Below are 55,273 nucleotides of genomic sequence, written 5' to 3' on the forward strand. Positions count from 1 at the left end.
ACCGAGCGCATCGAACCGGTTCTCGATCAGGATCGAGCCGATGACGAACTTGTCCCTGGCGAATGTGTCCTCGTACCGCGCCTTGAGCCTCGCACGCTTACCAAAGGTCACATCGCTGTGGGGACGGTCCGCATTGCCGTAGCCGTCCTGCCATATAAGCGATGGAGTGATGGTGAGGCTTGGCGTCGCGTTCCAACGCAGCGCCGCGCGGACCGAGCCGGTCGTGATCCAGTTGACGTCCTTCCGAACCGCCGACGTGCCGGCGTTCTCGGTCAGGTTACCGGTTGTCGGGCGCAGATCGTCGATCCAGCCGCCCTGCCGAACGAACCCGCCCGATACGCGCAACGCTAGCTTGTTGGGCACGATGGGAAGGTTCAACATCGCCTTCGCGTCCCAGCTTGTTCCTCCATCGGTGATGCTCGCCACGCTTGCCGTGCCGAGTGCCGAGATCCTGGATGCGTCCGGCTGGTTGGTGACGAGGCGGACCAGGCCGCCCATCGTCGACGATCCGAACAAAACGCCTTGCGGGCCGCGCAGGATCTCGACCCTTTCAACGTCAAAAAGCTGTGGGTCAGGCTGTGAAAACCCGCGGAGCGCGCGAGTCTGCAATGGGGTTTCGTCAAGGTAGACACCGGTCGTCGGTGACTGAACGAACCCAACACCCCCGATGCCTCGGATGATATATTGCGAGTTGCCAAGACCAGTGGTGGCGAAGGCAACACCAGGCACGGCATCCGCAATGCGTGAGAAGTCCAGCGCGTTGAGGCGCTGTAGCAGCTCAGCCGAAAGGGTGGTGACGCTTGCCGGAACCTCCTGCAGCGTCTGTGACCGCTTTTGCGCGGTAACAATGATGTCGTCGCTTTCGATCGCCGCTGTGAGCTTCGGTTTGATGCTCTCTGAAGGATTGCTGGTGCGTGGGATGTCATTTTGCGCGAACGAGGGTCCGGCGAACAAGAGGCAGGGCAGACAAGCCCCTGCCAGCCGATGGTATCGGATCATGGAAATGCCTTTGACCGGCCGCGCGCATGGGCGCTGGCCGTGGACGTTGGTTGCTCCCGCGGAGCACGCGATCAATCAGTCAATGGGCAGCCGGTGGGCCTCGAAGCGGGGGGCGTAGGTAAACGCGGCGGACAGTCCGCCGCGGAGTGGCGGGCGAAAGTCCTACCGCCATGACAAAGACAGTCAGGGCGGCAAGCTGGATCGCATCGGCAGCACCCATCGCCGCCGCCGACAGGCCAGAAAAGGCGCAAGGCATTTGCACCTTGCCATGATCCGAAGACTTGCCGTGACCGGGCGTGTCGTGGTCCATCGACATGCCCATCGTCTGCGGACCCACCCCGGAACACAGCTCGATGGTCACGCGCCCGCTATCGCTGCCGATCATATATCCGGTTGGCACCAGCAGCTTCAGCAGCAGCGCGGCCACGCATAACGCAACGGCAAGGGAGCGTATCGTCAGGAGGCGGCGAACGGCGAACACTGGGTTCCGGTAGCGCAGCCGAATGGCGTTGTCATGCAAGTGTGTTCAACACTGCCAATTCGGGAACGCCTGATCTTGCTGCTGCCACCGGCGCCGTTATCCTTGCCTTTGCCAATGCCTCGACCACCGGTGGCAAGCGGATGCGCGAATTGGCGATCACCATCCGCGCCGCACGCGGGATGAGATGCGGCTGCGCGGCGACGACAACCTCTCTCCAACAAGCTGCGCGGTGACTTGAGCTGTTTTGGCTCGAGCGAGCGGGCGATCTGCGATGGCCGCATCCTGCCCGATGGTGTTTTGGGAACGTAGATCATCGTCGTCGCTTGCGGCAGTAGCGTGGCAATTACCGGAGCCCTGATCGACAGCGATACTGTATCGTCCGGGGTCCGCACGACTGCACCTGCTACCAGGCGGACGAGACCTGCCGGTCCGGCCGCCAGCCGCCGGGAGGCGACCCCGCTATCGATCGGGGCCGGCTGGCCAGGACGCCGCTCGCGCTTCAGGACTGCTGATATGTCGAGCTGCCCGCCGGCTTCGACGAGCCCCACATCCGCATGATGCGACAGGGCGACTTCATCGAGATCTCGCCGGGCGAGCCGATCCTCGTCGCCGACTTCAATACGCCCTGGCCGGAAGCTGAGCCGCCGCCTGCCCACTTTCGCGAGGCCGACGGTCGCTGGACGCTGCCATTCGCGCCGAGGGCCGTCACCGTCACCCACGCCGATGGCGGCGCGCTCCACGGTTCCATCCAGCCGCGCATCGGGCCGGAGCGGATCACCCTGCGAAGCCCGTGGCCGCAGGACGTCGCCGAAGCGTTCGACCGTATTGCCGGCGTCATGCTGCCGGACAGCATCCACCAGGCGGCATGGCGCATGTCGGCGAGCCGCGCGCCGCACAGGGTCGATCAGGCAACGGTCGAACTGATCGTAGAGAGCCAGATAAGGCCGATTGGAAAGATGATCTGCGATTGTCCGCAGGAATCGCCAATCTCCACGCCCGAACTGCCGAAAACATAAAAGCCCCGCTAAGCCATTGGCGTAGCGGGGCTTTTAATGGCGCGCCCGGAACGATTCGAACGTCCGACCCTCAGATTCGTAGGGCGATAAAGTGCCTTCTCGTGACGTTCCAGGACGTCCCTTTTTGTTGCTAAATCAGCAACTTGCGCGTTCCGATTGTTCCCTGTATGTTTCAGGGTATCAGCACCTAAATGTTACCTAAGGTAACAGGATAGCGGCCGGAACGGATCAGGATCATAGCTATGCCCGGCAAAGCTGTAGGCCTCACGGACGCCAAGATCCGTGGCTTGACCCCGCCCCCTTCGGGTCAGTTGGAAATCTCCGACCAACTCATCGGCGGACTGCGCGTTCGCGTTGGCGCGTCAGGCGGTAAAACCTTCATCCTACGTAAGCGCGTGGGAGGCTCGGTCAGGAACGTCACTCTCGGGCGCTTCTCGGAAGCGTTCACGCTAGCCGACGCCCGTAAGAAGGCCCGATCATTGCTGATCGATCTCGAGTCCGGGAAAGGATTGCCCCAGCCGACCAGTAGCACTGGTGGTGCTGTTGGACGCCTCACATTCTCCGTTCTGTGGGCACAGTATCTCGAGCGTGCTGTCAAGGGTAAGAAGAAGAGTGCCTCCGAGATCGAGCGCATAGGGAAAAAGTTCATCCTCCCGCGGTTTGGCGATCGGCTTGCCGACACTATCACCCGGTCTGAAGTGACCGCGCTCGTAGAGGACATCACCTATCGTGACCCGATCCACCCGACCCCAAGAGCGGGACTGGGCGTGCATCAACAGCTGAGTTCGTTCTTCACCTGGGCGATGCCGAAGCTGGAAAAGCTACCAGCCAACCCCTGTCGAGATGCAGGCCGCCCTCCCCTTCCTAAAGCTCGCGATCGCTTCCTCTCAGATGCTGAAATTCGCATCTTCTGGCAGGCATGCGACGCAATGGGCTGGCCGTTCGGCCCCGGCTTCAAGCTGCTCCTCTTGACCGGCCAACGTCGCGGTGAGGTGTTCGACGCATCCCGTTCCGAGTTCGATGGCGATACCTGGGTCATTCCCGCGGCTCGAGTGAAGAATGGTAAAGCGCACATCGTGCCGCTCACCAATGCTGCCAGAGCGTTGATCGACGAGCTTCCGGTGATAGATGGGTCGCGCAAGCTCTTTCCCGTCGCAGGTAACCCCCACGCTTCGGTCAACGGCTTCAGCAAAGGGCATCCGCGCCTGCTGCGGGAGATGGCCAAGATCATGAAGGTAGACGCGGTGAGTCACTTCATCCTGCATGATCTGCGACGCACAGTCGCAACAGGCATGCAGCGCCTCGGAGTACCGATGCCCGTGACCGAAGCCGTGCTGAACCACATCAGTGGCTCCCGATCAGGTATTGCCGGCGTCTACCAACGCTACGATTACCAGCGGGAGAAACGTCAAGCGCTGGAAAGTTGGAACGATGAGCTGGAACGGATCGTGGGCGTGATCAGGCCGAACTGACCTCCGCAACACATTCGCTTGAAAGCTGCGCCGAGCGTTGGTTTACTCACCAGCCGGAGACGATGGCTAAGATTACGTGGAGTCTTAGTTGCACGGTAGTCGGATGTGACCGAACCAGACCGGCCTCCAGCAATTAGATTGCTTCAGCCGACGTAACAGCGATCGGCCGCACGCTTCGTCCGCCAGCTTCGCAGCAGCTTAATCTGTTTCTCATGCACGTCGTCGATCGCTGGCGCGGCCTGACAGGTTGTATTAGTCGCCTCCAAGTGTGAGTCCGAATTGTAAAGCCTGCCGCTGCTCGCGTGATCCAGGAGTGCGCGCAGCATCTGCCGCCCTCTCACCACGCGGCTCTTGATCGTACCGACAGGAACCTGTTCGATCGTTGCTGTCTCTTCGTAGCTCAAACCCTCGATCCCGACACACTGGATGCACCGCTGCTGCTCGGGTGTCAGGCGCGGCCACAGGCGGCGAACATCGCCCAACGTCACGACCCACTCTTGGTTTGACGCCACCGGAACATCGATCGGTTCGGCGGTCTCCCCTGCCTGTCCCGCACCTTTACGACGAACCTGCGACAGAAAGGAGTTGCGAAGGATACGGAAGGTCCACGCTTTCAAATTCGTGCCCGCCTCGAATGACGCACGGCTGCGCCAGGCTTTCAGCACGGTGTCCTGAACGAGATCCTGTGCAGCATCGGGATTTCTTGTTAGCGATCGCGCATAGCTCGCCAGCCTGGGCATCAAGTCGCTCAGTGCAGCACCGAAGTCAGACAACTCCTCAGCCGGTACATGCGCTTCGTGATCCGGTTGTTCCGACACGCAAAAGCCCTCGCTCGATCGAACCAGGGCGCCGTTTATACACCGACTGGTTTACTTGTTCGAAAACGCCCCCTCTCGTGGGTTGTTCCACTTCTCAGCGAGGAGCCGGATACCCGAACAAGCGCGCGAAAGGGTAAGGGTAAAGAGTCGGGTCTGGAGAAGGTCGGGTAGCGGGAAGTCAGCGCCTCTGCCTGCTCGAAAACCAAGCCCAGCCTGCAGGCAGCACCGCAGACGCCATCAACATCGCGCCGACAACATCATGGTCGCGCTGAAGGATCGCGCCCGCGACAAGCAGTCCGGCGGACAGAATGTTGGGATCGGCGCGCCGGGGCGATGCCGGAATTGGGAAAACCGCGCCTCCCTGCAATTCGATCGGCAGCGCACCCGACCGCGCAACCCGCTCGGCGAAGGCTACCAGCTCGGGCGAGGCGGTGGCCAGACGGCCAAGGCTCGTCGCCAGCCGGCGTCCGCCACGCTTGAGGCCGGCCGGGCCGATTCGCTCCCGCAGCAGTTCGCGCGCGATCGGTGCGGCGCGCGCGGCGATGTCGAAGCCGGGATCGAGCCGTCGTACGAACCCTTCAGCGATCAGCAGGGTGCGCAGCAGCAGGGCGAGGTCGGGTGGCAGCGCCAGGCGGTAGGTGCGCAGCAGCGCGAACACGCGGCCGAAGATGTCGGCGAGCTCGATCTGCTGGAGTACCGCCCCGCGGAACTGGCCGATCAGCGCGTCGAGATCGCGGGTCAGCGCCTGGCGATCGACGTCGGTCTCGCCCGACCATTGCAGCAGTATGTCCGTCAACGATCGTGTGTCCTCACCCGCGATGGCAAGGACGAGCGTAACAACCTCGTTCCGCCGGGCGGGACTGAGCACGCCAACCGCCCCGAAGTCGATGAACGCCAAGGACCCGTCGGCCAGAACAAAGACGTTGCCGGGATGGGGGTCCGCGTGGAACCGACCGTTGAAGATGATCATCCGCAGCACCGCATCGGCATATCTGCCGGCGACGTCAGCAGCGCCCTGACCCGCCCCGCCCTCACCCGCTCGGTCGAGGATCGCGCGGACGGGCACGCCGTCGAGCCGTTCCTGCACGTTGATCCGGCGGCCAACCTGATCCCAGTAGAAGCCGGGCGTGCGAACGCCGAGCGGCTGCAGGAATGCGCCGATGCTCTCGCAGGCTGCCGCTTCGGCGCTGAGGTCCATTTCCTGCGACAGGCTCTCAGCGAAGAACCGGAGCAGTTCGTCAGGCTTGAGGCGACGGATCTCCGGTGAGTGCCTCGCGGCGAGCCGCGCGATGCGGCGGATGAGCCGCAGGTCGGCATCGACGCGTTCCGCGATTCCCGGCCGGCGCACCTTGACCACGACCTCGGTTCCGTCGCGCAGGGTGGCGCCATGAACCTGCGCGATGGAGGCCGCGGCGATCGGCTCGCGGTCGAACCGCGCGAACACATCCGCGATCGGGGAACCAAGCGCTGTCAGGATCGTCGGCTCCAGCGCCTCGAACGGCAGCGGGGTCACCCGGTCCTGCAGCGTCGACAGCGCGCGCACCCATTCCGGCCCGAGCAGGTCTTCGCGGGTGGCGAGTACCTGCCCCAGCTTTACCGCGACAGGTCCAAGGTCTCGCAGTAACGCGACGACCCGCTCGGGCGGACCGAGGTCTACCGGCTGCTCCAAGCGACCGGGCAGCAGGCCCAGGCGCGAGGCGAGCCCGTTAAGGCCGTGTCGGCCCATGATCTGGATGAGTTCGGCCAGGCGCGTGCGCTCACCGATCTGAGGCTCGTCGTCGGTGGTGGACATCAGGCGCTGCAACCATCCGCCCCGCGCGGACGGCAGCCATCGAGGAACAGGTCGATACCGCGCAAGATACGATCGCGTGCCGCCTCGTCATACGCTGGCGGAGACAAACCCAGCGCTGCCCGGCGCATGGGGGCGACCACGACGAGTGTGACGAACTGCTCGGCAGCGAACACGGGGTCGACCAGCGACAGCTCCCCCCTGGCATTGGCGTGGGCGAGGATCGATGCCACCCACTGGACGGCCCGCTGGTAGCCGAAATCGTGGATGTTCGCCGCAAGCGCTGGAAAGCGTACGGCTTGCGCGATGACGACGCGTTCCATGGAGGCGATCCGGGGCGTCAGGAGCCACTCGAGCAGGCGATCGGCGATCATGCGAAGTCGCGATCCGATCTCGGGTTCGTCGCTGCCGGAGGGTTCGAGCGCGCGCAGCTGCGTATCGATCTCGTCGAGGATCACCGCCTCGAACACACGCGCCTTGCTGCCGAAGCGGGCGTAGAGGGTCCGCTTGGAGATACGCGCCTGTTCGGCGATCATGTCGGCGCTCGCGCCGTCGAACCCGTGCTCGAAGAACAGCTCGCGAGCGCTCTTAAGGATGTGCGAGGTCAGGCGGACCGCGTCCTCAGTGGTCGGTCTGCCCATCTTTCTTGGGCGCCGTCCCTTTTTCTCGTCGTCGCTCAATCTCGTTCTCCCCGATCGAGGGTAGCGCAATCCGGACCGGTTGACGAGAAATCACGCCGGGACGGTCGGTCGGTCGCCTGCCATCTCGAGCTCAGCCAAGAGCTGTCCTATCGCTTCGCGGCCGATCACTGCCGTGATTTCGGCTTGTAGGTCGGAAGGGACGGAGCACTTACCCCCAAGCCCTCCTGATCGATGCGAACAGCCGTATCCCTGACAGCGCCTACCTTGTTACTTGCTGAACGAATGGTCTCACGCAGCTGGGCCTGTTTGGCAGTCATGCCGCGGATCGTGGGTCGAACCGCCTCGACGCGCGCTGTCAATTGCTCGGCTTCGTCTCGAGCGTTCAGCAACGGGCGGTTCGCCCTGGCGAGAACGGTCGCGCGGCGGTCGTTCAGGGCAGCTCTCAACCGTTGAGCGCTGGCGCCGGATCGCTGCAGGGCTTCCCCCACGGCTACCACGCGACCGCGTGCGCCAGTAAGTCCGTCGGATGCCGATCCGACCCTGTCTGCCCAACCGGCGGAACTTTCCGCAAGCGCCGCCAGTCGATCGCTGGCCCGCTGCTGCTGAGCGGCGTCGAGGTTGCGAGAAACAGAATCTACGGTGCGGCTGATCTTCTCGACCAGTGCGACGGGGTCCCCTCCGCCGCCAAGGAGCCCGCCTTCCTTGGCGGGAATGACGGGAAGCTCCCCGTCGCTCGCAACGATCGGGGGCGCGCCAGACGTGGCGCCGTCGAGGCTGATGTTCGCGGTTCCGGCCAGGGCCGATCGTGCGATCGACGCTTTTACGCCTGCGACGATTGGGATCTGAGGCTCGAGGCTGACGGTCACGAGGACCGCTGAGGGATCCTCCTTGTCGAACCGTATCGATGTGACATGGCCGGCCGCAACGCCCGAGAAGGTCACCGGCGACCCCTCCTCCAGACCGGCAACGCTTCCGGTGAAGCGGATCAGATAGGGATTCCCGTCCCCATCGCGTGCGTCAAGCAGCCACAGCGTGAAGATCAGGAGCGTGCCCAGCAGAAAGCCGGTCATCACGAGCACGATAAATTTGTTCGAGCGCGTTTCCATGCGTGGACACAGCCATTAAGAAACGGGGTGAAAGATGTAAACCGTACCGTTTCCTGAATGTCCCGAGAACGGGCTATTCTCGTGAGCGGTGGGGTCAGTTCGGGACGAGGATGGAATCGTGGCTGGAGACTGGAGCCTGCAACCAGGCAACATACCATGGGGCAACAGGCTGGGCCTGGAGCTGGTCTCGATCGGCGATGGCCTCAGCTCGCTGCGGATCGGTTGGCGTCGGGAGCTGGCGGACGAGGACGAGGCTCTCGCAACCGGCGTATTGACGAGCCTCATCGATCAGGCCTGCGGCGTTGCCGTGATGTCCCGGCTGGGCAGACGGCTGGCGATCTCGACCCTCAACCTGAAGGTGGACCATGTGCGGTCCGCCGAGGCGAGATACTCCGCGACGGCGTGGGCGCACTGTTACGACGCGACCGAGCACCGTGCGTTCGTACGGACCGAAGTCTGGGATACCGATCCTTCTCACCTGATCGCGACTGCCCAAGGCGTCTTTTCGATCAATCGGGCTGTCGGCCCATGAGCGAAGGCGCAGTCACGGCTGGCATGGGGCGGAACGACTTCGCGCGGTTGCTCGGCACCATGATGACGCAAAGCGGTGAAACCTTCACGCTCATCCCGACAGAGGAGCTTGTGGGGAATTCTCTCCTGCCCGCATTGCATGGAGGAGCAATCGCTTCCTTTCTCGAGCTGGCCGCACAGCTTGCTCTCTCCCGCACACTCTCGCCAGGGCAATCCTCCCGGCTGATCAGTGTGAACCTGCAATTTCTCGCCCCGGTCAGACTGGGCGCAATCAGCACGACGCCCACGCTGATGCGTGTGGGACGTCGTGTCGCAGTGGTGCATGCCGAAGCCGTAGAGCGGGACGGAGCCGGAAAACTGTGCCTTGCGCAGCTGGAATTCGCCCTCGAAAGATCCCCCAGCGAAGAGAAACTCGCTCGAAACGCCTGATTGTTTCAGCGGGCCGATCTCCAGAGAGCAAGAATGCTTCTGAGCGCCGTCGCAAAGGCGAGCGGCTCGTCCAGCATCAGGTGATGGCGCGCGTTCGGCACCGCGACGATCGGGATCGTCCCGGCACCCAGTTCGCGCAGATATGCCGCGGAATCACTGCCGAAGAGCGCGCTCTGCTCGCCGTGGACGATTGCCAGCCGACCGGGCGCCGCGGCGACACGGCGCCCCATCGTCATCCATTCGTCCGACGAATTGCCGCGCGCGAACACCGCGGGCGCAAACTTCCACGTCCACGCGTCCCCGTCCCGCCGGAGCGAATGATAGGCCATGTAATTCATCAGGAACGGCTCGCCCGCAGGCTGCGGGGGCGCAAGCACGTAGCGCGCGCGTGCGGTCGGATAGTCGGGATACCGGCTGGCGGGCTTGTTCGGGTCGCCCGAGCCGGGGCTGCCGCGTCCGCCGCGCCAATAAGCGGCAAGCGCCTCGGGCCGCATGATCATCAGGTCGCAAATGATCGCGCCCGCGAACCGTTCTGCCGCGAGCGTCATCGCGGTCACCGCGACCCCCGCGCCGAAGCTGTGACCGATGATAACCGGCGGCGCATCACCGTTGAACAGCCCGGTCGCCTCCGCCACCGCGATCATCTCGCGCCCGCGGCCATCGCCATCGATTCCCGCGCGTGCGTCGCTGTCGCCCATGCCCGCAAGATCATAGGCGACGACCTGGTAGTCCGCGGCGAGGAAGGGCGCGATAAACGCCCAGCAGCGTGCATGGGCAAGAAAGCCGTGCGCCATGAGGATGCCCGGCTTAGCGCGGTCGCCCCAGCGCAGATAGTGCACCTGCGCGCCCTCCACGGTAACGAAGCCTTCTTCCCGCGGAACGGCCAGCGCATCGACGAACCAGTCCGGCAGGTGCGACCCGTCGCCGGCCCAGATCGGGTCGATGTCCGACGATCCCGTGGCCTCGGCGGTGCTCATGCCGACAGCCTGAAACCGCTATAACCCGCCTCGGCGACCGCATCGCAGATCTCGGCATAGCCGACCACAGACGGGTAGTTGAGCAGCTGACGCGGCTTGCCTGGGACGTTCGCTCCCATGTACCAGGAATCGGCCTTGGGGAAGAGCGTCATGGCGGCGATCTCGTCGATGTGGCGTGCCCATGCCGCGTGCGTGTCCGGCTCGGCCTCGAAGCGGGACCACCCGGCCGTGCGCAGATGCTCGAGGAACCGGACCACCCAATCGCCCTGCACTTCCGCGGCGGTCGGACCATTGGAGAAGCCGGACGGGCTCTGCGGGCCGTAGAGGAACAGCATGTTCGGGAAGCCCGAGACCGCGTAGCCGAGATGCGTGCGTGCGCCTTCGCCCCAAGCGTGCGCCAGCGTCGTCCCGCCGCGCCCGCGAATGTCCATCCGCATCAGCCCTCCCGTCACCGCGTCGAAACCGGTCGCGAGCACCAGGACGTCGTGTCTGCGCTCACAGGCGCTCGTGACGATGCCGTTTGGCAGGATCTGTTCGATCGGCTCTTCCCGCAGGTCGACGAGCTCGACGCTCGGCTGGTTGAAGATGTCGTAATAGGTCTGTTCGAGCGATGGCCGCTTGACCCCGAACGGATGCGGCGGCTCGCTGGGCGCAAGCTTCTCCTGCAAGGCAGGGTCGGTGATCCGTTCGCGCACCTTGTCGCGCCAGAAGTCGTAGGCCAGCCGGTTGGCGCGCTCGTCCACCAGGATGTCGGCGTAATTGCCGACCCAATAGTGGAAGCCTCCAGCCGCCCACAGCCGCTCGAACGTCGCGGTGCGCTCCTCGCTCGAAACCTCGAGCGCGGACTGGTCGAGCCGCGGGATCTCGAACCCGCCGCTGCTCAGCCGACGCTGACGGAAGATCTCGGGGTAGCCGGGCTTGGCCTGCGCCTGCTCAACCGTCGTCAATGAGCGCTGGCGCATCGGCAGTGCCAGGATGGGGGTGCGCTGATAGATCGTCAGCTGCGCCGCCTCGCGCGCCGCCTCTTGGGCGACCTGCACACCGCTCGCGCCGGTTCCGATGATCGCGACGCGCTTGCCGGTGAAGTCGATGCCCTCCTGCGGCCAGTGCGCGGTATGGTGCGCAGGGCCGGCAAAGCGGTCGAGTTCCGGAAGTGACGGGATGTACGCCTTCGCCGCGAAGCCGGTACACGGCAGCAGATAGCGGGTGGTCAGCCGATCTCCATCGGCGAGTTCCACCCGCCAGAAGCCGGCATCTTCGTCGAATACGGCGGAGCGCATCGCGACACCGAGCTTCATTGCAGGCCAGAGGTCGAGAACGTCGCAGGCATGTCGGAAATAGCGACGCAACTCGCGCCAGCCTGGGAAGCGTTCCGACCAGGTCCAGTCGCGCCACACCCGCTCGTCCGAAAACTCGTAGATCGGTACGTGCGAATCGACCCGTGCGCCGGGGTAGCAGTTCCAGTACCAGATGCCGCCCGGCTCCGCCGCCGCATCCACCAGCCGAACGTTGAAGCCGTTCTCGCGCAACCTGCCGAGCAGGTAGAGCCCGCTGAAGCCGGCACCGATCACCAGCGCGTCGATGTCAGGCGCGGCGCTCATCGCGCGCCGACCCCGGCCAAGGCGATGTCGGTGGCCGCCTTGTAATCCGCCTTGCCGTTCGGCGCGCGCAGCGCACGGTCGGTAACGACGATCGCCTTGGGCGTCTTGTAGCCGGCGAGCGCGGCGCGCACGTGAGCGCGCACCGCCGCCTCGTCCACTGTCGCCCCCGGCACGGCATGGACCACCGCCGTCACCGCCTGGCCCCATTTCTCGTCGGGCACCCCGACGACGAGCGCGTCCGCGACCGCAAGATGCGTCTTCAGCACCTCCTCCACCTCTTCCGGATAGACCTTCTCGCCCGCGGTGTTGATGCACACGCTGCCGCGCCCGAGCAGCGTCAGCGTCCCGTCCGCGGCGACGGTGCACCAGTCGCCCGGCATCGAGTAGCGGACGCCGTTGATGGTGCGGAACGTCTTCGCGCTCTTTTCCGGATCCTTGTAGTAGCCGATCGGGATCGCGCCCTTGCGCGCGATGAAGCCGGGCGTGCCGCTGCCCGGCACGACCGGCCGGTCATGCTCGTCGAACACGTCGCACAGCCCGCCGATGGTGAAGCGCGCGGTCGCCGTCTCGCCCGCCGCGCTGGTAACCGACAGGCCGAACCCCAGCCCCTCCGACGCGCCGAAGCTGTCCATCAGCACGACCTGCGGGATGTGCCGGATCAGCCCCGCCTTCACCTCGCGGCTCCACATCACCCCGGATGAAACGATCGTGACGAGGCTGGACGTGTCGTAGCGCCCCGGCGCGGCATCCAGCGCGGCCAGCATCGGCTTGGCGAAGGCGTCGCCGACGATCGCGATCGATTCGACGCGGTCGCGATCGACCGACCGCCACAGCTCGTCGGCATCGAACGATTCACCGCCGAGCGTCACGATGCAGCCGCCGCTCATCAGCGTGCCGATCGACGTGATGAAGCCGGTGCCGTGCATCATCGGGCAGGCGGGCATCGTACGCCGGCCGGGTCCGTCGCGCGCGATCAGCGCCGCGGTCTCGGCGAGGTCGGCGGGCGTCGGCCCCATCAGCCGCTGCGCGTCGAGCTGCGCCTCGCGCATATCGGTGTGCCGCCACATCACACCCTTCGGCATCCCGGTCGTGCCGCCGGTGTAGATGAACAGCTCGTCGTCGGGCGAGCGCGCGATGCCGAGCGGCCCGCCGTCGCCCTCCGCTGCAAGCGCCTCGTAGGGCAGCGCGAACACAGCACGCTCCGCTTCCGGGCCGATTTCCACGAAGGTGCGGACCTTGCCGAGCCGGCCGTGCAGTTCCTCGATGCAGGCGCGGAATTCTGCGCTGTAGACCACGACCTCGCTGTCGCTGTCGTCGAAGATGTAGAACACCTCGTCGGGCCGGTAGCGGTAGTTGATGTTGACGTGGGTCAGTCGCCCCTTGAAGCACGCCGCCATCAGCTCGCCGTACTCGGGCCGGTTGCGCATATAGAAGGCGACCTTGGCGCCGGGTTCCGCCCCTCGCGCGCGCAGCGCCCGCGCGAGGTTGTTCGAACGGCGCGCCATCTCGGGCCACGTGATGACCCGGTCGCCGTGGATCAGCGCGGGGGCGTCATGAGGCATCACCGGCTCGATCGCGTCGAGGATATCGCCCAGGTTCCACTGCGTCATGGCTTCTTCTCCTGTCCTCAGGCGGCGCGTGCATCCCAACCCTGCAACGTTGCAGCCTCCGTGCGCACGATCTCCGGACCACCAAGGACTTGCCGGTCGAAGCCGATCCGCTTGAACCAGTAGTGGAGACCAAGAAGGTCGGTGAAACCCATGCCGCCGTGAACCTCTGTCGCGGTGCGCGCAACGAAGCGGCCCACTTCACCGGTATGCGACTTGGCATGGCAGGCCATCAGCAGCGCCTCTTCAGGCACCGTGTCGAACGCGTGCGCGGCATACCAGACGAGGGAACGGCACGGTTCCAGCCGCGCCGCCATCTCGGCACACATGTGCTTGACCGCCTGAAAGCTGCCGATGACCCGCCCGAACTGCTCACGCTCGCCGGCGTAGGCGACCGCCTTGGCGATCATGGCGTCCGCAGACCCCACCGTGTCGGCCGCGAGCAGCACCCGGCCCGCCGCGACCAGCATGCGGGCAGCGTCGCCAGTATCGTTGCCGAACGGCTCGGCTGCGACACCGTCCAGGCGCAGCTCGCCGACGGCGCGGGTGAGGTCGACGGTTGGTAGGGCGACAAACTCCAGCCGGTCGGCGTCGCCAGTGACCAAGTGCAACGATCCATCCTCGTCCGCAACGATGAAGGCGTCGGCGTCGGCGCTGTCGAGTACGAAAAGCGCCGTGCCGCGTAGAGTGCCATTGTCCGCCGTCATGCCGCTGCCATCACGTCGGTTGACCAACTCGGTCAGTCCGACCCCGAAACGGGCACTGCCCTCGGCGATGCGCGGAAGCCATTGCGCCTGTTGCTCCGGCGAGCCGGCGAGGCGCAGCGCAAGCGGGGCGAGGACGCTGCGCGCCACGAACGGCACCGGCGCCACCGCCGCGCCGAGCGCCTCCGCCACCACCACGGCATCGAGCAGGCCGAGGCCAAGACCGCCGTGCTCCTCGGGCACCACGATGCCGGGCAGGCCGAGCTCGGCCAGCGCCGCCACCACCGCCGCACTGACGTTGTCGCCGCGCGCAACGACCTCGCGGACGTGATCGAGCGGAGAATGTTCGCGCAGCAGCCGATCGACCGCGTCACGCAGCATTCGCTGCTCGGGGGAAAGACCGAAATCCATCTATGCCGCCTCCGCCTTGGGTGCGCGCGCGTGCTCCAGCTTCGGCTCGCGCGGCATGCCGAGCCCGCGCTCGGCGATGATGTTCTTCTGGATCTGCGCGGTGCCGCCGCCGATGATGAGGCCGAGCTGGAACATGTAGTTCCACTGCCAGCTTCCGCCGGCGCGCTCGCGCCGGCTGCCGCCGTACAGCAGGCCGAGCTCCCCCATGGCGTCGATCGCCAGCGCCGAGATCTGGTGAGCCAGTTCGCACGACTGGAGCTTGACGATCAGTTTGGCGAGGCCGCCGGGTTCGCCCTTCAGGGAATTGGAGAGCAGCCGCAGGCCGTTGAACTTCATCGCCGCGACTTCGGCCTGCAGCGCCACCAGCCGATCGCACAATGCCGCGTTGTCGATCCCGCGCACGCCGTCGATCCGTTCATCGTGCATCAGCTGCACGAGCGCGGCGAGGCGATTCTCCAGCGCCGCCGGGTCGCCCAGCATGCCACGCTCGTAACCGAGCGTGGCGTTGGCCACCATCCAGCCCTGCCCGCGCTGGCCGACGATCTGGTCGACGGGCACGCGCACGTCGGTGAAGAAGGTTTCGTTGAACTCGGCGTGGCCGGTCATCGTGCGCAGCGGGCGCACCTCGATCCCGGGCGTCTTCATGGAGAAGATGAGGTAGCTGATCCCCGCATGCTTCGGCGCGTCCGCTTCCGTCCGCACGAGACAGAAGATCATGTCCGCCTGATGCGCGGTGCTGGTCCAGATCTTCTGCCCGTTGATGACGAACTCGCCGTTCTCCTCGCGCGCGCTGGTGCGCAGCGCCGCCAGATCAGAGCCCGCGCCCGGTTCGGAATACCCCTGGCACCAGACGATCTCGCCGCGCAGCGTCGGTGCGATCCAGCGGCGCTTCTGCTCCTCCGTGCCGAGCTCGAGCAGCGTCGGGACGAGCATCGAGATGCCCTGGTTCGACAGCCCGCCGGGTACGCCCGCCGCAGCGAACTCCTCGGCGATGATGCGCGACGTCAGGATGTCGGGCTCGGCACCGAAGCCGCCAAAGTCGCACGGAATGGTGCGTGCGGTGTAGCCGTGCTCGAGCAGCAGCTGCTGCCACGCGACCGCGTCCGCCCCGGCGCGCTGCGCCGCGCCGGGTGCGGCCGGCGCACGGTGGCGGTTCGCGGCGATGAACGCGCGCAGCTCGTCGCGGAACGCCTCGTATTCCGGGCCGTAACTCAGGTCCATCGATTCACGCTCCTGCAGCCGGTGTGAAGACGGGCAGCCGGAACCCGTCGCCGATCGTTTCGAAGGCCAGCGCCACCGGCATGTCGAGCGCGAGCGTGGCGGGATCGGCGCCGGTCAGCCGGGTCGCCATGCGGACGCCCTCGTCCAGCTCGACCACCGCCGCGACATACGGCACGTCGGCCGCGAAGGCGGGGTGCAGCGCCTGATGCGTCACCGTCCAGGAAAACAGCCGTCCACGCCCGCTGCTCGGCTCCCAGGCGAACGAGGGCGAGCCGCAGCGCGCGCACATGTAGCGAGGCAGGTGGCGCCACGTCCGGCACTCGCCGCACCGCTGGAAATGGAGCGTGCCGCCCTGGCAACGCTGCCAGAACTCCTGCTCCACCGGATCCTGCGGGTGCGGCAACGGCTTGGGGGGCGAGACGGCTGGCGTCCGCAGCTTGGGCGCAATGTCGTCGTCGTTCATGCGAACCTCCGCAGGATGGCGATGCTGCCGTCGCCGAGGTCGCCCCAGCCGGTGACGAGCCCGGTCCGTGCGCCCGGCACCTGGCGCTCCCCGCAATCGTGCCGCAGCTGCCGCACGGCCTCGACGACGTGGTTGAGCCCCCACACGTGCGCCTCGCTCAGCAGCCCGCCGTGGGTGTTGAGCGGATAGCGCCCGCCGAGCTCGATCTGCCCGTCGCGCACGAAGTCGAGCGCGCCGCCCGGCTCGCAATATCCCATCGCCTCCAGCTGGAGCAGCACGACGTAGGTGAAGCAATCGTAGACCTGGAGGAAATCCATCTCCTCGCGGCCCACGCCGGCCATCTCGAACGCCTTTGGCGCGGCATAGCTCAGCCCGATCTTGAACGGATCCGGGCGCGAGGGGATGTCGTCGGCGGGATAGGGATGTCCCTCGGCGGCGCCCGCGATGGTAACGGGGACATGCGGCATGTCGCGCGCGCGGTCGGTGCGCGAGACGACGACCGCGCACGCGCCGTCGGTCTCGAGGCAGCAGTCGTAGAGTCGGAACGGCTCCGACACCATCCGGGCGTCGTGGTAGGTTTCCCAGTCGAGCGGCCGACCGTAGGTGAACGCCTTCGGATTGAGCTGCGCATGGCGGCGGCACGCCATCGCCACCGCGCCCATGGCTTCGGGACCGACGCCGTGGAGCTGCGAATGCCGGGTCGCCAGCCAGGCGTACATCTGCACCGGCAGGAACACGCCGAAGGGCATGTAATAGCCGCGGATGGTATTGGTCAGCGTGTTCATGTTCATCGGCCGCGTGGGCGGAGCACCCGGCTTGGGCCGCAGCGCTGAGAAGCCGTTCCACCCGAGCGTGACGAGCACGTGGTCGCACAGACCGGCCGCAATCGCGATCGCGGCATGCTGAAGCGCGGTCGTCGGGCTCGCGCCGCCCATGTGGACGGTCGCGGCATAGCGCAGCACGTCGATGCCGAGGTTTGCCGCCAATTCCTCCGACGTGGTGTAGATGGGCGGCGGCACCATGCCGTCGATGTCGGACGGGCGGAGGCCCGCGTCCGCGATCGCGCGCCGCGACGCCTCCAGCATCATGTCGACCGCGGTGCGCTCGGTTCCCTTGACGAAGTCTGTTTCCCCGACCCCGGTGATCGCCGCCTTATCCGAGAAGGTCATATCTGTCCCTCCTGTAACCAGTCGCGACCCTCAGCGCAGGCCCGCCGCGCGGCCGAGCGCGCGCTCGGCATCGGCGACGAGGTCACGCATAACCTCGGCGGCGGGGCGGACGGCATGGATCAGGCCCATGCCCTGTCCCGCGAAGCCCGGGATGATGTCCTTGCGTTTCGCACGAATGCCCGACGCCATGACCGGACCGGCGATCATCGACTGGTATGGCATCGGCAACGGCTCCTTCCCCGCCGCCACCCAAGCGTCGGCCCACTTGCTGCGGATCATGCGGGCGGGTTTGCCGGTGATCGAGCGGCTCACCACGGTGTCGGCATCGCCGCTGTCGACGATCGCCTCCTTCTGGAAATCCTCGATCCCCGCCTCCTCGGTCGCGAGGAAGGCGGTGCCGACCCAGGCGCCTTCGGCGCCCAGCATGAAGGCCGCCGCCACCCCGCGCCCGTCGGAGATGCCGCCCGCGCCGAGCACCGGCACCCGGTCCCCAACGGCATCGACCACCTGCGGAATGAGCGAGATGGTGCCGATGGGCGAATTGTGTCCGCCGCCGTCGTGCCCCTGGGCCACGATCACGTCGATGCCCGACTCCACCACCTGCAGCGCGTGCTTCACCTTGCCGACCACCGCCATGACGACCGTGCCGTTGGCGTGGAGCCGATCCATCCACGGCCCCGGATTGCCGAGCCCCGCGGCGTAGACGGGTACCTTCTCCTCGACGACGACCTCCATCTGGGCCTCGAAGAACTCCTTGGAGAACAGCGCCGCGCCACCGTTGGCCGGGCCCTCCGTCGCATCGCGGCCGGCATCACGCGCGACGATCTCCAGCCCCTCACGCTCCATGAAGTCGCGCGTGAACGCCTGATAGTCGGCAAGCACCGCGCGCGGGTCCGCCGGGGCCGCCCCGGTCTGCGGCGCCGAGCCGCGCCGCACCGAGGCGGGCAGGAGCGTGTCGACGCCGAAGGGCCTGTCGGTCAGCGCGCGCGTCTCGCGGATCCACGCGCGGAGCTGCTCGGGCGGGCAGGCTGCCGCGCCGAGCACGCCTAGCCCGCCCGCGTTGGACACCGCCGCCGCCAGTCGCGGGACGCTGGCCCCGCCCATTCCGGCGAGGACGATCGGATAGTCGATGCCGAGCATCCCGCAGATTCGGCTGTTCAGGGCCATTGTCCGTCTCTCCCACATCGTTCTCGTTGCTGATTTACCGTGGCGGCTACGCCTCGAACGCCTGGTTCCAGCGCACCTTCTGATCCATCAGGTCAGGGCTGCGCCGCCCGAGATATTCCGCCGATCCCTCGACGAGCCGCTCCATCTCGCGCCGCGCTGTGACCGGGTCGCGCAGCCGCACCGCATGGACGACGCGCGCGAGGCGACGAACCTGGTTCTCGCGCTCGTGCTCGGAATAGCCGAGCTGGCGCGAAAGGTCGCGGGTCAGCAGGTGCAGCGCGGACGTGAGCAGCCCGAACAGCGGATTGCCGCTCGCCCATGCCAGAAGGTCGTGGAAGCGCCGGTTGGTTTCCTCGAACAGCGTCGATCCCACCTGCTGCTCGAGCTCGGCGAAGCAGCTTGCCAGCGCCATCAGATCCGCCGCCGTTGCGCGCCGGGCGGCGTGGGAGGCCGCCTGCGGGGCGAGCGCCTCGCGCAGCTCGATCAGCGCGCGCAGGTCGGTGCCGACGAAGTGCAGTACGAGCGCAAGCGAACTCGTGAAATCGCCGACCTGCGGCCGCGCGACCACCGGCCCGCCGCCGCGACCGGGCTGCAGATGGAGCACGCCCTGCAGTTCCAGAAAACGCAGCGCCTCGCGCAATGTGGCGCGGGCGACTTCGTACCGCGCGAGCATGTCGTGCTCCGGAGGTAGCCGGTCGCCGATCTGGCGCGCGTCCGCCTCGATGTCGAGCACGATCGCCTGCGCGACGCGAAGCGCGCGCTTGCCCCGTACGAACGAGGGCGCGTCACCCTGCTTAGCCACGTCCAACATCAAGAACCCTTATCATGGTTTTATGCTGATCCACTGTTTTATCTTTGTCCAGTAATAAATTTCGGCCGTCGGCGGCTTGCAAGGCTACTCAAAGGGTATAATATTAAAGGGTGAGAGGGGACTGAATGACCGACAGCGCAGCCTGGATGAAGACCGATGGACATGTCGCGATCGTCCATCTGAACCGCCCCGCGGCGCGCAACGCGCTTGATCCGCGGATGCTGGTGGAGCTGGCCGATTGCTGGATAAGGGTGCGCGATGACGCGGACATCCGCGTCGCGGTGGTGACCGGCACCGGCGGCGCCTTCTGCTCGGGTGCCGACCTCGGCCGTCTCATTCCGCTCGTCAGCGGCGGGCGACCGCCGGAGGACGAGTGGGATCGCCGCGTGCTCGCCGACCGCGATATTCTCGGCACCGCGCTGCTGCGCACATTTGACGTCGTCAAGCCGGTGATCGCTGCCATCAACGGGCACGCGATCGCGGGCGGCATGGAACTGGTCCAGGGTACGGATCTCAGGATCGCATCGAGCGCCGCGCGCTTCGGCGTGCAGGAGGTCAAATGGGCGATCTTCCCGGGCGGGGGATCGACGGTGCGGCTGCCGCGCCAGCTTCCCTTTGCGCGGGCGATGGAATTGCTGCTCACCGGCGATCTGATCGATGCCGGAACCGCGCTCGACTATGGCTTCCTCAACGGCGTCGTTGCGCCGGAGGAGGTGCTGCCTGCGGCGCTCGACCTAGCGCGACGGATCGCCGCCAACGGCCCGATCGCGGTGCAGGCGATCCGCGCGTCGGCGCGCGCCTGTCTCGGGCGGCCGGAAAGCGAAGCCATGGAAATGGAGTCGCGCTTCGCCGCCCCGGTGTTTCGCACCGAAGATGCACGTGAAGGTCCGCGCGCCTTCATGGAAAAGCGCGCGCCCGTGTTCAGGGGGCGGTAAGATGGTCGGCGAAACTCCCTCGGCAAACCCGGACGGCCTGGCGGGAGCCGCATTGCAAGGCGCGCTTTCGATTGCGCCGTTCCATGCTTGGCTGGGGCTTCGCGTCGAGGACGTCGCTGACGGGGTCCTTCACCTCAGCATGCCCTGGCGCGACGAGATCGTATCAAATCCGCGGATCCCGTCCGTGCATGGCGGCGTGTTCGCCAGCCTGATCGATCTTGCCGGCATGTACGTCCTGCTGACGAGGACGCGCGCGGTCAGCGCCACCGCGTCGCTCCACGTCGATTATCACCGCCCGGCAAGCGGCGGCCCGCTTCACGTCCGCGCGCGCGTCGTGAAGATAGGACGGACGCTGTCGGTCGCGGACAGCGAGGTGCGCTCGCCCGACGACGTGCTGCTCGCCAGCGGTCGCGGTTCGTACCTTATGCGGGACGGCGGCATCGCGGCGTGACCGTGCAGAGAATAGGAGAGATCATGAGCGGCGAAACTTCGACGGCAGACGCCAGACGCACTCCGGCCGAGCCGCGACCGGCCGGCACCATCCTGCTGCTGCGGGATGTGCCCGAATATCAGGTGCTCATGGTGCGACGACACCACCAGATCGATTTCGCGTCGGGGGCGCTGGTGTTCCCGGGTGGCAAGATGCACCCCGGTGACGACGATCCGCGCTGGCGCGATCACGTGACCGGGTGGGACGAGATCGACGCGACACAGCGCGCGCTGCGCATAGGCGCCATCCGCGAGGCGTTCGAGGAAGCGGGGATCCTACTGGGCACCTACCCCGACGGCCGCGGCTTCTCCAGCGTCTGCGACGCCGAGGCACGCCGGAATGTCGATTCCGGGGAACTCGCCTTTCTCGATGTCGTCGCCGGGTTGGGGGTTAAGCTCTCGCTGACCGCTCTGACCGTGTTCGCCCGCTGGATCACTCCGGAGATGATGCCGAAGCGGTTCGACACCTGGTTCTACGCCGCCCACGCTCCTGCCGACCAAGTCGCAATCTGCGACGGACATGAAACGGTCGACGCCGAGTGGATCGCGCCAGAGTCGGTTCTGGACCTCGCCCGAAGCGGTGCCCGAACAGTGATCTTCCCCACCTTGATGAACGTGAAGCTGCTGGCCGAGGCCGATAGCGCGGCGGGCTGCCTCGCCCGAGCGGATGCACGTCCGTTGGTCACCGTGCTCCCGCAGGTCGAGACACGCGACGGAGAGCGCGTTCTGACCATCCCTCCCGACGCTGGCTATGGTGAAGTCTTCCAGAGTTTGACCGAGCTCAAGGCCTGATTATTCAGGTTTCGGCGATCGCAGACTCCCCCCTGCCGCTCTGGTGAAACGGAGGGGCCTTTTTTGGAGGTTGTGGTTCTAAGCCTCGAAGTAGCTGAGCCGACGTTTCGCAGCGCCGATCGGCTCCCAGCCTGATCAAAGTCAGGATTGACACGTGCCGATCGTCAAATCCTGGTTCGCGGCATGAGACATTTAACGTGGGTTGGGCCGGCGTGAGATCAGCTTCCGGAACCGGCTCACGTGTCAGATCGAAATGTGTGTGGCATTACCCTCCCGCTACGACTATGCCACGGATCGGTTTACATATGATGGGACCTCAGTGTGGCTGCTGATCAGGCCGAGAACCACAAGAAATATGCGACGCATGACCACCCGGACGCGAATCCCCAGCCAAAAGCCAGGTCGGAGGACAGTTCCGAGGAGCAGAATGGCGAAAAGAAGCCCTCGCTTCTCGAGCGCTTTCCGATCATCCGCTACGTCCTCAACGCCGCGCTCGTTGCGGGCATCGTCGCGGCGGTCGTCTGGTACCTGAACTACCGTGCGAGCGGCCAATACCTGCAGTCGACCAACAACGCCTATGTGCGCGCGGACTTCGTGACCGTTTCACCGAAGGTGGGCGGCTATGTCGAGCGAGTGCTCGTCGCCGACAACCAGCCTGTCGGCCGCGGCCAGCTGCTCGCCGTCCTCGATCCTCGTGACTACCGCGCCAATGTCGAACAGGCGCAAGCTCAGATCGCCGCCGCCGGCGCCAACATTACGACTGCGCGCCGGACGCTTGACGAACAACAGGCCACTGTCGCTCAGGCCGCCGCCCAGGTTGCGAGCGCCGAGGCCGCCGCGGCAGCGGCAGAGAACGAGGTAAGACGCTACGAACCCCTTACTCGGACAGGAGCGGAATCGCGTGAGCGTCTGGCAAACCTTGTCCTTCAGCGTGATCGAACCGCCGCAGAGCTGCGCGCGCAGCGAGCCGCCTACCTCGCCGCGCGTCGCAGTGTCGCGACGCAAGCGGCTCGCATCGGCCAGGCGGAGGCGCAGCGTGGCACCGCGCAGGCGCAGCTTGCGCGCGCCTCGACGGACCTCGGTGCGGTCGAGATCCGCAGCAGCATCGACGGCGTTGTCGCCGACAAGGCGGTCCGGGCCGGGCAATATGTCCAGCCGGCGACCCGGCTGATGTCGGTGGTGCCAGTCGATCAACTCTACATCGAAGCCAATTTCAAGGAGACCCAGGTCGCACTGATGCGCGTCGGGCAACCCGTGACCATCAAGGTGGATGCACTGGACGGCGCCGAACTGCGCGGCCGGGTTGCGAGCTTCTCGCCAGGCACGGGCGCGCAGTTCTCGCTCATCCCGCCCGAGAATGCGACCGGGAACTTTACCAAGATCGTTCAGCGAGTGCCCGTGCGGATCAGCATTGAAGCGGGGCCGGAGGCGCGCCGGGTGCTGCGTCCCGGCCTGTCGGTCGAAGTCACGGTCGACACGATCAGCGCAAAGGGAAGTCGTGACCGGATCGAGCAGGAGACCCAGCGGCTGAAGCGCGACGAGACGCAGGGCTCGCGCTGATGGCGTCCGAACGCGCCGGCCTTCGCGACTGGCTCGCCGTTGCGGCGGGCACGATCGGGTCGTTCATGGCGCTGCTCGACATCTCGATCGTCAATGCGGCCTTGCCCACCATTCAGGGCGAGATCGGCGCGAGCGGCACCGAGGGCACCTGGGTCGCGACCTCCTATCTCGTGGCGGAGATCGTCATGATACCGCTCAGCCCCTTTCTCGTGCGCCTGTTCGGCCTGCGCAACTTCCTTCTGGGTGCAGCGGTCAGCTTCACCGGCTTTTCCATCGTGTGCGGGATCTCGACGACGCTGCCCATGATGATCGCTGGCCGCGTGGGCCAAGGCTTCACCGGCGGTGCGCTGATCCCGACCGCCATGACCATCATCGCGACACGGCTGCCGCCGTCGCAGCAGCCGATCGGCACCGCCGCGTTCGGCGGCACAGCGATCCTGGGTCCGGTGCTCGGTCCGATCATCGGCGGCTGGCTCACCGACAATTACAGCTGGCATTACGCCTTCTTCCTGAACGTGCCGGTCTGTGCAGGGCTTGTCCTGCTCCTGCTGTTCGGGCTCAAGCACGAGCATCTGCGGCTCGACCAGCTACGCCATGCCGACTGGTTCGGGATCGCGGGACTCGCGATCGGCCTGGGTGCGCTCACCGTCATGCTTGAGGAGGGGCAGCGCGAAATGTGGTTCGAGTCCGCCATGATCGTGAAACTCGCGATCGCCACGGTCTTCGGCTTCGCGCTCATCACGATCGGACAGGTCCGCTCCGCGCATCCCGTGCTCAAGTTGTCGCTGATCTTCAGCCGCTCCTTCGGTAGCGTCTTCGTCCTCAGCCTCATCATCGGCGTCGTGCTCTACGGCGTGACCTTTCTCATCCCCCAGTTCCTCTCATCGATGGCGGATTATAGCGCGCTGCAATCGGGCAAGGTGGTCTTCGTCTCCGGTATCCCCGCCCTGATGCTGATGCCGTTCCTGCCGCTAGCGTTCAAATATCTCGATGTTCGCCTGGCGGTTTTCGTCGGCATGACGCTGATCGGCGTCAGTTGCGCCATGGATTGGCACCTCACCGCGCAGTCGGCTGGGGGCGACCTGACGGGTTCACAGCTCGTCCGGGGCTTCGGGCAGATCTTCGCCATGATGTTCCTCAACCAGGCAGCGATCAGCGCTGTAGCGCCCGAGGATGCTGGTGATGCGTCCGCGCTGTTCAATGCGGGGCGCAATCTAGGCGGATCGATCGGCCTTGCCATGATGGCGACCCTCCAGGACCGACAGACCTTTCTCCACTTCAATCGGCTGGGCGAAACGGTGTCGGCCAATGCAGCGACCACGCAGGAATGGTTCGCGAAGGCTACGGCCATGCCGTCCGGCGAAGCAGGCGCCTATCGGCAGCTTGCGGGTCAACTCCTGGAGCAGTCCACCGTCATGGCCTATAATGACCTGTTCTTCGCGCTCGGCGTCGCGATCGCGGTCACGACGCCGCTGGCACTGTTCCTCCGCCCGATCTCCTCCGACACGCAGATGGCGATGCACTGATGAAGCGACTCAGCTGGGCCATTCTGCCCGCCCTCCTGACCGGATGCGTCGTCGGACCCAACTATGGAGGGCCGCCGGGCGTCGCGAGTGGGGAGCGCTCCGGATCGACATTTCGCCGCGCAGATCAGGCAGTCACGTCACCGCAGCTCCCTATCGCACGCTGGTGGGAAGGCATGGGCGACCCGCAGCTCACGACCCTGGTCGACCGCGCGCTTGCCTCCAATCCGGACGTGGCGATCGCCGAGGCGCGCATCCGCAAGGCGCGCGCCAGCTTGCGCGAACAGCGCGCGAACCAGCTTCCCACCGTCTCGGCGTCAGGCACTGCGATCGTCGCCGATCTCCCCGCAGGCTCGCTCGCGCTGCCGACGCAAGGCGAGCAATCCGATCGTATCAGGGCCGAGTTCTATAATGCCGGCCTGGACGCATCGTGGGAGATCGATCTGTTCGGCGCGCGACGCCGCGCTGCCGAAGGTGCCCAGGCCCAGGCTCAGGCGGCCGAAGCCAATAAAGCTGATGCGCAGGTTCGTCTGTCGGCGGAGGTTGCCCAGAACTATGTGACCCTGCGCGAACTTCAGCAGCGCCTGATCCTGGCTCGCCGCTCCGCGCAGCTTCAACAGCGATCACTCGCCCTGCTTCAACAGCGCGAACAACGCGGTGCATCGTCGCGCGACGAAGTGGTTCGGCTGAAGACCGAGCTGACCCGCACGGAGGCCGGGCTGTTGCCGCTCGAGGGACAGATCGCGACCACGCTCGACCAGCTTGCCATGCTCACCGGCGACGAGCCCGGAGCACACGATGCCTTGCTGTCTGCCCCCGCCCCGATTCCGATGATCCCAGGGACTGTCGCGATCGGCGACCCGGCCGCGATGCTGCGACGCCGGCCTGACATTCGCGCAGCCGAGCGGCAGCTGGCGGCATCGAACGCGCAGATCGGGGTCAACGTCGCCCGGCAGTTCCCATCGGTCAGCATTATGGGGATCATCGGGCTCGGTGGTCCCAATATCGCCGATGTGGTTGATCCTGACAGCGTCGCGGGCCTGCTCCTGCCGCGGATCAGCTGGAGCTTTCTCGACTTCGGCCGTAATCGTGCCCGGGTCGAGCAGGCGCGGGCTGACCGAGACGAGGCGGAAGCACAATACCGCAAGGCGGTTCTCGGCGCGCTGTCTGATGCTGAAACCAGCCTGACCCGCTTCGGCAATCAGCGCCGTAACCTGTTTTCGTCTGTCGCGAGCCGTAACGGTGCCAGACAGTCAGCGACCTATGCCGGGCAGCGATATGCACAGGGAGCGATACCGCTGACCACGTCCATCGATGCCGAACGCGCGGCGCTGGCTGCCGACCAGTCAGTGCTGGAAGCGACCGGCGAACTTGATCGTGCCTTTATCGCCCTCCAAAAGGCGATGGGACTTGGATGGAGCCAGCAGTGACAGTCTTGCAGCGATGCGAGGGGAAGGCACCGACCGCGTGACGGCTCCGCTTCTGCCGCCTCCTGCCCAGTATCTGCGTGATGACGCGATCAGGGGAGGAATGGATCTGATGTTCTTTGCCCACAGATCCCATCTGGCGCATGCCGACGCCGAGCTGGCAACGCGTACCCTCGGACGGGCGCATCACCGCGCCCTGTACTTCCTCGGCAGGTACCCGGAAATCTCAGTCAGCGAACTACTGGACGTTCTCTGCGTCACCAAGCAATCGCTCGGCAGGGTAATGCGGGATCTGATCGACCGCGGGCTCGTCTGCGGACGTGTCGGGGAGCGCGATCGACGGCAGAAGCTGCTGTCGCTCACCGACGAGGGACGTGCGCTGGAGCACGCGCTGTTCGAGGAACTCAGGCGCAACATGGCGAACGCGTATCAGGCGGCAGGAGAGACAGCCGTCACGGGCTACTGGATCGTAATGCAGCATCTCATGCGCGGTGAAGCACGGGAGCAGTTCCGCAGGCTGCACTCCCGTCAATAATCGCCATTAACAGGTACCGGACCAGGTCGAAAGGGGGGCTTGATCGATCTGGCCCGGTGGGTATCACCTATCCTGCAAGCCCGGAGGGAGTAAGCGACTTGCCGGTGGTGAGCTCGTTTTCCAGCACCGGGACCGCGGTGCCGGCGACCTGCTGCAGCGCCGGGTCGGTCCCGTCCTGCGCGTAACCCTTGTGCACGGCCCACGCGGCCTGCTGAACCTGCGCGGACTGCGTCAGATACAGATTGTCAAAGGCGCTCTTGGGCGCCTTCTGGAGCAGCTTGAGGAGGGCAGCGCGGTCAGCGGACAGGCTCGAGGACGGCGCCTTGATCGTGCGCTGATCATTCTTCAGCGCCGCCAGCAGCGCCTTGTGGCTGCTCTGCGTTTCCGCCAGCACGCGCTTTGCATAGGCCTTGACGTCGTCTCTCTGCGCGCGCGTCGCGGCAAGCTGCGCGGCCTTGATCTGGTAAAGGTTCGCATCGGCCGCAGCGAGCACGTAATTGGGCCCGCTCTGGCTCGCGATCGGCGAGACGCCGATGTCAGCGCTGGTCATTGTTCCCGAAGTGGCGGGCGAAACGGCCTGCGCTAGCACTGGTACCGGCGCCAGGGTGAGCAGCGCAGCGACAATCGCAATCTTCATCGAGGTTCTCCGTCGGTGTTGTCAGGCATTGACCGAAATCAACGGGTCGAACGATAAGGAAACGGAACGGTTCCCTTTCTTGCGACGCACCTCGGCGCCCTGCTGGAGAGGTGGCCGCTCGGACGTCTGGAGGTACGCGGCGATGATGAACATGGCGGCTCTTGAAGCCGTTCCAATGCCGGTTAGGTCGAAATCTGAAGCGGCAGACCGAATTGCGAGGTTTTCCTTGCGCAAAAGCGGCGTCTCCCGCGCCTCGATCGTGTTCGCTCTGCTCTGCGTTGCCATCCTCACTGGCTGCGACCGAACTCCTCGCGAGGCGCCTCCGCGAGCGAAGGACACGATCAGCGTACCGCCGCAGACCTCCACCATCGACGTGCCGATCGTCGCGGACCTGGGCAAGCTGGCGGCAACTCTCGAAAAGGCGGTTCCGCGTCGCCTTTGGTCAATCGACAAGCCGGAGCAGACCTGCGTCCCGCCGAAGAAGGTCAAGATCCTCTTTGCGAGAATTAAGACGCCCGCGATCCGGTGCCGCATCACGGGCACCGTCGTCCGAGGGCCGTTGGTGCTGGAGGGCTCGGGCAAAACGATCACCGTCACCATGCCGCTTCACGCCGCGATCAGCGCCCGGGACGTGGGAGGCGTGCTCAGCCGGGAAACAGCCGAGGCGGACGCCCGCGTTCGGGCAGTAGCCAGGCTCGACATCGCCGGCGACTGGTCGCCGCGCGCAACGGTATCGATCGCCTACGACTGGACCGACGAGCCGCACGTCGACTTCCTGGGCCAGCGCATCGAGTTCACCAGCAAGGCCGACGCCAAGCTCGCCGGCGTCGTCGCGCGCCTGGAGGACGCTCTGCCGCAGGAGCTCGGCAGATTGCAGCTGCGCAAGCAGATCGCGCAGGTGTGGGGCGCGGCGTTCACCTCCGTCCAGTTGAACCGGGCGAACCCGCCGGTGTGGATGCGGATCACTCCCCGACAGTTGAGCTACGGAGGCTACACTATTTCGCGCAATCGGGTGAACCTGCGGCTGGGGCTGACGGCGGGGACGGAGACCTTTGTCGGCGATCGGCCTCCTGATCCGCAGCGCCAGCCGCTCCCCGACATGACGCGCATGCAGCCTGGACCCGGCCGCATCCTGTTCGCCATACCCGTCATCGCCGACTATCGTCAGCTGGAGCCGGTGCTCGCAAAGGCATTGGTGAAGCGTTCCCGCCGCCCCTTCGAGGTGCCCGGTGTCGGTGCGGTGCGCGCGCAGTTTCACCAGGTGACCATCTACGGTACGACGGGCGGCAAGATCGCGGTCGGGCTCCGCTTCAGTGCGGCAGCCGAAGGCGGGGAGCCTTCGCGGGGCACGATCTGGCTTACCGCCACGCCGCGCAACGCCGTCAATGATCGCCGTGTCGCGTTTGACGATCTCACCGTCGCAGGTGTGACCGACTCGGTCCGAACAAGCCTGCTCCTGAAGCTCGTGAACGCCCCCGGCATCTCCAGCACCGTGTCCGCCGCGCTGACGCAGAACTTCGAAAAGGATTTCGACGAGCTGCTCGCCAAGATCACCCGTGCGATCGACGAGAAGCGGATTGGCGACCTGATCGTGCGCGCCCACATCACGGACGTGCGCACGGGCCAGCTGAAGGCGGCGGGGCAAGGCGTGTACCTCCCCGTATGGGGGCGCGGCACGGCCACGATCCGCCTTGCTCCACGATAGAGGACGCCCGACCTCACGACGGCAACCGGCACGGACCGGCGCATTGCCCACGCATTGGCCTGGCGGCATGTCTCCATCCCATGAGAACTCGTATAAAGATTTGCTGCATCGCCTCGCCGGATGAAGCGCGGATCGCGATCGCCGCGGGGGCGGATGCGCTGGGGCTGGTGGCACGCATGCCCTCTGGTCCCGGTCGGATCTCCGACAGGGCGATCGCAGAGGTGACGGCGCTCGTGCCACCGCCGGTGGCCACCTTGCTGCTGACATCCGAGATAACCGCCGACGCCATCTCCGCCCATGTCCGCGCGACCGCTCCGGCGGCGGTCCAGATCGTGTCGCACATCGATCCCGCGGAGTCGGGCAAGCTGGCGGCGCTGGAGCCGCACGTCCGCCGGATCCAGGTCATCCACGTCGAAGGGCCCGACGCGCTACAGCTGATCCCGGCCTATGAGCCTTGCGTTCATGCCTTCCTGCTCGACTCGGGCAGGCCCAACGCCCCGGTCGCTGAGCTGGGCGGAACCGGCCGCGCGCATGACTGGGCGGTCAGCGCCGCTTTCGTCCGTGCGACCGAGAAGCCGGTGTTTCTTGCCGGGGGCCTGACCGCCGCTAACGTGGCGGAAGCGATCAGGCAGGTTCGCCCCTTATGGTGTCGACCTGTGCTCCGGCGTCCGGACGGGTGGTCAGCTCGACCCGCAGAAGCTGTTCGCCTTCGTCACCGCGGTCCAGCAGATCGACGGGGAAATGGCGCGGGCGATGTGACGGCACTGGCACCGGCGTGAACGCCTTCCTCCGCCGGCGTCCTGTGCAGTTGAGGTTAGCCCCCCGTCACAGACTTGCCGCCTCCAGTTCGCGAAGCAGGCGATGCGGATCGAACGGCTTGGGCATGAACGCGGTTCGGACCGGCAGATCCTCGCTGTCCAGGGGCACGTTGCCCGACACCACGAATAGGACGGTCGGCGGATAGCGCCTGCGCACGTGATGAGCGAGCGCAAGGCCGTCCATCGACCCAGGCATGTTGACGTCCGTCAGAACAGCGCCGATCTCCCTGTGACGATCGAGCAATTCGATGGCGCTCTCGGCATTCGTGGCCTCGAACACTCTCCAACCTGCATGTTCGAAGAAGTCGACCAGATCGAACCTGAGGATGGCTTCGTCTTCCACGATCAGGATCGTCTTGTTCGCAATCGGCTTACGCTGGCCCACTAAATGTTTCCATCATTGATCGAGACGTCTTCAAGGCGTGCATGGAGGGTGAACGCGAACCCTTCGGCGTCGAAGGCAGTTTCCGTCTTGCCGCTGGTGTACGCGCTCAACGATCGCTCGATGAGAACCGAACCGAAACCCTTACGCTGCGGAGCCTGCACGGGTGGCCCGCCGTGCTCACGCCAGTGAACATCCAGAAGCGCCTCACCTCCCTGATCCGCAATCCCCCACCGAAGTGACACAGTCCCCGTTTCATTGGATAGAGCCCCATATTTCGCGGCATTGGTTGCGAGTTCATGAAGCGTGAGCGCAAAGGCGAGCGTGACCTGGGGCTTGATGGCGATGCGCGGCCCGTCGATGAGGATGCGCGTGCCGATGGCGCCATGAGGGGTCAGTGTTGATTTCCGCTGAGAGTTGACCCGGGATTTTCATCGAGAAGTGACCCGGGTTGAAGATATGTCCCGCGATGCGGGTGATGGGTCAAGCTGGCGATTTTTCCTTTCGTGGTTTGGGCGCCGCGGCGGCGGTGCTGGCTCTGAAGCGGAAGCTGTCGTTTCCGGTCTCCAGGATGTGGCAGTGGTGCGTGAGCCGATCGAGCAGCGCGGTCGTCATCTTGGCATCGCCGAACACGCCGGCCCACTCGCTGAAGCTGAGGTTGGTGGTGATGACGACGCTGGTGCGCTCGTAGAGTTTGCTGAGCAGGTGGAACAGCAATGCCCCGCCTGACGAGCTGAACGGCAGGTAGCCGAGCTCATCGAGGATCACGAGGTCGAGACGCAGCAGCCGATCGGCCAGCTGGCCGGCCCTGTTCATGGCCTTTTCCTGCTCGAGCGCGTTGACCAGGTCAACGGTGGCGAAGAAGCGGACCTTCTTGCGATGATGCTCGACCGCCTGGATGCCGAGCGCGGTGGCGATGTGGGTCTTGCCGGTGCCCGGCCCGCCGATCAGCACGACGTTGTGGGCGCCGTCGATGAACTCGCCGCGGTGCAGCTGGCGAACCATGGCTTCATTGATCTCGCTGGAAGCGAAGTCGAAGCCGGCGAGGTCCTTGTAGGCCGGGAAGCGGGCGGCCTTGATCTGGTAGGCGATCGAGCGGACCTCGCGCTCGGCGACCTCGGCCTTGAGCAGCTGTGACAGGATCGGCACCGCGGTATCGAAGGCCGGCGCCCCCTGTTCGACGAGTTCGCTGACGGCTTGGGCCATGCCGTACATCTTCAGACCGCGAAGCATGACCACGACGGCGGCGCTGGCAGGATCATGACGCACGGGCGGTCTCCTTGTTGCGGAGCGCGTCGTAGCGCTCGACGTTAGCCCTGGGCTCGCGGACCAGGCTCAGCGCCTGTGGGGCGTCGATTCTCGGCGGGGTGCCAGCTTTGCCGTCGGTCAGCCGGTGCAGGATGTTGAGGATGTGGGTCTTGGCCGGAACGCCGGCTTCGAGCGCCAGCTCGACGGCGCAAAGCACCGCCTGCTCGTCGTGCTGCAGGACGAGGGCGAGGATCTCGACCATCTCCCGGTCGCCGCCGGGGCGCTTGAGAAGATGGCCCTGCAGCCGCCGGAACGCATCAGGCAGCTCGGCGAAGGGCGCGCCATTGCGCAGGGCGCCAGGCTTGCGCTGGATCACCGCCAGATAGTGCCGCCAGTCATAGACCGTCCGCCCCGGCAGGTGGTGCGAGCGTTCAATGATCCGGTCATGCTCGCACAGGATCTGGCCTTCGGCGGCGATGACGATTCGGTCAGGGTAGACGCGTAGGCTGACCGGCCGGTTGGCGAAGGATGCCGGCACGCTGTAGCGGTTGCGCTCGAAGTGCACGAGGCAGGTCGGCGAGACCCGCTTGGCGTGCTCGACGAAGCCGTCGAAGGTCCGCCCCAACGGCATCAGGCTGACTACCTCGTCGGCCCAGGCATCGCCGATCGTGCCGGGCAGGACGCCATGCTGGATCTGGCCCCATTGCTCGATGCAGCGCTGTTCGAGCCAGGCGTTGAGTGCCGCCAGATCGGGGAAGCTGGGCAGCGGCTGCCACAGTCGGCGCCGGGCATCCTGGACATTCTTCTCAACCTGTCCCTTCTCCCAACCGGCGGCCGGGTTGCAGAAATCCGGCTCGAACAGGTAGTGGCTGGCCATCGCCGCGAACCGGGCATTAACCTGCCGGACCTTGCCGGCACCGATCCGGTCGACCGCGGTCTTCATGTTGTCGAAGATCCCGCGCCGGGGGACGCCGCCGAGAACCCGGAACGCCTGGGTCAGCGCATCGAACAGCATCTCGTGGGTCTGGAGCAGATAGGCTCTGACGATGAACGCCCGGCTGTGCGACAGCTTGCTGTGCGCCACCTGCAGCTTGGTCCGCTCGCCGGCAATGATCGCCCAGTCCTCGCTCCAGTCGAACTGGAACGCCTCGCCCGGCGCGAACGCCAGCGGGACGAAAGTACCGCGGCCGCTGGTCTGGGCATCACGCTGCCGCTCGGCCTTCCAGGTGCGAACGAAGGCCGCGACGCGGTTGTAGGATCCGTCATAGCCCAGCACGACCAGATCGGCGTGCATCTGCCTGGCGGTGCGCCGCTGCTTACGCGACCGGCCCGCCTCGATCCGTAGCCATGCCGACAGCTTCTCGGCGAACGGGTCCAGCTTGCTTGGCCGCTCGGGAACCTTGAACTTCGGCTCTACCGTGCCGGCGCGCAGGTACTTGCGGATCGTGTTGCGCGACAATCCGGTGCGTCGCTCAATCTCCCGGATCGGCATCCCTTCGCGGAAATGCCAGCGCCGGATTACGCTCAATAACGCCATGTCGATCACTCCTTGATCCCCCGACGCAAATGCCAGGGGGAAGCTCAGAACATGGGTCACTTCTCAGTGGAAACTTTGGACCTTCCCGGGTCAGCTCTCAGCGGAAATCAACAGCGCCTAGTTCTTCGAACCTAGGGGCAGCCGCGCTAACATGCCCCCGGTGCGGTGGTTCCCCAGGTGCGTCGGGCGGCGCGTTCAGGCGCACGCGCCGGCAAACCCTTTCAAGGATGTGCTTTGGTATTCACCCTGCCGGGGCACTCAAGCGCTCTAAATCGACGTTCGGTACCGATCCCGGCAAAATCTGGACAGGCACTCGCGGTCCAGAGCTTAAGCGTGCTGATATGGAAAGGAGCGCCCGCTTCAGTGCTCAGAATGCGAGGCGCAACTGGCGATCATCGTGCGCAATGTGGCGCCAACGAATATCTGCTTGCTGCGTCACCCGAACAAGCGGCTGCCTGACGAGACGCCGCTAGGAGCGGCTGGACCTTAAACGCCAAGCAGCCGTGTGATCTGCGGCTGGCGCATTCGCTGCGATACTAAGCAGCGCACAATCGCTCTTCTCGATTCACCGCGACAGCTGTCGCGGTCCTCACGCTCGGAGGAATGCCGCCTTCCTTTGAGATGCGACCTGCCGCGAGGGCCTTCGCCGTTGCCGCGACGGCAGGTTCTGAGAGGCGCACCGTGCGTTCCAACGCAGCCTCAAGGCTTCCAATTACGGATGCACGCGACTTACGCTCGAGCTGGAAGGGGTCATCCTGCTGGAGCAGAACATGACCAACGAAGTGCAAACGCCGACTCGACTGATCAGGCTGCCGGAGGTCAAGCTCCGCACCGGGCTTGCTCGGTCTTCGATCTACAGAATGATGGAGGATGGCTGCTTCCCTCGCCCTCGCAAGCTGGGGCCACGCGCCGTCGCGTGGATGGTAAGCGATATCGACCATTGGATCGACAGTCGCCCTTCGAAGCAGGTCCGATAGAACTCGAGGGCAGAGGAAAGAGGGCGTAAGATCGGTGAACTGGAGGCGAACGTGACCGAGTCACTCAGCAAAGCCGCGACACCTCATCTCCCCGCTGGAGGAGGTGTGTTACCTAGAATGTTACCTAGAGCCACTCGGGTGAGGGATGGCCCCTGCTAACCCGTTGAAAAATGGCGCGCCCGGAACGATTCGAACGTCCGACCCTCAGATTCGTAGTCTGATGCTCTATCCAGCTGAGCTACGGGCGCTTGGGAGGCGCTCCTTTAGAAGGGGGTTTCGAGTTGCGCAAGAGCGTTGCGTACACTTTTCTCGCCTCGTAGAGCGCGAAGGGATGAAGCAATTCCTTCCCCTTGCGCTTATGGCAGCCTTGCTGGCCGGATGCGCCGAGCGCGATTATCCCTCGCTGCTGCCGCGATCCGGCGAGCAGCTCGATTTTCGCGAGCCACTCGCCCCGGCGCCAACTCCGGTGACCGCGGACCCCGCGCTCGATTCACGGATCAGCACCGCGCAGGCTGCCGTGAAGGAGGCAGGCGACGCTTTCGATACGGCGAGTGCGCGGGCCGACCGGCTGACCAGCGCCGCCGCGCGCGCGCCGGCCGGCAGCGATGCGTGGCTTGAGGCACAGACCGCCCTTGCCGACCTCGACGCAGCACGCGCGCGGCAGGTTGATGCGCTTACGGATCTGGAACAGCTGGCCTCCGATCGCGCCGTCACGCTCGCCCCGCCTTATCCGGCGCTCGATCGCGCGGTCGAGGCGGCGCAGGCGGCCGCTGAAGCTTCTGCCACACGAATCGCGACGATGCAGCGTCGGCTCGCTCCGGCGAATTGAGCCCGCGTCAGCAAGGGCGAGTGATACGATTCAGATGGCGACGCAGCGGGTCGTGCAGGTCGAGCGCGGGATGATCGAAATCACCCGCAGCATCGCGCGACATGCCAAGGCAGATCATCAAGCCCCAGCTCCGCTCATTCGCCGGCACGGTTATCGCCGAGACGCGCGGCCATTCAGTCGTGGCCCAGCCATGATCGAGCGATGCCTCCGCTGCCTCCAGCGCATAGCCCTGCCCCCACGCGGCGCGTGCCAGTCGCCAGCCGATTTCCGGCTCGTCAGCTACCGGCGTACCGGCGGGGCCAGGCTTGATCCCGCAAAACCCTAGAAACGCCCCGTCGGCGCGCCGCTCGATCGCCCAGAAGCAGGTGCCGATCTCGTCAGCGAGCGCGTTCTGCCCCTCGATCACGGCCATGCAATCCGCGCGCGACATCGGCGGCCCGAGAAAGCGCATCACCTCCGCATCCCGCCCCATCGCAAAGAACGGCTCGGCATCCGCATCGCGCCAGCGCCTTAAAAGAAGGCGCGCCGTTTCGATCACGGTCGCTCGATCCGATAGGTTACGGTGTCGCGTAGCGGATCGTCGGCCGCGAAGAGCGGGTGCATGAAGTCCATCGCCGGCAAATGCGACATCCCAAGTCGCTCCATCAGCTTGCGGCTCCTGGCGTTTCGTCGCGCCGTTATCGCAACGATCGCGTCCGCGTCGCCGTTCGTCCAGCCCCAGGCGATGCTCGCCGCAGCCGCCTCGCGCGCATAGCCCGAACCCCAAAAGGGCGCTGCCAGCGTCCAGCCCACCTCGAGCATGCCAGCGATCGGCGTGTCCGGGGCGCCCGGTTTCAGCCCGCAGAACCCGATAGTGGCGCCGCTGTCACGCTGTTCGACGACGAAGAAACCCAACGGATGGTATGATGCGTGGCGTGCCAGCGCCGCATCGCTGTCCTCAGCGCTCTTCAGTGCGCCGAGATCGCCCATCACACGCGGATCGGCCCACATCGCGTGAAGCGGCGCGCGGTCGCGCCCCTCGAAGCGACGCAGAATCAGGCGCTCCGTCTGGATCATGCATTGAGCAACCTTGCCGCATGAGCGGCGTGATAGGTCAGGATGCCCGAACATCCGGCACGACGCATCGCCACAAGAGTCTCGAGCACCAGCGCGTCGCGATCAGCGGCACCCGCCGCCGCCGCCGCCTCGATCATCGCATATTCGCCGGATACCTGATAGGCGAACACCGGCACGCCGAATGTCTCCTTAACCCGCCAGACGATGTCGAGATAGGGCAGGCCCGGTTTCACCATCACGCTGTCGGCCCCCTCCGCAAGGTCCATCCGCACTTCGCGTAGCGCCTCGTCGCCGTTGGCATAGTCCATCTGATAGGTCTTCTTGTCGCCCTTCAGCAGCCCGCGGCTCCCGACAGCATCACGGAACGGGCCATAGAAGGCGCTGGCGTATTTCGCGGCATAGGCCATGATCTGGACATTGACGTGCCCCGCCCCCTCAAGCGCGGCGCGGATCGTGCCGATGCGGCCGTCCATCATGTCCGATGGCGCAATGATATCGGCGCCCGCCGCTGCCTGGTTGAGCGATTGGCCGACAAGCACCTCCACCGTCGCGTCGTTGAGGACATAGCCGGCGGTATCGACCAGCCCGTCATGGCCATGCGCGGTATAGGGATCGAGCGCCACATCGGTCAGGATCCCCACTTCGGGCACCGCATCCTTTATCGCGCGGATCGCGCGGCACATCAGATTGTCGGGGTTGAGCGCCTCGCGCCCGTCATCCGTACGCAGGCTCGCCGGCGTGTTCGGAAAAAGCGCAAGGCACGGAATGCCGAGATCAAGCGCCTCTTTGGCGCGCGCGACGATGCCGTCGACCGACCAACGCGATACGCCCGGCAGGCTTGGGATCGGCTCCTCCACGCCGTGGCCGTCAGTGATGAAAAGGGGCCAGATCAGGTCGGCAGCTGTCAGCAGAGTCTCGCGATGCAGCCGACGGCTCCAGTCGGCTGTACGTGTGCGGCGAAGGCGAAGCGCGGGAAATGGGGCGTGCATAGCGCCATGCGACATGCGCCTTCGCGCCGCGCCGGGCAAGCGTTACGGAGCCGAAACCGATGCTGGTGCGTTCCCCCGCCCATGACCGGGATCAAAAGCGCCGCCCTCATCGTCAACGCCAAATCGCGCAAAGGGCAGAAGCTGTTCAAACGCGCCTGCCGTCGGCTGGACGAATTGCCATTCCCGGTGGACGCGCACGCAGTCGAGAACCCCGAGCATCTGGAGCGAACCGTGCGACGCGCGCTCGCGAAAAAGCCGGACCTGGTGATCCTCGGCGGCGGGGATGGCACCATCAGCGGGCTGGTCGACCTTCTGGTGGGCAAGGATGTGATCCTGGGGGTGCTACCGCTCGGCACCGCCAATTCCTTCGCGCGCACCCTCGGCATCCCGCTCGACATCGATGGAGCGATAGACGTACTCGCCAATGGCAGGCCGCGCCGGATCGACCTCGGCATGATCGATGACGATTATTTCGCCAATTGTGCGGCGATGGGGATCAGCCCGCAGATAGCTGAAACGGTGCCGCATCGGCTGAAGCGCTATTTCGGCCGGGTCGGCTATCTCGGCTGGGCCGCCTATCAGTTCACGCATTTCAAGCCGTTCACGCTGATCGTCGATGACGGCAGCGGCGAGAAGCGCATGCGGGTCGTGGAGGTGCGGATCTCGAATGGCCCGTATCACGGCGGCACCTGGCTGGTGGACGAAGCGAAGGTCGATTCAGGCCAGATCGTGGTTCAGGCCGTCACCGGCCGCTACAAGCGCGGGCTCGTGAAGAACTGGGCAGCCAGCTTCGTCGGGCATGAGTCGCGACATCACGATACGATCAGCTTCACCGGCAAATCCCTGAAAATATCCACCGAGCCGCCGCTGCCGATTTCGATCGACGGCGAAATTCTCGCCCGCACGCCGGTGACGGCACATATTGCCGCAGGGGCGATCGACGTAATGGCGCCGCTGGAGCAGCCTAGACCGCCGGCTTGAAATTACTGCCAGGCTCGATATCGGCATGGCTGCGCTCGGCGACCTGCTCTTCGACCACGAGCAGCCCGCCGCGCCGCCACGGGCCATATAGATAATAAAGCACCGCGAGCAGGAGGTTCATTATCGAGCCCAGCGGAAAGCTCCACCACAAAGCATCCGCGCCCCAGACCGGATCCAGCAACAGCGCAATTCCCAGACGAACCGGAAACATCGAAATCGCCAGAATCACCAGCGGCCCCCACACCGCACCATTTGCGCGAACCGTGCCGAACAGGATCATCGTCGCGCCGAACAGGATCAGGCCCCAGGTGACGATCAGATTGATATGCTGCGCGACGTGCACCGCCGGGCTGCCTGCGCCGATAAACAGGCTAAGCAGCGCACGGTCGAACAGCAGCGCCGCTATGACCATCGTTCCCGTCATCAGCAGATTGAACACCAGGCCCGCGCGCGTGATCCGAGTCACGCGATCCCACCGACCCGCGCCAATATTCTGCGCTGCCATGGCAGAAACCGCCGCGCCGATCGCCATCGCCGGCATCTGCACGTAATTCCATAGTTGCTGGGTGATGCCGTATGCGGCGATCGTATCGATGCCGTGCCGGTTGACCAGCCCGATCATCACCAGCGAAGACGTGGACAGCACCAGCATCTGCGCCCCAATCGGAAGACCTTTGCCAACGATCGTTCGCACCAGCGCTGGATCCGGCAGGATATAGCGTAGTTCCGCTCCTTTGAGACGAAGCGGAAGGTTGCGGGTCTGGATGTGCAGCACCAGCGCCGCCAGCGCGACGACATTGGCGATCAGCGTCGCCAGCGCCGATCCGGCGATGCCGAGCCGGGGAAACGGTCCGACCCCCATGATGAGGAGCGGGTTCAGCCCCGCATCAAGCACCACGCATAGCGCCATGAACCACAAGGGCGTCACCGAATCGCCCGTGCCGCGCAGCCCCATGAACATCAGCACCAGCAGCATCGATGCCGGCAAGGCGAGGAAGATAACCCGAAGATAGGCCAGCGCAGGCACGAACGCGCCCGCCGGCGTGGCGAGCAGGTGGAGAATTTCCGGCGCGAACGCCCAGCCGAGCGCTGCCACCACGATCGCCGTGCCAAGCACCAGCCCGATCGCGGAGCCGAACGCGCGCCGCGCCGCATCCACATCGCGCCGGCCCCAGTTCTGGCCGACCATGATCGTCGCGGCCATGCCGAAGCCGAACACCGCGCCGAACGTCAGGAACATGATGATGTTCGCGTTCGAGGTCGCCGCGAGAGCCCCCTCCCCCAGAAACCGCCCGACCCAGATCGCATTGACCGAGCCGTTGAGCGACTGGAGGATATTCGATGCCAGCGTGGGCAGCGCAAACAGCAGCAGCGCGCGCCCGATCGGCCCGCTCGTGAGGTTACGCGCATGGCCGTGCGGGGCGGCGGGCGGCGCTTGCTTCATGTCCTGATCCGCCACCTGCGCCAGACTCCTCAAGGGCGGAAACGGCGCCGCCTGTCGCCCGTCCTGCTAACGCCGGCCGCGCGCCGGCGAATATCTTATCCTAGCCGCGCCAGCGCCGCCCCGAGCCGCTCTGCCTCGGCGGCCTTCTCCGCATGATCGGCGCGCGCCTTTTCCACCGCTTCCGGCTTGGCCCGCTCAACGAAACTCGGGTTGCCGAGCCGCCCCGCCAGCGCATCCCGTTCCTTCTCCGCCGCCGCGATCGCCTTGGCGAGCCGCGCGCGTTCGGTGTCGAGATCGATCACTTCGCCCAGACCGAGCCGATAGGTCGCCTCATCCACCACGACTTGCGCGCTGCCGCCCGTCACCTCGCCCGGCGCGATCCGCGCGAGGCGGGCGATCGTGGCGGCGTTGCGCTCAAGCCGCGCGCTGGTTTCCGCGCCCGGTTCGGAAACGGCATATGGCAGTCGCGCACCGGGTGGCACATTGAGTTCAGTTCGGCTCGAACGAACATCGCTCACCAGCCGGATCAGCCAATCCACCTCGGCCGCAGCGGCCGGATCGATCGCGCGCGCATCCGGTATGGGCCATTTCGCGACGATCAGTTCATGTTCCCGCGGGCTGAGCGCGTGCCACAGTTCCTCGGTGATGAATGGCATGAACGGATGCAACACCACCAGCACCTGATCGAGCACCCAGCCCGCCACCGCGCGCGTCTCGTCATCGATCTGGCCCTTGATCAGTTCCAGATACCAGTCGCAGAACTGGCTCCACACGAAATGATAGATGGCGTTCGCGGCGGCATCGAAGCGCAGTTCCGCCAGCGCCAGATCGACCGACTGGATCGCCTTCACGCACTCGCCGACGATCCACTTGTTGACCGCCGCGTTCGCCGCGGGCGGCTCCAGCGTCGTCGAGCCGCCGATGCCATTGGCCTGGCAGAAGCGGCTGGCGTTCCACAGCTTGGTCGCGAAGTTGCGATATCCCTCGACGCGCTTCTCGTCCATCTTGATGTCGCGGCCCTGGCTCTCCATCGCCGCCATGAAGAAGCGCAGCGCATCCGCGCCATATTTATCGATCAGCCCGAGCGGATCGACCGTATTGCCCTTCGATTTGGACATCTTCGCGCCATCGGCGGCGCGGACCAGCCCGTGTAGATAAAGCGTGCGGAACGGCACATCCTTCATGAAATGCAGGCCCTGCATCATCATGCGGGCGTCCCAGAAGAACAGGATGTCGAAGCCGGAAATCAGCACGTCATTGGGGTAGCGGCCGTGGAGCGTGGGGTCGGCATCCTCCGGCCAGCCCATCGTGGCGAACGGCCAGAGCGCGGAGGAGAACCAGGTGTCGAGGACGTCGGGGTCGCGATAGATAACCTTACGCTCGGGTAATTCCCCTATCCCCCCCGGCGACCGAAACGCCTTGTCAGCGTCTACGACATCTACCTCGACACCTGCACCGTAATATTCTTGGGCCTGAGCGAGCGCATGATCCTCGGTTTCCGCGACGAAGATTTTTGTGCCGAAACTAAAAGTCCGGACCGCTGGATTTTCGTCTTCCGCTTTAGCGGGCCCAAACCACGCCGGGATGCGGTGCCCCCACCACAATTGCCGCGAGACGCACCACGGCTGGATATTCTCCATCCAGTTGAAATACGTCTTCTCCCACGTCTTCGGCACGATGCGCGTCTTGCCGGAGGTCACCGCCTCGATCGCCGGTTTCGCCAGCGTCGCGGCGTCGACATACCATTGATCCGTCAGCCACGGCTCGATCACCTCGCCGGAGCGGTCTCCATAGGGCGTCTGGATCACGCGATCCTCGATGCGCTCCAGAAAGCCCTCGTCCTCAAGCCGCTGCACCACCTGCTTGCGCGCCTGGAAGCGGTCGATGCCAATCAGGTCCGCCGGGATCAGGTCGTCCGCCACCTGCGTCACCTGCGCCTTGGCATCGAGCATGTTGAGCATGTCGCGCGCCTCGATCCCGGCGCGGCGGCCGACCTCGAAGTCGTTGAAATCATGCCCCGGCGTGATCTTCACGGCGCCCGATCCGAGTTCGGGATCGGCGTGCTCGTCGGGGATGATCGGGATCAGCCGGCCGGTGATCGGCAGCTTCACGCGCTTGTCGATCAGCGCCTTGTACCGCTCATCCTCCGGGTTCACCGCGACGGCCATGTCGGCCAGCATCGTTTCGGGCCGCGTCGTCGCGACCGAGATGAAGCCGCTGCCGTCCTCCAGCGGATAGCGCAGGTGCCAGAACTTGCCCTGAACCTCGCGGGTCTCGACCTCCAGATCGCTGATCGCGGTGCCGAGGCCCGGGTCCCAGTTCACCAGGCGCTTGTCGCGATAGATCAGGCCCTGCCGGTGCAGATCGACGAACACCTTCAGCACCGCCTTGCTGAAGCCCTCGTCCATCGTGAAACGTTCGTTCGCCCAGTCCATCGAGCAGCCGAGGCGGCGGAGCTGGCGCGTGATCGCGCCGCCGCTTTCCGCCTTCCATTCCCACACCTTGGCGACGAAATCCTCACGCGAGAAATTGGTGCGCTTCTCCTGCCGCTCGGCCATCTGGCGCTCGACCACCATCTGCGTCGCAATGCCTGCGTGATCGGTGCCGACCACCCACAAGGCATCCTTGCCCTTCAACCGCGCGTGGCGGACGAGGATATCCTGCAGGGTGTTGTCCAGCGCATGCCCGATGTGCAGCGATCCGGTCACATTGGGCGGCGGGTTGACGATCGTCCAGGGTTCCGCGCCAGGCCGGTCTGGACGGAACAGGCCATTATCCTCCCAATGGCTATACCAGCGGGATTCGATTGCGGCGGGATCAAAGGTCTTGGGCAGTTCGGTCATGCCCCGGCTTTAGCCGGGACACGCCAAAAGAAAAGCCGCGCTATCGCGCGCCGTTCCCTGTCCACTTGCCCATCCAGCCCAGCACCTCGCGATACCATTGCCGCGAATTGCGCGGTTTCAGCACCCAGTGGTTCTCGTTGGGGTTCACTATCAACCGCGAGGGTATATCGCGGCGCTGCAGCGCGGTGAAGGCGGCGAGGCCCTGTGTATAAGGAATGCGGAAATCCTTCTCGCCGGTGATGACGAGCATCGGCGTCTTCCACCTGTCGACGTAATTCACCGGATTCCATTTCTCGAACGCGGCCGGATCCTCGTAATAGGCCTTGCCGCCGTGCTCCCATTCGTCGAACCACAGCTCCTCGGTTTCGTAGGCCATGGCCCGGGCATCGAACACGCCGTCGTGCTCAACGATGCACTTGAAGCGATCGGGCCACTGGCCCTCGATCCAGTTCATCATATAGCCGCCATAAGAGGCGCCAAGCGCGCACGCGTTATTGGCGTCCATCCACGGGAATTTATCCGTCGCGGCGGCGAGGCCCTTCTTCAGATCCTCCAGCGGCCAGCCGCCCCAATTGCTGCGGATCGCATCCGTGAACGCTTGCCCGTAGCCAGTCGAGCCGTGGAAATCGACCGCGACCAGGCCATAACCCGCACCCGCGAACACCGCCGGATTCCAGCGATAGGACCAGCTGTTGTTTGAAGAACCCTGCGGACCGCCGTGCACCATATAAGCGATCGGCGCCTTGCCGGTGATGCCGACCGGCTTCACCGCATAGCCCCACACAGTATCGTTATTCGCGCCCTTGAAGCTGAATCGCGTCACCTCCGGCATATCCACGCCAGCCAGCTTCGCCGCGTTGACGGAGGTCAGGCGTTCCGGAGCACCCGTGCCGGTGATGCGATAGAAATCATCCGGTGCGGTGAGGCTGTTCATCGTCACGATCACGCCGCCCGGCGTGACGCTGACGGAAGAGACATTGCCCTCCTGCGTCAGGCGGGTGAGTTGACCGTTCTGCGCATCGACGCGCCACAGCGGATTTTCCTGCGTGTCCTCCGCCGTGACGTAGAGCGATTTCGAATCGGGCGCCCAGGCGATCGAGCCGACCGAGCGATCCCAGCGTTCGGTGAGCGACACCGTCTTGCCGGAGGCCAGATCGCGAATCGTCAGCACCTGACGGTCCGCCTCATAGCCGGGACGACGCATCGCGAACCACGCCAGCCTGCGCCCATCCGGCGAAACGACCGGCTGATTGTCAGTCGCCTTGTTGGCAACGGTAAGGTTCACCGGCGCGCCGCTGCCATCGGCTGGCACCGCGAAGATATCGAGATTGGTGGACAGCGGCTCGATTCGCCCCGCCTCGCGCATCGCGAGATAGATCGTCCTGCCGTCTGGTGACCAGCTCAGCTCCTCGCCGCCGCCGGAAGGTTTCGAAGGCGTGTCGCCGACCAGCGCACCGACGATCGCTTTGCCATTGCCGGGCGCTCCGGCCGACGAAAGCGGAAGGACGAAAAGTTGCGAGCGCGTGCCGTCCGCCCATGTGTCCCAGTGTCGCACGAAAAGCTGATCGTAGGTTCGTGCTTCGCCGGCGTTCGGGTCTTTCTTTTCCCTGGCCGGCTCGAGCGACGGCGCGCCGGGGCGGCGGTCAGCCCAGACGACGACACGGTCGCCGGTAGGTGCCACCTTGAACCCGCCGAAACCGCCCTTGAAATCGGTGATCCGGCGCGGCGTGCCCCCCGTAACGGGCACAGCCCAGATCGCATCATCGCCACCGCGATCGGACGAGAAATAAACGGTATCGCCGACGATCTGCGGGTTGCTTTCGTTCACCGCCGGATCCGCGACCAGCTTCTCGGGCTGCGCGCCGCGCTTCGTCAGGTCGAGTTTCCAGAGATCAAACCGCCCCTTGTTGGCAGCGAGATCGGTTTCGCGCTGCGACCAGACAAGCCATTTGCCATTGGCGGAAACGGTCGGCGAGCTGACACGCGACAGCATTGTCACGTCGTCGATGGTGAGCGGGCGCGCCGAGGCGGGAACAGCGACGGCAGTGGCGATGGCGAGCAGACTCGCGACGGAAAGCGCTTTCATGCCGCAAAGATAGAGCAGATCGTCTCTTCTGCGACAATCTTTCCGTGCGCGATTCGCGCGGCGATCAGCGGCCGGTGTTCGTGATCTTCGCGATTTCGCGGGCCACGATCGATTCGACTATCACCGGCAGGTTCGAGTCGAGCCAATCGCGCAGCATCGGGCGCAACATCTCGCGCACCAGCCCCTCAAGCGTGCCATCGCTTTCCGGCTCCGGCTTCACCAGCAATCGCGATAATGCGTCGAGCGCGCCGCGCGTGGCATCGGCTGTCTGCTGCGACACAATGGCCTCGCCTTTGCGTATCGGTTGTTCTGGGGGGGCAAAAGAGGCTGTCGCCACTGGCGGCGGTGATTCGGGCACGGTCGGCATGGGATGGCTCAGCTCCAGCACCTCTTCCGGCTCGTTGGCGGGCGGCGGGGGAACGATCGAGGGAACAGGCCGGACCGACGGGCGGCGGGACCGCTGCACACTCTCTCCCTCTTCGGCGATGATCCGTTTGATCGAGGACAGAATGTCCTCCATCGACGGCTCGGCGCTAGCGTCCCCCATACGCGACGTTCCACCATTGCTTCGCGAACGCGCCGGTTTAGCGGTTCGGTGTATGCTCACCTGTGGTTAATGGCGCGCTCCTGTCAACACTTGTATCAAGCTCGGGATCAAGCGGACGGGTGACAGTGGCGTTCTGCGCGGGCACTTTCGCTGTAGTCGGCGAGATTTCCGTGGGCGACGGCGCGCTGCCGAAATCGGAAAAACGGTTTTTCACGGCATTGTAGTTATCGGCCGGGTTGTAGAGCGGTCCGCCATCCAGCCCCAGGTCACGCGCCTCGGCGCGACCCATCGCGGCAAGCAGCGCGAAGCCCGCGACATAGGCGTCGCGTCGCGCCGTCACCAGCGTCACCTGGCTGTTGAGCAATTCCTGTTCGGCATTGAGAATATCCAGGATCGTGCGGTTGCCGACACTGTTTTCGGCGCGGACGCCTTCCAGCGACAGCCGATTCGCGCTCACCGCAGCCTCGGACGACTGGATCACTTCAAGTGCCGAGCGCCAAACGGCAAAAGCGGAGCGCGTCTGCGCGATGACCTGCCGCTCGGCGGCGGTTGTATTCTCGATCGCCTGCGAGCGTAACGCCTGCGCCTGCCTGATCTGTGCGCCGGGGCGCCCACCCTGGAAGATCGGCAGCGACAGATTGAGACCCACCGAGGTGGAGGCACCGCTCTGCCCCACGCCAAGCCCTGTGCCCGCACCCAGCGACCCCAGATAGTTGGTGTAATTCTCGCCAACACCGACGCCGACCGTCGGCAGGCGGCCCGCCTGCGCCACTTTCACATCATAGCGCGTCGCATCGCGCTGCCGGCGGGAAGCGATCAGAGTCGGATTGTCCTGCAGCGCTACATCGACCGCCGCATCGGGCGTTGCTGGAAGATTGGGCAATGGTGGCGGCGGCTCCAGCATTCCCGGCGCGTCACCAACGAACTGGACATAGCTCTCGCGGCTGGAGATCAATGTCGCCTGCGCGCTTTGAAACTGCGCGCGTGCGAGGCTCAATCGCGCCTCGGACTGGGCGACATCGGTGCGGGTCAGATCGCCGACCTGGAAGCGATCCCGCGCCGCCCTCAGATTGGTTTCAAGCACCTTAACGTTCTGCGCGTTCAGGCTGACGATCGCCTCGTCGCGCAACACGTTGTTATAGGCGCTGACGACATTCGTGAAGGTGGTGGCCTCCGTTCCGCGCAGCCCGGCCTGCCCCGCCTCGACACGCGTTTCAGCCGCGCGAACCGAGTTGCGCACGGCACCACCAGAGAAAATCGGAACGTTGAGCGATACGGATCCCTGCCCGATCCGCTCCGGCGTGGTGAAGGAATTACCGGTGCGGATCACATTCTCCGCCACGGATCCTGTCGCGGCCACGCCGGGGCGTCCGGCCGCCCTGGCGATCGGCACGTTCTCATCGGTCGCGCGCTGCTGTGCACGCGCCGCAGTAATCGTGGGGTTGTCGTGATATGCCTTGGCGAGCGCCTCTCGGAGCGTTTCCGCAGAAGCCGGCCCGGCGAGCGTCGCGGCAAGCGCGAGGATGGATGTGTAGCGGCCCACCTTAATACCTCAGAAACTGAACCCGCGCCGCCGCGCGAACCCCGGCAGCACCACCGTTTCGATATCGGCGAAATCCGCGACCCCGAACCCGGTGCCCGTGCGTCGCCCCGTCGCCAGCCGCGTGATGCCGCGATCGATCAGCCCGGTCGCGACCCGTCCCCCTTCGCGGAGTTGCACGATCAGGCTCTGAGGCAATTCTTCCACGGCGCCATCGACAATCATCGCGTCATAGGGCGCACCGGCCGCGTACCCCTGTTCCAGGGGGCCTTCGACCAGCTCGACTGCGGCTGTATCGGCGAGCGCGGCGCGCGCGCGCGCGAGCAGATCGGCGTCACTCTCAACCGCGACGACGTGCGCAACCAAACCGGCGAGCACCGCCGCCGTATATCCGGTCGCAGCCCCTATCAGCAGCACCCGATCGCCAGGAAGCAGCCGCGCCTCTGTCAGCAGCCGGCCAGTCGCGATCGGCAGGTTCGCCGACCGGCCATTGCCGAGAGCGACAGATGTATCGCGATAGGCAAGCGCGGCCGCTTCGGACGGCACGAATTTCTCACGCGCAACCCGCGCCATCGCCGTCACGACGCGCGGATCGTTCACCGCGTTGGGGCGCAGCTGGCTCACCACCATTGCGGTGCGCATCGCCTCGAAATCATTCGTCAAGGTAGTGGTCGCCATCATCAACATGCCCTGTCGCACAACTGTTTTATTCGCGCAATACACTAAAGCGCTCATGCGGCTTGTATCGCGTCCCCGGCGCGAGGCCAACCATTGCGGCGCGCTTGACACGGCGCTGCCGCCGACGCATCAGCCCGCTCCCGCATATCGAGGCCCGATGGCGGAGTGGTGACGCAGAGGACTGCAAATCCTTGCACCCGGGTTCGATTCCCGGTCGGGCCTCCATCTTCCGCCATGAGACCGTGAAACCCGCGCCGTTTGCGGGACGATTGCGCGCGAATCGCGTTGATGCGGCGAGATATCGCGAGTGCCTCGCAATAGCTGTTGCCTGCCGCCGATTGGGTCGCTACGGCAACATCCGTGACCGGCTCCGCTCCCTCTGCCCCAGTAATGCGCCCGCCGCGCCGGCGCGTGCGCACCTGGTGGCTGAAACAGCTTCACACATGGCATTGGGTGAGCGCGGCGGTGTCGCTGATCGGCATGCTGCTGTTCGCGATCACCGGAATCACGCTGAATCATGCCGCGTCGATCGGTGCTTCGCCAGCGGTGCAGCAGCGGTCGGGCGATCTTCCGCCCCCGCTGCGCGCCGCGCTCGCCCATCCGCGAAGCAATGACGCACCGCTGCCGACGCAGGTCGCCACGGCAGTGAAGCATGAGGTCGGCCTCGATCCGATGGCCCGCGCGGGGGAATGGTCCGACAGCGAAGTCTATGTCGCGATGCCGGGCCCGGGTGGCGATGCGTGGGTCAGTATCGATCGCGCGAGCGGCAAGATAACGGCCGAGATCACCGATCGTGGCTGGATTTCCTATCTCAACGATCTTCACAAGGGCCGCAATGCGGGCGACGCATGGTTCTGGTTCATCGATGCCTTCGCCGGCGCCTGCATCCTGTTCACGATCACCGGCCTGTTGTTGCTGCAGCTTCATGCCCGCCATCGCCCGTCGACCTGGCCGCTGGTCGGCGCGGGGCTGGTGATCCCGGGGCTGATTGCCCTGTTCCTGATCCATTGAAAGGATTTTACGATGCGTTCGAGTTCCGCGCTGATGCTGACGCTGGGAGGAGCAATCGTGTCCGCTTCCGCGAACGCGGAAACGATCACCATCACCATTCCGCGGCTGTCGGTCGCGGAATATCACCGGCCCTATGTCGCGATATGGCTCGAGCCGGCAGGCGGCGGCGCGGCGCGAACCCTCGCGGTCTGGTATGACGTCAAGAAGGGCGGCAAGGAGCCGGGCACAAAATGGCTGTCCGACCTGCGTGCCTGGTGGCGCAAGGGGGGGCGCAGCCTGTCGTTGCCCGCGAACGGCGTCAGCGGTGCGACGCGTGCTCCGGGCCAGTATCAGATCCCCCTGCCCGCCGATCTGAAGCCGGGCGCCTATGTGCTCAACGCAGAGGCAGCGCGCGAGACGGGCGGGCGAGAGATCGTATCCGTCCCCCTGACGGTGCCCACCGCGAAAGGCCGCGCGGGTGGCAGCCACGAACTCGGCACGATCGAGGTCCGCTGAGCACGCCTTTCCCGGGAGCATGACCATGAACAAGCTGACAACACGCCTGCTTACCGCCGCCGCGCTGCTCTCTATGCCGGCCGCTCTTTCCGCGCATCGCATGTGGCTGCTGCCGTCGGGCACGGTCTTTTCCGGCACGGACAGCTGGGTGACGGTGGACAATGCGGTATCGAACGACCTGTTTTTCGCCGATCACCAGCCGGGCCGGAACGAATCGATCAAGGTATCGCAGCCGGACGGCACGCCCGGCGCGATCCAGAACGGCGCGACCGGCCGCTATCGCGCTGTATTCGATGTGAAGCTCGACAAGCCGGGCACCTGGAAGATCGGCGCCGAGATGACCGGCTTCATGGGCAGCTTCAAGGCGAATGGCGTGGAGCAGCGTATCGGCCGTCGCGGCCCGCCCCAGCCCGGCGCGCCCGCCCCGCTGACGATCAACGACATTCCGGCGAACGCCACCGACGTGAAGATCGTCGAAACGCTCGGCCGCAACGAGATCTTCGTCACCGCCGGTGAGCCGACGACCACTGTATTCAAGCCGACCGGCAAGGGACTGGAACTCGATCCCGTCACCCACCCGGATGAACTGATATCGGGCGAGGCCGCGCGCTTTCGCTTCCTGATCGACGGCAAGCCGGCGGCAGGAATAAAGGTGACGGTGATCCCCGGCGGCAAGCGCTATCGCGACGCGGAAGGCGCGGTGGAACTGATCACCGGAAATGATGGCATGATGACGTTCAAGTGGCCGGCAGCCGGGATGTACTGGCTCAACGCCACCGCCACCGATGCGCGGACCAGCAACCCGAAGGCGACCGAGCGGCGGATGAGCTACGCGACGACGCTCGAGGTCATGACGCCCTGAGCCACGCGCCTCGCATCGCGCTTCCAGCCGCGATCGATCCGTCGCTTCTTGCAGGCCACGATCGGACGGCGCCGATCGTGACCCTGGAGGGTGCGACGATGGGCACACGCTGGCGCATTCTCGTCTCCGCCCCGCACGGCAGCGACATGCGCGCCGTCGAACGCGCGATCGCCGCGCGACTCGCCGGGCTGGTGGCCGAGATGAGCCATTGGGATGATACGTCGCTGCTGTGCCGCTTCAACCGCGCGCCGCCGGGAACGTGGTTTTCTTTGCCACCGGACTTCGCTTCGGTAATCGCGCGGGCGCTGCTGATCGCCGGCCTCAGCGACGGCGCGTTCGACCCCTCTCTCGGAGCGCTGGTCGATCTGTGGGGCTTCGGGCCACCCGGGCCGCAGCCGGTGCCGATCGACCTCGCGATCGCCGATGCCCGTGATCGCTGCGGCTGGGAGCGGCTGGCATGGGACGCGTCACGGCAAAGCCTCCGTCAGCCGGGCCGGCTGTCGCTCGATCTGTCCGGGATCGCGAAGGGATATGCCGCCGACACGATCACCGATCTGCTTATGGCGCACGGGTTGCGGCACGCGCTGGTCGAGGTGGGGGGCGAGTTGGCCGGGCGCGGCATACGGCCCGATGGGGAACCCTGGTGGGTCGATCTGGAGAATCCGCCGGGGCTCGACCTGCCCCCGCTGCGGATCGCGCTCCACGGCATCGCGGTCGCGACCTCCGGACGGTATGTGCGGGGCGATCACAATATCGATCCGCGCACCGGAAGACCGCCCGCCAATGACGTTATTGCCGCCAGCGTCGTCGCCACCAGCGCGACGGATGCCGATGCCTGGGCGAGCGCGCTCGTGGTGCTGGGCGCGTCTGCCGGCCTTGCCCTCGCCACGCGCCACCACATCGCGGCGCGACTCGTCTTGGATGACGGGGCGGAACGGCTCAGCCCCGCTCTCCACGCGATGCTGGCGGATTAGACCAGCCGGCTCTGCTTCACCGCCGCTTCGATGAAGCTTGCGAACAGCGGATGCGGGTCGAACGGCTTGGATTTCAGTTCCGGGTGGAATTGCACGCCGACGAACCACGGATGATCGGGCCGCTCCACGATCTCGGGGAGCGTGCCGTCCGGCGACATCCCGGAAAACACCAGCCCGCCTTGCTCCATCACATCGCGATAGGCGGTGTTGACCTCGTAGCGATGGCGATGGCGCTCGTGGATCGTCGTGCCCCCATAGATCGAGGCGACGCGGCTGTTCCCACCGAGCGCCGCTTCATACGCGCCAAGCCGCATCGTGCCGCCCAGATCGCCGCTCGCCTCGCGCTTCTCCAGCCCGTCGCGGCCCATCCATTCCGTGATGAGCCCCACCACCGGCTCTTCGGTCGGGCCGAATTCTGTCGAGGAGGCGTCGGCGATCCCGCCGAGATCGCGTACGCCTTCGATACATGCCATCTGCATCCCGAAGCAGATGCCGAAATAAGGAATTTCGCGCTCGCGGGCGAAGCGCACGCTGGCGATCTTGCCCTCCGCACCGCGCTCACCGAATGCGCCCGGGACGAGGATCGCGTGGCACGGCTCAAGATGCGCCGCGATTTCCGAATCGTCGCCCTCGAACAGTTCCGCGTCGATCCAGCGGATGTTCACCTTGACCCGGTTCGCTATGCCGCCATGGACCAGCGCCTCGTTGAGCGATTTGTAGGCATCCTGCAGCCCGACATATTTGCCTACCACGCCAATCGTAACCTCGCCCTCCGGGTTGGTCAGGCGATCGACGATCTCCTTCCAGCGGGTGAGATCCGGCGGCGAAGACGGGGTGATCCCGAAGGCGCGGAGCACCTCCGAATCAAGGCCCTCGGCATGATATTGCAGCGGCACGGCGTAGATGCTCTTGGCGTCAAGCGCCGGGATAACGGCTGATTCGGGCACGTTGCAGAACAACGCGATCTTGGCGCGCTCGCCTGCCGGAAGCGGCTGTTCGCAGCGGCAGACCAGCACATCCGGCTGCACACCGAGCGCCGCCAGCTCGCGCACTGAATGCTGCGTCGGCTTGGTCTTCAGCTCCCCCGCGGCGGCGATATACGGCACCAGGGTGACATGGATCGAAATGGCGTTGCCACGCCCGACCTCGTTCTTGAGCTGACGGATCGATTCGATGAACGGCAGCGATTCGATATCGCCCACCGTGCCGCCGATCTCGCACAGCACGAAATCGAGATCATCCGTCTCCGCCTTGGCGAATTCCTTGATCGCGTCGGTAACGTGCGGAATCACCTGAACAGTGGCGCCGAGGTAATCGCCGCGTCGCTCGCGCTGGATGATCTGCTGATAGATCCGGCCGGAGGTGATGTTGTCGCTCTGGCGCGCCGCCACCCCGGTAAATCGCTCGTAATGGCCGAGATCCAGGTCCGTCTCGGCGCCGTCGTCCGTCACATAGACCTCGCCGTGCTGATACGGGCTCATCGTGCCTGGATCGACATTGAGGTACGGATCGAACTTGCGGATGCGCACGCGATAGCCGCGCGCCTGAAGCAACGCGGCGAGCGATGCCGCCATGAGACCCTTGCCGAGCGAGGAGACCACGCCGCCGGTGATGAAAATGAACCGCGCCATGGGAGTAAACGCTTAGCCTCGAACCAATGAAAACGACAAGCGCCTGCGGACCCGCAGGCACGATAAAATCCGGCAAACGGTGTTCCGCGTCAGTGCGCCAGCGGCACGCCGTTATCGGCCGGCGGCGGCGCGGCGGGCGCGGTGTTAACCGGCTGCTGCGGCTGGGCTGCCGGAGCGTTGACCGGCGCGCGTTGCAGCGAGGTATCGACCGAGGTGGTGCTGCGCGTCGCCGAGATGACAGCAAGTGCGATCGACATGAGCACGAACAACGTGGCCAGCACCGCCGTCGCCCGCGTCAGGAAATCCGCGGCGCCGCGTGCTGACATCAGCCCTGCGGGGCTGCCGCCCGAAGTAAGCCCGCCGCCCTCCGAACGCTGCATCAGGATCACCGTCACCAGGGCGGCGGCGATAATGGCATGGACGACGAGAAGGAAGGTGAACATCTGAATTCCGAAAAACTGGCCTGCGGGCCGACCGCCGGGCACATAGGCGACCACACCGCCAACATCAACCATCGCGAATTCGCGACACCGCTGAAACCACCGCGGCGTTACGGCGTTGAAGCGCCATGGACGTACCCATGTCGACCCCTTCGTACCGGATCGCCCCTGTGCCGAGTTCTTCCAAGCGCACGTTGAGCTCGTGGATGAACACGCTGGTCGATTACGTACGCTCGGGGGAGCCCGATCTGACCAACCGGCAGATGGCACTTCTCATGGTCGTCTATCTATTGCCCGGCCCGCACACGGTTCGCGGTCTTGCCCAGAATCTGAACGTATCGAAACCGGTTGTCACGCGCGCCTTGAACAGGCTGGGTGCGCTCGGCTATCTGCGCCGACAGCGCGACGACAGCGACAAGCGCAACATATTTGTCGCGCAGACATCCGAAGGGGCAGATTTTCTTGGGGAGTTCGGTCAACTCATCGACGATGCAAAGCGGGCTTCCGTCCGGCCAGGCACGCGCGCGGCGGACGTTCGCGCTGACGGGCCGGTCGCGCCCGCTAGATCCGCTGACTAACGCAGTTCGCCCGGATATCGCGGACGTTCGTCTCGCCGAATATGTGTTTGCGCCTCATTACGCCGCTGCCGTGCCGCGCGTTCTCGCGCGCGCGACAAACCTGCGCGCCTCGCGTGCACGCGATTCGGAGGTAATCGCGAAGCTCGCGTCCGGCGAAGCTTTCGAGCTGCTCGATGTGACCGGGGACGACGGATGGGGAATCGCCACCGCGCACGGTCTGGTCGGTTATGTCGACGCCACCCTGCTGGAATCGACGCAGTGAGCGCGAGTGTCTTCATCGATGGCGTGGTCGGCACCACCGGCCTCGAAATCCGCGAGCGGCTCGAGAGGCGGGACGGGCTCTCGCTCGTTCTGCTTGACGAGGCTCGCCGGAAAGATCGCGATGCGCGGCGCGAAGCGTTGAATGATGCGGACTTCGTCATCCTGTGCCTGCCTGACGATGCCGCGCGGGAAGCGGTCCTGATGATCGACAACCCGCGCACCCGCGTGATCGACGCTTCCAGCGCGCACCGGGTCGCGGACGGCTGGACCTACGGCTTTCCCGAGCTTGGCTTCGATGTCGCCAATGCGCGGCTGGTGTCGAACCCCGGCTGCTATCCGACCGGCTTTCTCGCGCTGATCGCGCCGCTGGTCCGCGCCGGGCTGGTGCCGGCAAGCTGGCCGCTGACGGTCAATGCGGTGTCCGGCTATTCGGGCGGCGGCAAGGCGCTGATCGAACGTTTCGAACGCGACGAGACGCTGGCCTATCGCGATTATGGTTTCGGGCTGGCGCACAAGCACCTGCCCGAAATGCAGCGTCATGCCGGCCTCGCGCATGCGCCGATCTTCGCGCCGATGGTGATCCGTGCCCTGCGAGGCATGGTGGTGGAGGTGCCGTTGCCGCTGGCGCTGCTGCCGGCGCGCCCGGATCGCGCAGCGATCGTGGCGGCGCTGTCCGCGGCGTTCGGCGGCAGCCCGATCGTCACCGTCCATGACGACCAGCCCGACGAACTATTGGTGCGCGAAGGCGCTGCGGGAACCGACCGGCTCGATCTGTATGTCTTCGCCGGGCCGGACGATGCGCAGGCCCGCCTCGTCGCGTGCCTGGACAATCTCGGCAAGGGCGCGTCCGGCGCGGCCGTGCAGAATCTGAACCTGATGGCGGGGCTGGACCCGCTGGCGGGCCTTACCCTCTGACCCTTCGGGAAAGATGATGCAGCGTAATCCCGTCTCAAAGCTTCTTCTGTTCGGCGCGACCGGCGATCTGTCGCAGCGGATGCTGTTGCCGTCGCTTTACGGTCTCCACGCGGACAATCTCCTGCCCGAGGATCTGTTGATCACCGGCTCCGCGCGGTCCGATCTGGATGACAAGGGATTTCGCAAATTCGCGAAGGAGGCACTGGACAAATTTTTGCCCGCCGAGCGCAAGGACGGGAAGGCGGTGGCCAGTTTCCTGGATCGGCTGTCGTACCAACCGGCCGACCTTTCGGACCAGAAGACGTTCAAGCCGCTCGCGGAAAAGGTGGGAGACGTGTCGGGCGGGCTCGCCATCTTCCTGTCGACCGCGCCGTCGCTGTTCGAGCCGGCGGTGAACGGGCTGGAAACGGTTGGCCTTGCCGGCGATACGGTGCGGATCGGGCTGGAAAAGCCGCTAGGTTACGATCTCGCCTCCAGCCGCGAGATCAACGATACGGTGGCGCGCGTCTTTCCCGAGGAGCGCATCTTCCGCATCGATCATTATCTGGGCAAGGAAACCGTCCAGAACATTCTGGCGCTGCGGTTCGGCAATTCCCTGTTCGAACCGGTGTGGAATGCGCGCGGGATCGATAACGTCCAGATCACCGTGTCGGAAACGGTCGGTCTGGAGGATCGCGCGAGCTACTATGACGGCGCCGGCGCGCTGCGGGACATGGTGGCGAACCATATCCTCCAGCTTGTCGCGCTCATCGCGATGGAGCCGCCGGCCCGCTATGATACTGGCGCGATCCGTGACGAGAAGGCCAAGGTGTTCCGCTCACTCCGACAGATGAAGCCGGACGAAGTGCCGCAGAACACGGTGATCGGCCAATATACCGGCGGTGCGGTCAAAGGCGAGATCGTCAAGGGTTACGATGAGGAACTCGGAAAGGATTCCAATACCGAGACGTTCGTCGCGGTGAAGGCGCATATCGATAACTGGCGCTGGCAGGGCGTGCCTTTCTACCTGCGTACCGGCAAGCGCCTGCCGGAACGGCATTCCGAGATCGCGATCCAGTTCAAGCCCGTTCCGCATTCGATGTTCACGGGGCGCGGTGGCCTGCTACAGCCTAATATCCTCGTCATCCGGTTGCAG

Annotated in this window: 57 protein-coding genes and 2 tRNA genes (2 of these 59 cut by a window edge); 26 read left to right on the forward strand and 33 right to left on the reverse strand. The window is 65.5% G+C overall.

The window, feature by feature from the left end; all coding sequences use genetic code 11:
* The 3 genes from ACM61V_RS12305 to ACM61V_RS12315 all read right to left on the reverse strand — a co-directional run.
* Positions 1-999 carry the 5' end (the start) of a TonB-dependent receptor gene (locus ACM61V_RS12305; RefSeq protein WP_419714029.1) on the reverse strand. 1,287 nt of this gene lie to the left of the window's left edge, so 999 of the gene's 2,286 nt are visible here — the first part of the coding sequence; the start codon lies at positions 997-999; its stop codon lies beyond the left edge, outside the window.
* A gap of 79 nt (positions 1,000-1,078) precedes the next feature.
* Positions 1,079-1,426: a DUF2946 family protein gene (locus tag ACM61V_RS12310; protein ID WP_249341521.1), complete on the reverse strand. Its 348-nt coding sequence runs from the start codon at positions 1,424-1,426 to the stop codon at positions 1,079-1,081.
* A 29-nt stretch (positions 1,427-1,455) separates the two neighbouring features.
* Complete coding sequence (locus ACM61V_RS12315; RefSeq protein ID WP_171007550.1) at positions 1,456-1,794, reverse strand: hypothetical protein; 339 nt, start codon at positions 1,792-1,794, stop codon at positions 1,456-1,458.
* Between the two features lie 240 nt (positions 1,795-2,034).
* Here ACM61V_RS12315 and ACM61V_RS12320 point away from each other — a divergent pair, with 240 nt between their 5' ends.
* The gene (locus ACM61V_RS12320; RefSeq protein ID WP_137786557.1) at positions 2,035-2,496 is read left to right on the forward strand and encodes a hypothetical protein; all 462 of its coding nucleotides are present in this window, start codon (positions 2,035-2,037) and stop codon (positions 2,494-2,496) included.
* Positions 2,497-2,738: 242 nt separating this feature from the next.
* Positions 2,739-3,968, forward strand: coding sequence for a tyrosine-type recombinase/integrase (locus ACM61V_RS12325; RefSeq protein ID WP_137786558.1), 1,230 nt, complete (start codon positions 2,739-2,741; stop codon positions 3,966-3,968).
* Positions 3,969-4,111: 143 nt separating this feature from the next.
* On the opposite strand, the gene ACM61V_RS12330 is transcribed toward ACM61V_RS12325, so the two are convergent.
* From ACM61V_RS12330 to ACM61V_RS12345, 4 genes are all read right to left on the reverse strand, one after another.
* Positions 4,112-4,786: a sigma-70 family RNA polymerase sigma factor gene (locus tag ACM61V_RS12330; RefSeq protein ID WP_249341522.1), complete on the reverse strand. Its 675-nt coding sequence runs from the start codon at positions 4,784-4,786 to the stop codon at positions 4,112-4,114.
* Between the two features lie 178 nt (positions 4,787-4,964).
* Entirely contained in the window at positions 4,965-6,578 is a 1,614-nt protein-coding gene (locus ACM61V_RS12335) for an ABC1 kinase family protein (RefSeq protein ID WP_096614149.1), read from the reverse strand.
* Complete coding sequence (locus ACM61V_RS12340; protein WP_096614131.1) at positions 6,578-7,216, reverse strand: TetR/AcrR family transcriptional regulator; 639 nt, start codon at positions 7,214-7,216, stop codon at positions 6,578-6,580. Before ACM61V_RS12340 ends, ACM61V_RS12335 begins: the two co-directional genes overlap by 1 nt.
* Before the next feature lie 164 nt (positions 7,217-7,380).
* Positions 7,381-8,322 (reverse strand): MlaD family protein, encoded by a 942-nt coding sequence (locus ACM61V_RS12345; protein ID WP_419714030.1) that lies wholly within the window; start codon positions 8,320-8,322, stop codon positions 7,381-7,383.
* Positions 8,323-8,440: 118 nt separating this feature from the next.
* Here ACM61V_RS12345 and ACM61V_RS12350 point away from each other — a divergent pair, with 118 nt between their 5' ends.
* Together ACM61V_RS12350 and ACM61V_RS12355 are read left to right on the forward strand one after the other, a co-directional pair.
* Positions 8,441-8,854 carry a PaaI family thioesterase gene (locus ACM61V_RS12350; RefSeq protein ID WP_171007553.1) on the forward strand — a complete coding sequence of 138 codons (414 nt, stop codon included), beginning with the start codon at positions 8,441-8,443 and terminating at the stop codon, positions 8,852-8,854.
* Positions 8,851-9,282, forward strand: a complete 432-nt coding sequence (locus ACM61V_RS12355; RefSeq protein WP_066707621.1) for a PaaI family thioesterase — start codon at positions 8,851-8,853, stop codon at positions 9,280-9,282. The genes ACM61V_RS12350 and ACM61V_RS12355 overlap by 4 nt, the downstream gene beginning before the upstream one ends.
* Positions 9,283-9,287: 5 nt before the next feature.
* On the opposite strand, the gene ACM61V_RS12360 is transcribed toward ACM61V_RS12355, so the two are convergent.
* Genes ACM61V_RS12360 through ACM61V_RS12400 form a run of 9 tightly spaced genes read right to left on the reverse strand, consistent with a single transcriptional unit; the run spans position 9,288 to position 19,413 of the window.
* Entirely contained in the window at positions 9,288-10,259 is a 972-nt protein-coding gene (locus ACM61V_RS12360) for an alpha/beta fold hydrolase (RefSeq protein ID WP_096614134.1), read from the reverse strand.
* Positions 10,256-11,860 carry a flavin-containing monooxygenase gene (locus ACM61V_RS12365; RefSeq protein WP_066707615.1) on the reverse strand — a complete coding sequence of 535 codons (1,605 nt, stop codon included), beginning with the start codon at positions 11,858-11,860 and terminating at the stop codon, positions 10,256-10,258. The genes ACM61V_RS12360 and ACM61V_RS12365 overlap by 4 nt, the downstream gene beginning before the upstream one ends.
* Positions 11,857-13,470, reverse strand: coding sequence for an acyl-CoA synthetase (locus ACM61V_RS12370; RefSeq protein ID WP_096614136.1), 1,614 nt, complete (start codon positions 13,468-13,470; stop codon positions 11,857-11,859). The genes ACM61V_RS12365 and ACM61V_RS12370 overlap by 4 nt, the downstream gene beginning before the upstream one ends.
* A 17-nt stretch (positions 13,471-13,487) precedes the next feature.
* Positions 13,488-14,582 (reverse strand): acyl-CoA dehydrogenase family protein, encoded by a 1,095-nt coding sequence (locus tag ACM61V_RS12375; protein WP_066707610.1) that lies wholly within the window; start codon positions 14,580-14,582, stop codon positions 13,488-13,490.
* Positions 14,583-15,803, reverse strand: a complete 1,221-nt coding sequence (locus tag ACM61V_RS12380) for an acyl-CoA dehydrogenase family protein (protein ID WP_096614137.1) — start codon at positions 15,801-15,803, stop codon at positions 14,583-14,585.
* 4 nt (positions 15,804-15,807) lie between these two features.
* Positions 15,808-16,266: a Zn-ribbon domain-containing OB-fold protein gene (locus ACM61V_RS12385; RefSeq protein ID WP_066516418.1), complete on the reverse strand. Its 459-nt coding sequence runs from the start codon at positions 16,264-16,266 to the stop codon at positions 15,808-15,810.
* Positions 16,263-17,435, reverse strand: coding sequence for a thiolase C-terminal domain-containing protein (locus ACM61V_RS12390; RefSeq protein ID WP_066707606.1), 1,173 nt, complete (start codon positions 17,433-17,435; stop codon positions 16,263-16,265). Before ACM61V_RS12390 ends, ACM61V_RS12385 begins: the two co-directional genes overlap by 4 nt.
* Positions 17,436-17,465: 30 nt before the next feature.
* Complete coding sequence (locus tag ACM61V_RS12395; protein ID WP_096614141.1) at positions 17,466-18,602, reverse strand: NAD(P)H-dependent flavin oxidoreductase; 1,137 nt, start codon at positions 18,600-18,602, stop codon at positions 17,466-17,468.
* A 46-nt stretch (positions 18,603-18,648) separates the two neighbouring features.
* Positions 18,649-19,413: a FadR/GntR family transcriptional regulator gene (locus tag ACM61V_RS12400; RefSeq protein WP_066707284.1), complete on the reverse strand. Its 765-nt coding sequence runs from the start codon at positions 19,411-19,413 to the stop codon at positions 18,649-18,651.
* 125 nt (positions 19,414-19,538) lie between these two features.
* Between ACM61V_RS12400 and ACM61V_RS12405 the strand changes: the two genes are divergently transcribed.
* The 7 genes from ACM61V_RS12405 (at position 19,539) to ACM61V_RS12435 (ending at position 26,674) form a co-directional block, all read left to right on the forward strand.
* Positions 19,539-20,348 carry an enoyl-CoA hydratase-related protein gene (locus tag ACM61V_RS12405; protein ID WP_066707287.1) on the forward strand — a complete coding sequence of 270 codons (810 nt, stop codon included), beginning with the start codon at positions 19,539-19,541 and terminating at the stop codon, positions 20,346-20,348.
* A gap of 1 nt (position 20,349) precedes the next feature.
* A complete protein-coding gene (locus ACM61V_RS12410; RefSeq protein ID WP_419714031.1) occupies positions 20,350-20,799 on the forward strand; it encodes a PaaI family thioesterase in 450 nt (149 codons plus the stop codon).
* A 23-nt stretch (positions 20,800-20,822) separates the two neighbouring features.
* Positions 20,823-21,629: an NUDIX hydrolase gene (locus ACM61V_RS12415; protein ID WP_096614151.1), complete on the forward strand. Its 807-nt coding sequence runs from the start codon at positions 20,823-20,825 to the stop codon at positions 21,627-21,629.
* Between the two features lie 321 nt (positions 21,630-21,950).
* Entirely contained in the window at positions 21,951-23,189 is a 1,239-nt protein-coding gene (locus ACM61V_RS12420; RefSeq protein ID WP_419714032.1) for an HlyD family secretion protein, read from the forward strand.
* Positions 23,189-24,715, forward strand: a complete 1,527-nt coding sequence (locus ACM61V_RS12425) for a DHA2 family efflux MFS transporter permease subunit (RefSeq protein ID WP_066707300.1) — start codon at positions 23,189-23,191, stop codon at positions 24,713-24,715. Before ACM61V_RS12420 ends, ACM61V_RS12425 begins: the two co-directional genes overlap by 1 nt.
* Complete coding sequence (locus ACM61V_RS12430) at positions 24,715-26,142, forward strand: efflux transporter outer membrane subunit (protein ID WP_083956699.1); 1,428 nt, start codon at positions 24,715-24,717, stop codon at positions 26,140-26,142. The genes ACM61V_RS12425 and ACM61V_RS12430 overlap by 1 nt, the downstream gene beginning before the upstream one ends.
* A gap of 100 nt (positions 26,143-26,242) precedes the next feature.
* Entirely contained in the window at positions 26,243-26,674 is a 432-nt protein-coding gene (locus tag ACM61V_RS12435) for a MarR family winged helix-turn-helix transcriptional regulator (protein ID WP_096614143.1), read from the forward strand.
* A gap of 67 nt (positions 26,675-26,741) precedes the next feature.
* Here ACM61V_RS12435 and ACM61V_RS12440 read toward each other — a convergent pair whose 3' ends face one another.
* Both ACM61V_RS12440 and ACM61V_RS12445 read right to left on the reverse strand, forming a co-directional pair.
* Complete coding sequence (locus ACM61V_RS12440; protein WP_066707305.1) at positions 26,742-27,311, reverse strand: DUF4142 domain-containing protein; 570 nt, start codon at positions 27,309-27,311, stop codon at positions 26,742-26,744.
* A gap of 21 nt (positions 27,312-27,332) precedes the next feature.
* A complete protein-coding gene (locus ACM61V_RS12445; RefSeq protein ID WP_255266731.1) occupies positions 27,333-27,464 on the reverse strand; it encodes a hypothetical protein in 132 nt (43 codons plus the stop codon).
* Positions 27,465-27,537: 73 nt separating this feature from the next.
* On the opposite strand from ACM61V_RS12445, the gene ACM61V_RS12450 reads away from it, so the two are divergent.
* Positions 27,538-29,016 (forward strand): DUF4403 family protein, encoded by a 1,479-nt coding sequence (locus ACM61V_RS12450; RefSeq protein WP_249341523.1) that lies wholly within the window; start codon positions 27,538-27,540, stop codon positions 29,014-29,016.
* An 80-nt stretch (positions 29,017-29,096) separates the two neighbouring features.
* Complete coding sequence (locus tag ACM61V_RS12455) at positions 29,097-29,795, forward strand: phosphoribosylanthranilate isomerase (RefSeq protein ID WP_245857932.1); 699 nt, start codon at positions 29,097-29,099, stop codon at positions 29,793-29,795.
* A gap of 46 nt (positions 29,796-29,841) precedes the next feature.
* On the opposite strand, the gene ACM61V_RS12460 is transcribed toward ACM61V_RS12455, so the two are convergent.
* Positions 29,842-30,219, reverse strand: a complete 378-nt coding sequence (locus ACM61V_RS12460; RefSeq protein ID WP_096614145.1) for a response regulator — start codon at positions 30,217-30,219, stop codon at positions 29,842-29,844.
* 41 nt (positions 30,220-30,260) lie between these two features.
* Here ACM61V_RS12460 and ACM61V_RS12465 point away from each other — a divergent pair, with 41 nt between their 5' ends.
* Entirely contained in the window at positions 30,261-30,458 is a 198-nt protein-coding gene (locus tag ACM61V_RS12465) for a hypothetical protein (protein ID WP_419714033.1), read from the forward strand.
* A 241-nt stretch (positions 30,459-30,699) separates the two neighbouring features.
* Here the strand turns inward: ACM61V_RS12465 and istB are convergent, their stop codons facing one another.
* Complete coding sequence (gene istB / locus ACM61V_RS12470; protein WP_419713736.1) at positions 30,700-31,485, reverse strand: IS21-like element helper ATPase IstB; 786 nt, start codon at positions 31,483-31,485, stop codon at positions 30,700-30,702.
* A complete protein-coding gene (gene istA / locus ACM61V_RS12475; protein WP_419713735.1) occupies positions 31,475-33,001 on the reverse strand; it encodes an IS21 family transposase in 1,527 nt (508 codons plus the stop codon). Before istA ends, istB begins: the two co-directional genes overlap by 11 nt.
* Before the next feature lie 770 nt (positions 33,002-33,771).
* On the opposite strand from istA, the gene ACM61V_RS12480 reads away from it, so the two are divergent.
* Entirely contained in the window at positions 33,772-33,978 is a 207-nt protein-coding gene (locus ACM61V_RS12480) for a helix-turn-helix transcriptional regulator (protein WP_096613649.1), read from the forward strand.
* A gap of 171 nt (positions 33,979-34,149) precedes the next feature.
* On the opposite strand, the gene ACM61V_RS12485 is transcribed toward ACM61V_RS12480, so the two are convergent.
* Positions 34,150-34,226 (reverse strand) — tRNA-Arg (locus tag ACM61V_RS12485).
* A gap of 83 nt (positions 34,227-34,309) precedes the next feature.
* On the opposite strand from ACM61V_RS12485, the gene ACM61V_RS12490 reads away from it, so the two are divergent.
* Positions 34,310-34,807, forward strand: a complete 498-nt coding sequence (locus ACM61V_RS12490; RefSeq protein ID WP_137786614.1) for a hypothetical protein — start codon at positions 34,310-34,312, stop codon at positions 34,805-34,807.
* A gap of 7 nt (positions 34,808-34,814) precedes the next feature.
* Here ACM61V_RS12490 and ACM61V_RS12495 read toward each other — a convergent pair whose 3' ends face one another.
* The 3 genes from ACM61V_RS12495 to hemB are packed head-to-tail and all read right to left on the reverse strand — an operon-like array spanning position 34,815 to position 36,852.
* On the reverse strand, positions 34,815-35,345 hold the full coding sequence (locus tag ACM61V_RS12495) for a GNAT family N-acetyltransferase (RefSeq protein ID WP_419714034.1): 531 nt from the start codon (positions 35,343-35,345) through the stop codon (positions 34,815-34,817).
* Positions 35,342-35,863, reverse strand: coding sequence for a GNAT family N-acetyltransferase (locus tag ACM61V_RS12500; RefSeq protein ID WP_137786616.1), 522 nt, complete (start codon positions 35,861-35,863; stop codon positions 35,342-35,344). Before ACM61V_RS12500 ends, ACM61V_RS12495 begins: the two co-directional genes overlap by 4 nt.
* Positions 35,860-36,852 carry a porphobilinogen synthase gene (gene hemB / locus ACM61V_RS12505; protein ID WP_137786617.1) on the reverse strand — a complete coding sequence of 331 codons (993 nt, stop codon included), beginning with the start codon at positions 36,850-36,852 and terminating at the stop codon, positions 35,860-35,862. The genes ACM61V_RS12500 and hemB overlap by 4 nt, the downstream gene beginning before the upstream one ends.
* 81 nt (positions 36,853-36,933) lie before the next feature.
* On the opposite strand from hemB, the gene ACM61V_RS12510 reads away from it, so the two are divergent.
* Positions 36,934-37,833: a diacylglycerol/lipid kinase family protein gene (locus tag ACM61V_RS12510; protein ID WP_137786618.1), complete on the forward strand. Its 900-nt coding sequence runs from the start codon at positions 36,934-36,936 to the stop codon at positions 37,831-37,833.
* Here ACM61V_RS12510 and ACM61V_RS12515 read toward each other — a convergent pair.
* The 6 genes from ACM61V_RS12515 to ACM61V_RS12540 form a co-directional block, all read right to left on the reverse strand.
* Complete coding sequence (locus tag ACM61V_RS12515; protein ID WP_419714035.1) at positions 37,817-39,277, reverse strand: MATE family efflux transporter; 1,461 nt, start codon at positions 39,275-39,277, stop codon at positions 37,817-37,819. The genes ACM61V_RS12510 and ACM61V_RS12515 overlap by 17 nt on opposite strands.
* A gap of 95 nt (positions 39,278-39,372) precedes the next feature.
* A complete protein-coding gene (locus ACM61V_RS12520) occupies positions 39,373-42,120 on the reverse strand; it encodes a valine--tRNA ligase (RefSeq protein WP_137786620.1) in 2,748 nt (915 codons plus the stop codon).
* A 40-nt stretch (positions 42,121-42,160) separates the two neighbouring features.
* Complete coding sequence (locus tag ACM61V_RS12525; RefSeq protein ID WP_419714036.1) at positions 42,161-44,206, reverse strand: prolyl oligopeptidase family serine peptidase; 2,046 nt, start codon at positions 44,204-44,206, stop codon at positions 42,161-42,163.
* Between the two features lie 64 nt (positions 44,207-44,270).
* Positions 44,271-44,594: a DUF2497 domain-containing protein gene (locus tag ACM61V_RS12530; RefSeq protein WP_419714037.1), complete on the reverse strand. Its 324-nt coding sequence runs from the start codon at positions 44,592-44,594 to the stop codon at positions 44,271-44,273.
* Between the two features lie 196 nt (positions 44,595-44,790).
* Positions 44,791-46,296: a TolC family outer membrane protein gene (locus ACM61V_RS12535; protein WP_171007566.1), complete on the reverse strand. Its 1,506-nt coding sequence runs from the start codon at positions 46,294-46,296 to the stop codon at positions 44,791-44,793.
* Positions 46,297-46,305: 9 nt separating this feature from the next.
* Positions 46,306-46,974, reverse strand: a complete 669-nt coding sequence (locus tag ACM61V_RS12540) for a protein-L-isoaspartate O-methyltransferase family protein (protein WP_137786622.1) — start codon at positions 46,972-46,974, stop codon at positions 46,306-46,308.
* A gap of 148 nt (positions 46,975-47,122) precedes the next feature.
* Between ACM61V_RS12540 and ACM61V_RS12545 the strand changes: the two genes are divergently transcribed.
* From ACM61V_RS12545 to ACM61V_RS12565, 5 genes are all read left to right on the forward strand, one after another.
* Positions 47,123-47,196 (forward strand) — tRNA-Cys (locus tag ACM61V_RS12545).
* A gap of 165 nt (positions 47,197-47,361) precedes the next feature.
* Positions 47,362-47,982 (forward strand): PepSY-associated TM helix domain-containing protein, encoded by a 621-nt coding sequence (locus tag ACM61V_RS12550; protein ID WP_137786665.1) that lies wholly within the window; start codon positions 47,362-47,364, stop codon positions 47,980-47,982.
* A 12-nt stretch (positions 47,983-47,994) separates the two neighbouring features.
* Entirely contained in the window at positions 47,995-48,477 is a 483-nt protein-coding gene (locus tag ACM61V_RS12555) for a DUF2271 domain-containing protein (protein WP_171007567.1), read from the forward strand.
* A gap of 25 nt (positions 48,478-48,502) precedes the next feature.
* Positions 48,503-49,339, forward strand: a complete 837-nt coding sequence (locus ACM61V_RS12560) for a DUF4198 domain-containing protein (RefSeq protein ID WP_137786623.1) — start codon at positions 48,503-48,505, stop codon at positions 49,337-49,339.
* Positions 49,340-49,416: 77 nt separating this feature from the next.
* Positions 49,417-50,313, forward strand: coding sequence for an FAD:protein FMN transferase (locus tag ACM61V_RS12565; RefSeq protein ID WP_349290321.1), 897 nt, complete (start codon positions 49,417-49,419; stop codon positions 50,311-50,313).
* Here the strand turns inward: ACM61V_RS12565 and ACM61V_RS12570 are convergent.
* Both ACM61V_RS12570 and secG read right to left on the reverse strand, forming a co-directional pair.
* Complete coding sequence (locus ACM61V_RS12570) at positions 50,310-51,944, reverse strand: CTP synthase (RefSeq protein ID WP_137786624.1); 1,635 nt, start codon at positions 51,942-51,944, stop codon at positions 50,310-50,312. The two genes, ACM61V_RS12565 and ACM61V_RS12570, sit on opposite strands and share 4 nt — an antisense overlap.
* Before the next feature lie 89 nt (positions 51,945-52,033).
* Positions 52,034-52,387: a preprotein translocase subunit SecG gene (gene secG / locus ACM61V_RS12575; RefSeq protein WP_137786668.1), complete on the reverse strand. Its 354-nt coding sequence runs from the start codon at positions 52,385-52,387 to the stop codon at positions 52,034-52,036.
* A 203-nt stretch (positions 52,388-52,590) separates the two neighbouring features.
* Between secG and ACM61V_RS12580 the strand changes: the two genes are divergently transcribed.
* The 4 genes from ACM61V_RS12580 to zwf all read left to right on the forward strand — a co-directional run.
* Positions 52,591-52,962, forward strand: a complete 372-nt coding sequence (locus tag ACM61V_RS12580) for a MarR family transcriptional regulator (protein WP_249341535.1) — start codon at positions 52,591-52,593, stop codon at positions 52,960-52,962.
* Positions 52,963-53,032: 70 nt separating this feature from the next.
* Positions 53,033-53,224, forward strand: a complete 192-nt coding sequence (locus ACM61V_RS12585; protein ID WP_249341531.1) for an SH3 domain-containing protein — start codon at positions 53,033-53,035, stop codon at positions 53,222-53,224.
* On the forward strand, positions 53,221-54,138 hold the full coding sequence (argC, locus tag ACM61V_RS12590; RefSeq protein ID WP_419714038.1) for an N-acetyl-gamma-glutamyl-phosphate reductase: 918 nt from the start codon (positions 53,221-53,223) through the stop codon (positions 54,136-54,138). The genes ACM61V_RS12585 and argC overlap by 4 nt, the downstream gene beginning before the upstream one ends.
* 16 nt (positions 54,139-54,154) lie before the next feature.
* Positions 54,155-55,273: the 5' portion of a glucose-6-phosphate dehydrogenase gene (gene zwf / locus ACM61V_RS12595; RefSeq protein WP_419714039.1), read on the forward strand. The gene runs 345 nt beyond the window's last position; only the first 1,119 of its 1,464 coding nucleotides appear in the window; it begins with the start codon at positions 54,155-54,157; the stop codon falls past the right edge of the window.

Source organism: Sphingomonas sp. TX0543, assembly GCF_048565505.1.
Lineage (GTDB): Bacteria > Pseudomonadota > Alphaproteobacteria > Sphingomonadales > Sphingomonadaceae > Sphingomonas.

Excerpts from the sequence above, each read along its gene's own strand:
- ACM61V_RS12315 (WP_171007550.1), bottom strand. The coding sequence starts at position 1,794 with ATGATCTACGTTCCCAAAACACCATCGGGCAGGATGCGGCCATCGCAG.
- ACM61V_RS12320 (WP_137786557.1), top strand. The coding sequence starts at position 2,035 with ATGATGCGACAGGGCGACTTCATCGAGATCTCGCCGGGCGAGCCGATC.
- ACM61V_RS12325 (WP_137786558.1), top strand. The coding sequence starts at position 2,739 with ATGCCCGGCAAAGCTGTAGGCCTCACGGACGCCAAGATCCGTGGCTTG.
- ACM61V_RS12335 (WP_096614149.1), bottom strand. The coding sequence starts at position 6,578 with ATGTCCACCACCGACGACGAGCCTCAGATCGGTGAGCGCACGCGCCTG.
- ACM61V_RS12340 (WP_096614131.1), bottom strand. The coding sequence starts at position 7,216 with ATGGGCAGACCGACCACTGAGGACGCGGTCCGCCTGACCTCGCACATC.
- ACM61V_RS12345 (WP_419714030.1), bottom strand. The coding sequence starts at position 8,322 with ATGGAAACGCGCTCGAACAAATTTATCGTGCTCGTGATGACCGGCTTT.
- ACM61V_RS12355 (WP_066707621.1), top strand. The coding sequence starts at position 8,851 with ATGAGCGAAGGCGCAGTCACGGCTGGCATGGGGCGGAACGACTTCGCG.
- ACM61V_RS12360 (WP_096614134.1), bottom strand. The coding sequence starts at position 10,259 with ATGAGCACCGCCGAGGCCACGGGATCGTCGGACATCGACCCGATCTGG.
- ACM61V_RS12365 (WP_066707615.1), bottom strand. The coding sequence starts at position 11,860 with ATGAGCGCCGCGCCTGACATCGACGCGCTGGTGATCGGTGCCGGCTTC.
- ACM61V_RS12370 (WP_096614136.1), bottom strand. The coding sequence starts at position 13,470 with ATGACGCAGTGGAACCTGGGCGATATCCTCGACGCGATCGAGCCGGTG.
- ACM61V_RS12375 (WP_066707610.1), bottom strand. The coding sequence starts at position 14,582 with ATGGATTTCGGTCTTTCCCCCGAGCAGCGAATGCTGCGTGACGCGGTC.
- ACM61V_RS12380 (WP_096614137.1), bottom strand. The coding sequence starts at position 15,803 with ATGGACCTGAGTTACGGCCCGGAATACGAGGCGTTCCGCGACGAGCTG.
- ACM61V_RS12385 (WP_066516418.1), bottom strand. The coding sequence starts at position 16,266 with ATGAACGACGACGACATTGCGCCCAAGCTGCGGACGCCAGCCGTCTCG.
- ACM61V_RS12390 (WP_066707606.1), bottom strand. The coding sequence starts at position 17,435 with ATGACCTTCTCGGATAAGGCGGCGATCACCGGGGTCGGGGAAACAGAC.
- ACM61V_RS12395 (WP_096614141.1), bottom strand. The coding sequence starts at position 18,602 with ATGGCCCTGAACAGCCGAATCTGCGGGATGCTCGGCATCGACTATCCG.
- ACM61V_RS12400 (WP_066707284.1), bottom strand. The coding sequence starts at position 19,413 with ATGTTGGACGTGGCTAAGCAGGGTGACGCGCCCTCGTTCGTACGGGGC.
- ACM61V_RS12405 (WP_066707287.1), top strand. The coding sequence starts at position 19,539 with ATGACCGACAGCGCAGCCTGGATGAAGACCGATGGACATGTCGCGATC.
- ACM61V_RS12410 (WP_419714031.1), top strand. The coding sequence starts at position 20,350 with ATGGTCGGCGAAACTCCCTCGGCAAACCCGGACGGCCTGGCGGGAGCC.
- ACM61V_RS12415 (WP_096614151.1), top strand. The coding sequence starts at position 20,823 with ATGAGCGGCGAAACTTCGACGGCAGACGCCAGACGCACTCCGGCCGAG.
- ACM61V_RS12425 (WP_066707300.1), top strand. The coding sequence starts at position 23,189 with ATGGCGTCCGAACGCGCCGGCCTTCGCGACTGGCTCGCCGTTGCGGCG.
- ACM61V_RS12430 (WP_083956699.1), top strand. The coding sequence starts at position 24,715 with ATGAAGCGACTCAGCTGGGCCATTCTGCCCGCCCTCCTGACCGGATGC.
- ACM61V_RS12435 (WP_096614143.1), top strand. The coding sequence starts at position 26,243 with ATGGATCTGATGTTCTTTGCCCACAGATCCCATCTGGCGCATGCCGAC.
- ACM61V_RS12440 (WP_066707305.1), bottom strand. The coding sequence starts at position 27,311 with ATGAAGATTGCGATTGTCGCTGCGCTGCTCACCCTGGCGCCGGTACCA.
- ACM61V_RS12445 (WP_255266731.1), bottom strand. The coding sequence starts at position 27,464 with ATGTTCATCATCGCCGCGTACCTCCAGACGTCCGAGCGGCCACCTCTC.
- ACM61V_RS12455 (WP_245857932.1), top strand. The coding sequence starts at position 29,097 with ATGAGAACTCGTATAAAGATTTGCTGCATCGCCTCGCCGGATGAAGCG.
- ACM61V_RS12465 (WP_419714033.1), top strand. The coding sequence starts at position 30,261 with ATGGAGGGTGAACGCGAACCCTTCGGCGTCGAAGGCAGTTTCCGTCTT.
- istA (WP_419713735.1), bottom strand. The coding sequence starts at position 33,001 with ATGGCGTTATTGAGCGTAATCCGGCGCTGGCATTTCCGCGAAGGGATG.
- ACM61V_RS12480 (WP_096613649.1), top strand. The coding sequence starts at position 33,772 with ATGACCAACGAAGTGCAAACGCCGACTCGACTGATCAGGCTGCCGGAG.
- ACM61V_RS12490 (WP_137786614.1), top strand. The coding sequence starts at position 34,310 with ATGAAGCAATTCCTTCCCCTTGCGCTTATGGCAGCCTTGCTGGCCGGA.
- ACM61V_RS12500 (WP_137786616.1), bottom strand. The coding sequence starts at position 35,863 with ATGATCCAGACGGAGCGCCTGATTCTGCGTCGCTTCGAGGGGCGCGAC.
- hemB (WP_137786617.1), bottom strand. The coding sequence starts at position 36,852 with ATGCACGCCCCATTTCCCGCGCTTCGCCTTCGCCGCACACGTACAGCC.
- ACM61V_RS12510 (WP_137786618.1), top strand. The coding sequence starts at position 36,934 with ATGACCGGGATCAAAAGCGCCGCCCTCATCGTCAACGCCAAATCGCGC.
- ACM61V_RS12515 (WP_419714035.1), bottom strand. The coding sequence starts at position 39,277 with ATGAAGCAAGCGCCGCCCGCCGCCCCGCACGGCCATGCGCGTAACCTC.
- ACM61V_RS12520 (WP_137786620.1), bottom strand. The coding sequence starts at position 42,120 with ATGACCGAACTGCCCAAGACCTTTGATCCCGCCGCAATCGAATCCCGC.
- ACM61V_RS12525 (WP_419714036.1), bottom strand. The coding sequence starts at position 44,206 with ATGAAAGCGCTTTCCGTCGCGAGTCTGCTCGCCATCGCCACTGCCGTC.
- ACM61V_RS12540 (WP_137786622.1), bottom strand. The coding sequence starts at position 46,974 with ATGATGGCGACCACTACCTTGACGAATGATTTCGAGGCGATGCGCACC.
- ACM61V_RS12550 (WP_137786665.1), top strand. The coding sequence starts at position 47,362 with ATGCGCCCGCCGCGCCGGCGCGTGCGCACCTGGTGGCTGAAACAGCTT.
- ACM61V_RS12555 (WP_171007567.1), top strand. The coding sequence starts at position 47,995 with ATGCGTTCGAGTTCCGCGCTGATGCTGACGCTGGGAGGAGCAATCGTG.
- ACM61V_RS12560 (WP_137786623.1), top strand. The coding sequence starts at position 48,503 with ATGAACAAGCTGACAACACGCCTGCTTACCGCCGCCGCGCTGCTCTCT.
- ACM61V_RS12570 (WP_137786624.1), bottom strand. The coding sequence starts at position 51,944 with ATGGCGCGGTTCATTTTCATCACCGGCGGCGTGGTCTCCTCGCTCGGC.
- secG (WP_137786668.1), bottom strand. The coding sequence starts at position 52,387 with ATGTTCACCTTCCTTCTCGTCGTCCATGCCATTATCGCCGCCGCCCTG.
- ACM61V_RS12580 (WP_249341535.1), top strand. The coding sequence starts at position 52,591 with ATGAACACGCTGGTCGATTACGTACGCTCGGGGGAGCCCGATCTGACC.